Annotated in this window: 52 protein-coding genes (1 of these 52 cut by a window edge); 22 read left to right on the top strand and 30 right to left on the bottom strand. The window is 73.9% G+C overall.

The genetic code is table 11. The features are described 5' to 3' along the window. The first annotated feature begins 123 nt into the window (after window positions 1-123). A complete protein-coding gene (locus OG689_RS33920) occupies window positions 124-588 on the top strand; it encodes a hypothetical protein (protein WP_266324726.1) in 465 nt (154 codons plus the stop codon). A gap of 140 nt (window positions 589-728) precedes the next feature. Next, window positions 729-1,421: an ester cyclase gene (locus OG689_RS33915; RefSeq protein ID WP_266324724.1), complete on the top strand. Its 693-nt coding sequence runs from the start codon at window positions 729-731 to the stop codon at window positions 1,419-1,421. Between the two features lie 176 nt (window positions 1,422-1,597). Here OG689_RS33915 and OG689_RS33910 read toward each other — a convergent pair whose 3' ends face one another. Further along, window positions 1,598-2,110, bottom strand: coding sequence for a GNAT family N-acetyltransferase (locus OG689_RS33910; protein WP_266324722.1), 513 nt, complete (start codon window positions 2,108-2,110; stop codon window positions 1,598-1,600). A 188-nt stretch (window positions 2,111-2,298) separates the two neighbouring features. Here OG689_RS33910 and OG689_RS33905 point away from each other — a divergent pair, with 188 nt between their 5' ends. Then, window positions 2,299-2,928, top strand: a complete 630-nt coding sequence (locus OG689_RS33905) for an alpha-ketoglutarate-dependent dioxygenase AlkB (protein ID WP_266324720.1) — start codon at window positions 2,299-2,301, stop codon at window positions 2,926-2,928. A gap of 326 nt (window positions 2,929-3,254) precedes the next feature. Here OG689_RS33905 and OG689_RS33900 read toward each other — a convergent pair whose 3' ends face one another. The 3 genes from OG689_RS33900 to OG689_RS33890 form a co-directional block, all read right to left on the bottom strand. Beyond that, window positions 3,255-4,901, bottom strand: coding sequence for an amidohydrolase (locus OG689_RS33900; RefSeq protein WP_266324718.1), 1,647 nt, complete (start codon window positions 4,899-4,901; stop codon window positions 3,255-3,257). After that, window positions 4,898-6,322, bottom strand: a complete 1,425-nt coding sequence (locus OG689_RS33895; protein WP_266324716.1) for an APC family permease — start codon at window positions 6,320-6,322, stop codon at window positions 4,898-4,900. The genes OG689_RS33900 and OG689_RS33895 overlap by 4 nt, the downstream gene beginning before the upstream one ends. Window positions 6,323-6,479: 157 nt before the next feature. After that, window positions 6,480-7,484, bottom strand: coding sequence for an Lrp/AsnC family transcriptional regulator (locus tag OG689_RS33890; RefSeq protein ID WP_266324714.1), 1,005 nt, complete (start codon window positions 7,482-7,484; stop codon window positions 6,480-6,482). A 122-nt stretch (window positions 7,485-7,606) separates the two neighbouring features. Here OG689_RS33890 and OG689_RS33885 point away from each other — a divergent pair, with 122 nt between their 5' ends. The 3 genes from OG689_RS33885 (at window position 7,607) to OG689_RS33875 (ending at window position 10,591) form a co-directional block, all read left to right on the top strand. Further along, a complete protein-coding gene (locus OG689_RS33885) occupies window positions 7,607-8,188 on the top strand; it encodes a TetR/AcrR family transcriptional regulator (RefSeq protein ID WP_266324712.1) in 582 nt (193 codons plus the stop codon). A 151-nt stretch (window positions 8,189-8,339) separates the two neighbouring features. Beyond that, on the top strand, window positions 8,340-9,764 hold the full coding sequence (locus OG689_RS33880) for an MFS transporter (RefSeq protein WP_266324710.1): 1,425 nt from the start codon (window positions 8,340-8,342) through the stop codon (window positions 9,762-9,764). Between the two features lie 65 nt (window positions 9,765-9,829). Continuing rightward, the gene (locus OG689_RS33875) at window positions 9,830-10,591 is read left to right on the top strand and encodes a glucose 1-dehydrogenase (RefSeq protein ID WP_266324708.1); all 762 of its coding nucleotides are present in this window, start codon (window positions 9,830-9,832) and stop codon (window positions 10,589-10,591) included. 69 nt (window positions 10,592-10,660) lie between these two features. Here OG689_RS33875 and OG689_RS33870 read toward each other — a convergent pair whose 3' ends face one another. The 5 genes from OG689_RS33870 to OG689_RS33850 are packed head-to-tail and all read right to left on the bottom strand — an operon-like array spanning window position 10,661 to window position 16,439. After that, the gene (locus OG689_RS33870; RefSeq protein WP_073927078.1) at window positions 10,661-11,428 is read right to left on the bottom strand and encodes a 3-oxoacyl-ACP reductase; all 768 of its coding nucleotides are present in this window, start codon (window positions 11,426-11,428) and stop codon (window positions 10,661-10,663) included. Window positions 11,429-11,432: 4 nt separating this feature from the next. Next, a complete protein-coding gene (locus tag OG689_RS33865; RefSeq protein WP_266324704.1) occupies window positions 11,433-12,809 on the bottom strand; it encodes an aldehyde dehydrogenase family protein in 1,377 nt (458 codons plus the stop codon). An 11-nt stretch (window positions 12,810-12,820) separates the two neighbouring features. Continuing rightward, window positions 12,821-13,531, bottom strand: coding sequence for a gamma-glutamyl-gamma-aminobutyrate hydrolase family protein (locus OG689_RS33860; RefSeq protein ID WP_266324702.1), 711 nt, complete (start codon window positions 13,529-13,531; stop codon window positions 12,821-12,823). Then, entirely contained in the window at window positions 13,528-14,883 is a 1,356-nt protein-coding gene (locus tag OG689_RS33855; protein ID WP_266324700.1) for a glutamine synthetase family protein, read from the bottom strand. Before OG689_RS33855 ends, OG689_RS33860 begins: the two co-directional genes overlap by 4 nt. After that, window positions 14,880-16,439, bottom strand: coding sequence for an amino acid permease (locus tag OG689_RS33850; RefSeq protein WP_266324698.1), 1,560 nt, complete (start codon window positions 16,437-16,439; stop codon window positions 14,880-14,882). Before OG689_RS33850 ends, OG689_RS33855 begins: the two co-directional genes overlap by 4 nt. 212 nt (window positions 16,440-16,651) lie before the next feature. Between OG689_RS33850 and OG689_RS33845 the strand changes: the two genes are divergently transcribed. Continuing rightward, a complete protein-coding gene (locus tag OG689_RS33845) occupies window positions 16,652-17,398 on the top strand; it encodes an FCD domain-containing protein (protein WP_266324696.1) in 747 nt (248 codons plus the stop codon). Window positions 17,399-17,626: 228 nt separating this feature from the next. After that, window positions 17,627-19,192, top strand: a complete 1,566-nt coding sequence (locus OG689_RS33840; protein WP_266324694.1) for an RNA polymerase sigma factor — start codon at window positions 17,627-17,629, stop codon at window positions 19,190-19,192. A 446-nt stretch (window positions 19,193-19,638) separates the two neighbouring features. Here the strand turns inward: OG689_RS33840 and OG689_RS33835 are convergent, their stop codons facing one another. Next, window positions 19,639-20,220 (bottom strand): TerD family protein, encoded by a 582-nt coding sequence (locus OG689_RS33835; protein ID WP_266324692.1) that lies wholly within the window; start codon window positions 20,218-20,220, stop codon window positions 19,639-19,641. Between the two features lie 115 nt (window positions 20,221-20,335). Then, the gene (locus tag OG689_RS33830; RefSeq protein WP_266324690.1) at window positions 20,336-20,911 is read right to left on the bottom strand and encodes a TerD family protein; all 576 of its coding nucleotides are present in this window, start codon (window positions 20,909-20,911) and stop codon (window positions 20,336-20,338) included. Between the two features lie 262 nt (window positions 20,912-21,173). Between OG689_RS33830 and OG689_RS33825 the strand changes: the two genes are divergently transcribed. Beyond that, window positions 21,174-21,578: a BlaI/MecI/CopY family transcriptional regulator gene (locus OG689_RS33825; RefSeq protein WP_266324688.1), complete on the top strand. Its 405-nt coding sequence runs from the start codon at window positions 21,174-21,176 to the stop codon at window positions 21,576-21,578. A gap of 5 nt (window positions 21,579-21,583) precedes the next feature. Then, window positions 21,584-22,528, top strand: coding sequence for a M56 family metallopeptidase (locus tag OG689_RS33820; RefSeq protein ID WP_266324686.1), 945 nt, complete (start codon window positions 21,584-21,586; stop codon window positions 22,526-22,528). Window positions 22,529-22,584: 56 nt separating this feature from the next. Here OG689_RS33820 and OG689_RS33815 read toward each other — a convergent pair whose 3' ends face one another. Together OG689_RS33815 and OG689_RS33810 are read right to left on the bottom strand one after the other, a co-directional pair. Continuing rightward, a complete protein-coding gene (locus tag OG689_RS33815) occupies window positions 22,585-23,151 on the bottom strand; it encodes a MepB family protein (protein ID WP_266324684.1) in 567 nt (188 codons plus the stop codon). Window positions 23,152-23,182: 31 nt separating this feature from the next. Continuing rightward, window positions 23,183-23,338: a hypothetical protein gene (locus OG689_RS33810; protein WP_266324682.1), complete on the bottom strand. Its 156-nt coding sequence runs from the start codon at window positions 23,336-23,338 to the stop codon at window positions 23,183-23,185. Window positions 23,339-23,441: 103 nt separating this feature from the next. Between OG689_RS33810 and OG689_RS33805 the strand changes: the two genes are divergently transcribed. From OG689_RS33805 to adhP, 3 genes are all read left to right on the top strand, one after another. After that, on the top strand, window positions 23,442-25,079 hold the full coding sequence (locus OG689_RS33805; RefSeq protein WP_266324680.1) for an amidohydrolase: 1,638 nt from the start codon (window positions 23,442-23,444) through the stop codon (window positions 25,077-25,079). Between the two features lie 113 nt (window positions 25,080-25,192). Then, window positions 25,193-25,624 (top strand): hypothetical protein, encoded by a 432-nt coding sequence (locus tag OG689_RS33800; protein WP_266324678.1) that lies wholly within the window; start codon window positions 25,193-25,195, stop codon window positions 25,622-25,624. Next, complete coding sequence (adhP, locus tag OG689_RS33795) at window positions 25,621-26,634, top strand: alcohol dehydrogenase AdhP (RefSeq protein WP_266324676.1); 1,014 nt, start codon at window positions 25,621-25,623, stop codon at window positions 26,632-26,634. The genes OG689_RS33800 and adhP overlap by 4 nt, the downstream gene beginning before the upstream one ends. Window positions 26,635-26,672: 38 nt before the next feature. Here the strand turns inward: adhP and OG689_RS33790 are convergent, their stop codons facing one another. After that, window positions 26,673-27,755 (bottom strand): glutamate--cysteine ligase, encoded by a 1,083-nt coding sequence (locus OG689_RS33790; protein WP_266324674.1) that lies wholly within the window; start codon window positions 27,753-27,755, stop codon window positions 26,673-26,675. Window positions 27,756-28,299: 544 nt separating this feature from the next. Then, window positions 28,300-29,883 (bottom strand): MFS transporter, encoded by a 1,584-nt coding sequence (locus OG689_RS33785; protein WP_266324672.1) that lies wholly within the window; start codon window positions 29,881-29,883, stop codon window positions 28,300-28,302. A 309-nt stretch (window positions 29,884-30,192) separates the two neighbouring features. Between OG689_RS33785 and OG689_RS33780 the strand changes: the two genes are divergently transcribed. From OG689_RS33780 to OG689_RS33770, 3 genes are all read left to right on the top strand, one after another. Next, complete coding sequence (locus tag OG689_RS33780) at window positions 30,193-30,453, top strand: GlsB/YeaQ/YmgE family stress response membrane protein (RefSeq protein WP_266324670.1); 261 nt, start codon at window positions 30,193-30,195, stop codon at window positions 30,451-30,453. A gap of 192 nt (window positions 30,454-30,645) precedes the next feature. After that, window positions 30,646-31,242 carry an SsgA family sporulation/cell division regulator gene (locus OG689_RS33775; protein WP_266324668.1) on the top strand — a complete coding sequence of 199 codons (597 nt, stop codon included), beginning with the start codon at window positions 30,646-30,648 and terminating at the stop codon, window positions 31,240-31,242. A gap of 106 nt (window positions 31,243-31,348) precedes the next feature. Continuing rightward, a complete protein-coding gene (locus tag OG689_RS33770; protein WP_266324666.1) occupies window positions 31,349-31,867 on the top strand; it encodes an SMI1/KNR4 family protein in 519 nt (172 codons plus the stop codon). Window positions 31,868-31,988: 121 nt separating this feature from the next. On the opposite strand, the gene OG689_RS33765 is transcribed toward OG689_RS33770, so the two are convergent. Continuing rightward, window positions 31,989-32,708, bottom strand: a complete 720-nt coding sequence (locus OG689_RS33765) for an HAD family hydrolase (RefSeq protein ID WP_266324664.1) — start codon at window positions 32,706-32,708, stop codon at window positions 31,989-31,991. A 496-nt stretch (window positions 32,709-33,204) separates the two neighbouring features. Here OG689_RS33765 and OG689_RS33760 point away from each other — a divergent pair, with 496 nt between their 5' ends. After that, entirely contained in the window at window positions 33,205-34,605 is a 1,401-nt protein-coding gene (locus OG689_RS33760; protein ID WP_266324662.1) for a sulfatase, read from the top strand. A gap of 136 nt (window positions 34,606-34,741) precedes the next feature. Next, complete coding sequence (locus OG689_RS33755) at window positions 34,742-35,740, top strand: formylglycine-generating enzyme family protein (protein ID WP_266324660.1); 999 nt, start codon at window positions 34,742-34,744, stop codon at window positions 35,738-35,740. Between the two features lie 64 nt (window positions 35,741-35,804). Here the strand turns inward: OG689_RS33755 and OG689_RS33750 are convergent, their stop codons facing one another. Further along, a complete protein-coding gene (locus OG689_RS33750) occupies window positions 35,805-37,328 on the bottom strand; it encodes a beta-1,3-glucanase family protein (protein ID WP_266324658.1) in 1,524 nt (507 codons plus the stop codon). Between the two features lie 311 nt (window positions 37,329-37,639). Between OG689_RS33750 and OG689_RS33745 the strand changes: the two genes are divergently transcribed. After that, window positions 37,640-39,112: a carbohydrate-binding protein gene (locus tag OG689_RS33745; protein WP_266324656.1), complete on the top strand. Its 1,473-nt coding sequence runs from the start codon at window positions 37,640-37,642 to the stop codon at window positions 39,110-39,112. 217 nt (window positions 39,113-39,329) lie between these two features. Here OG689_RS33745 and OG689_RS33740 read toward each other — a convergent pair whose 3' ends face one another. Genes OG689_RS33740 through OG689_RS33730 form a run of 3 tightly spaced genes read right to left on the bottom strand, consistent with a single transcriptional unit; the run spans window position 39,330 to window position 42,478 of the window. Further along, window positions 39,330-40,178, bottom strand: coding sequence for a carbohydrate ABC transporter permease (locus OG689_RS33740; protein WP_266324654.1), 849 nt, complete (start codon window positions 40,176-40,178; stop codon window positions 39,330-39,332). Continuing rightward, window positions 40,175-41,152 (bottom strand): carbohydrate ABC transporter permease, encoded by a 978-nt coding sequence (locus OG689_RS33735; RefSeq protein ID WP_266324652.1) that lies wholly within the window; start codon window positions 41,150-41,152, stop codon window positions 40,175-40,177. Before OG689_RS33735 ends, OG689_RS33740 begins: the two co-directional genes overlap by 4 nt. Before the next feature lie 15 nt (window positions 41,153-41,167). Continuing rightward, window positions 41,168-42,478, bottom strand: a complete 1,311-nt coding sequence (locus tag OG689_RS33730; RefSeq protein WP_266324650.1) for an extracellular solute-binding protein — start codon at window positions 42,476-42,478, stop codon at window positions 41,168-41,170. 474 nt (window positions 42,479-42,952) lie between these two features. On the opposite strand from OG689_RS33730, the gene OG689_RS33725 reads away from it, so the two are divergent. Then, a complete protein-coding gene (locus OG689_RS33725) occupies window positions 42,953-43,834 on the top strand; it encodes an IclR family transcriptional regulator (RefSeq protein ID WP_266324648.1) in 882 nt (293 codons plus the stop codon). Window positions 43,835-43,968: 134 nt separating this feature from the next. On the opposite strand, the gene OG689_RS33720 is transcribed toward OG689_RS33725, so the two are convergent. The 6 genes from OG689_RS33720 to OG689_RS33695 form a co-directional block, all read right to left on the bottom strand. Continuing rightward, window positions 43,969-45,207 carry a cytochrome P450 gene (locus tag OG689_RS33720; protein WP_266324646.1) on the bottom strand — a complete coding sequence of 413 codons (1,239 nt, stop codon included), beginning with the start codon at window positions 45,205-45,207 and terminating at the stop codon, window positions 43,969-43,971. Further along, entirely contained in the window at window positions 45,204-45,815 is a 612-nt protein-coding gene (locus tag OG689_RS33715) for an ATP/GTP-binding protein (protein ID WP_266324644.1), read from the bottom strand. The genes OG689_RS33720 and OG689_RS33715 overlap by 4 nt, the downstream gene beginning before the upstream one ends. Continuing rightward, window positions 45,793-46,149: a DUF742 domain-containing protein gene (locus tag OG689_RS33710; protein ID WP_266324642.1), complete on the bottom strand. Its 357-nt coding sequence runs from the start codon at window positions 46,147-46,149 to the stop codon at window positions 45,793-45,795. The genes OG689_RS33715 and OG689_RS33710 overlap by 23 nt, the downstream gene beginning before the upstream one ends. Further along, window positions 46,146-46,574, bottom strand: a complete 429-nt coding sequence (locus OG689_RS33705) for a roadblock/LC7 domain-containing protein (protein ID WP_073927235.1) — start codon at window positions 46,572-46,574, stop codon at window positions 46,146-46,148. Before OG689_RS33705 ends, OG689_RS33710 begins: the two co-directional genes overlap by 4 nt. After that, entirely contained in the window at window positions 46,571-48,196 is a 1,626-nt protein-coding gene (locus tag OG689_RS33700; RefSeq protein WP_266324639.1) for an ATP-binding protein, read from the bottom strand. Before OG689_RS33700 ends, OG689_RS33705 begins: the two co-directional genes overlap by 4 nt. Window positions 48,197-48,355: 159 nt before the next feature. Then, window positions 48,356-49,378: an MBL fold metallo-hydrolase gene (locus OG689_RS33695; RefSeq protein ID WP_266324637.1), complete on the bottom strand. Its 1,023-nt coding sequence runs from the start codon at window positions 49,376-49,378 to the stop codon at window positions 48,356-48,358. 315 nt (window positions 49,379-49,693) lie between these two features. Here OG689_RS33695 and OG689_RS33690 point away from each other — a divergent pair, with 315 nt between their 5' ends. Continuing rightward, window positions 49,694-49,942, top strand: coding sequence for a hypothetical protein (locus OG689_RS33690; protein ID WP_266324635.1), 249 nt, complete (start codon window positions 49,694-49,696; stop codon window positions 49,940-49,942). A gap of 393 nt (window positions 49,943-50,335) precedes the next feature. Here OG689_RS33690 and OG689_RS33685 read toward each other — a convergent pair whose 3' ends face one another. From OG689_RS33685 to OG689_RS33675, 3 genes are all read right to left on the bottom strand, one after another. Next, complete coding sequence (locus OG689_RS33685) at window positions 50,336-51,208, bottom strand: class I SAM-dependent methyltransferase (RefSeq protein ID WP_266324633.1); 873 nt, start codon at window positions 51,206-51,208, stop codon at window positions 50,336-50,338. A gap of 180 nt (window positions 51,209-51,388) precedes the next feature. Further along, window positions 51,389-52,303: an SDR family oxidoreductase gene (locus OG689_RS33680; RefSeq protein WP_266324631.1), complete on the bottom strand. Its 915-nt coding sequence runs from the start codon at window positions 52,301-52,303 to the stop codon at window positions 51,389-51,391. A gap of 204 nt (window positions 52,304-52,507) precedes the next feature. Next, a complete protein-coding gene (locus OG689_RS33675) occupies window positions 52,508-53,974 on the bottom strand; it encodes an FAD-dependent oxidoreductase (protein WP_266324629.1) in 1,467 nt (488 codons plus the stop codon). 413 nt (window positions 53,975-54,387) lie between these two features. Between OG689_RS33675 and OG689_RS33670 the strand changes: the two genes are divergently transcribed. After that, complete coding sequence (locus OG689_RS33670) at window positions 54,388-55,926, top strand: carboxyl transferase domain-containing protein (protein WP_266324627.1); 1,539 nt, start codon at window positions 54,388-54,390, stop codon at window positions 55,924-55,926. Between the two features lie 63 nt (window positions 55,927-55,989). Here the strand turns inward: OG689_RS33670 and OG689_RS33665 are convergent, their stop codons facing one another. Further along, on the bottom strand, window positions 55,990-56,230 hold the 3' end of the coding sequence (locus tag OG689_RS33665) for a putative PEP-binding protein (protein ID WP_266324625.1). Its footprint extends 983 nt past the window's final position; 241 of the gene's 1,224 nt are visible here — the last part of the coding sequence; its start codon lies beyond the right edge, outside the window; it ends in the stop codon at window positions 55,990-55,992.

Raw genomic sequence — 56,230 nt, 5'->3', positions numbered from 1 at the left:
GACGGATGGACGCGTGGACGGGTGGACGCGCGGACCGACGGGCGGACGGCCGCGGACGGGGCAAGCGGGTGAACCTCGGGTCGGGGGCGTAGCCACACCCCGGGGTGTCGCGTTGAGGCGGGCGTGAGCAGCAGCCCCGGAGAGCAGCAGGTCCAGGCCGGACGACGCCAGGCCTGGTCGCCCATGCTGCCCCTCGACGCCCGTCCCCCGGCCCGGCCATCGGCAGGAGCCGCCGACGGCCCGGCCGTCTTCGGCCGGCCCGGCGGCCCCCTCGCTCCGGTCGCTCCCCCGCGAGCGGGTTTCGGCCCCGCGCCGGGCCGAAACCCGCTCGCGGGGGCCGACGACACCGTCCACCTCAGCAGTGCCCAGGACACCCTGCAGGTCATCGCCAACGCCGACCGCTGGGCGCAGCTCACCAACGCCCTGGACGAGGCGCTCGTCCCGCTCGCGGTCGGCGACGTCGACGCGCTGCGCCACCTGGCCAAACTGGAGCAGCCCGTGCTCGACGCCCTGACCCGCTGGATCGGCGCCGCGAACCGGGGCCACGGCGGGTGGCCGGCCCGGCCCGCCGGCAGCCTCCCGGCCTGACCGACCACGGTGCCCGTCCCCCGCCGGATCCCTGGCCCGGCCGCGGCGCCGTGTGGTGCCGGGCGGGCCGGAGGAGGACAGTGGAAGACAGCGCGGTCGGCGGACGAAGGCAGCCAGGGGGTGAGATCGGGAGGCCCACGATGACCTTTGTACAGATCGTCGAGTGTCGTACGGAGCAGCCGGACGAACTGAACCGGCTGATGGACACCTGGATCGAGCAGACCCAGGGCAGGCGCACCGCCACCCACAGCATGGTGGGGACGGACCGGGACGACGCGCAACACGTCGTGGAGATCATCGAATTCCCCTCGTACGAGGCGGCGATGCGCAACTCCGGTCTGCCGGAGACGGACCGGATCTTCCGCGAGATGGTGGCGCTCTGCCAGGAGCCGCCCACCTTCACCAACCTCGACCTGGTCCGCGACGATCAGTTCCACAAGGAGGCGGCCCGCCGCCTCCTGATGGACCCGCCGACGGGTGACATGACCGTCCTCGACGAACTCCTCGCACCGGACTACTGCGACCACGACCCGACGATGGACGGCGAGACGGTCGGCCCCGCCGCCGTCAAGCGGATGATCGAGGGCTACCGCACGGCCTTCGACTTCACCTTCGACATCCAGAGCCAGATCGCCGACCGCGACCAGGTGGCCAGCCGTTGGATGTGGCGTGGCACGCACATCGGCGAGTACATGGGCATGGCGCCCACCAACAAGACCATCGAGTGCGCGGGGATGACGATCTTCCGGTTCGAGGACGGCATGGTGAAGGAAGGCTGGTGGAGCTGGGACGCCGTGGCGATGATGCGGCAGATGGGCATGATGCCCTCCTGAGACGCACCGACGAGCGGCGCTCTCCCGGGTACGACGGGTACCAGGGGCCGGTGCCCGGGCGTGGGCACAGCGGCCTCCGCCCGGGCATCACCGCGTTGCGGCCGGCCGGGAGCCGGCACCCTGCGACTGCGGCCCGGGGGCTGCCGACCCGAACTCGACCGGCCCGGCGGTACCGCTCACGCCCCGGTGTCGATCCTCAGCTGGAGAGCGGGGAAGCGCGGGGCCACGAAACCCAGCGACCGGTACAGCCCGGCGCCGTCGGCGGTGGCGTTGAGATTGACCACCCGCGCCCCCGTGTCCTCGGCGAACCAGGTCAGCAGGGCGTCCAGGCAGGCCCGCGCGTGGCCGCGCCCCCGTCGGCGCGGGTCGGTGCTGACGTTGAAGACGTGCCCGTGCAGGCCGCTGCGATTGGTGGGCCCGGGGGCGTGCCGGTCGCAGATGCCCACCGCGCAGCTGACCACGCCGAGTTCGAAGTCCTCCACCAGGAAGGCCGCGAACTCCTCGGGCCGGCCGAGGCGTTCGAGGAACCAGGTGTGGGCGTCCGCCCGCCACGGCGCCTGTTCGGGACCGGTGGGGATGTCCATGGCCGCCAGCATCAGCCCGCGCAGGCGGACCAGCGCGGGGGCGTCCTCGGCGGTGGCACGGCGGACGCGGCCTGCCTCGGCGGCGGGCGAATCGATCTCCCTCATGCGACGCCATTGTGCTCCACCGCCCAGGCCCGGGTCGGCGGCGGGGGCCCGCCGCCCGGCCGTCCGGACAGCCCGGCGGGGCGTCAGTGCCCGGCGGCCGGCGCCAACGCGCGCAGGGTGGTCGTCATGTTCCGCAGCACACGATTCCTTTTCGTGCACATGTTCGATTCTGGGCGTAGGGTGGAGCCATGACCATCCAGCTGCAGGGCAGCCTCCTCGACGGGACGGACGAGATCGCCCTCCGCCCGCTCGCGGCCGTCCGCCGCACCGAACTCGGCGCCGGGGCCTGGGTCGACGTGCTGCCGGGCTGGCTGACCGGCGCCGACGGGCTGTTCGAACAGCTGGTCGCGGACGTGCCCTGGCAGGCCGAGCAGCGGCAGATGTACGAGCGGGTGGTCTCGGTGCCGCGCCTGCTGGCGTACTACCGGGAGGGGCGCGAGCTGCCGCACCCGGTGCTGAGCCAGGCCCGGTCGGCCCTGAGCGCGTACTACGCCGACGAACTCGGGGAGCCGTTCGTCAGCGCCGGGCTCTGTTACTACCGGGACGGCCGGGACAGTGTCGCCTGGCACGGGGACCGGATCGGACGCGGCGACCGGGAGGACACCATGGTCGCGATCCTGTCGGTCGGCGAGCCGCGCGCGCTGCTGCTGCGGCCGCGGTTCGGCGGGGGCGCGAGCGTGCGGCATTTGCTGGGGCACGGTGACCTGCTGGTGATGGGCGGATCCTGCCAGCGCACCTGGGAGCACGCCGTCCCGAAGACGGTCCGGCCGGTGGGGCCGCGGATCAGCGTCCAGTTCCGCCCCGGCGGGGTGGGCTGACGGTCTGCCGGCGCAGCGGGACGGACCACCGCTCACGCCCGTCGCCCGGGCGGGGTGACTCCCGGCCGGGGCCGGAAAAGATTGGAGCGCCGGGCCCGATTCGAACGGACTCTTCCTACTGAAAGTAGGACGTGCTCCACCAGCACCACCGACGCGTGGCCGAAGATCAATCTCTCGGCGACACGAATAGTAGCAGCTCATCCGGGTGATCCGATCATCGCGCCGGGCCTGCCGGCCGACGATCCGAAGCACCGGGGAACGGCCCGCGCCCGCGCCCGCCCCCGCCGCCCGACGGCGGGCAGGGGGCGGGCGCGGGCCGCCGGACTTCAGCCCGCCCGGTGCACGACCTCCCCGCCCACCACCGAAAGCTCCACCCGGGCGTCCAGGATGGCCTTCGGCTCCAGCGCGAACAGGTCGTCGGAGAGCAGCATCAGGTCGGCCAGCTTGCCGGGGGCGAGCGAACCGAGCTCGGTGTCCAGGAAGTTGGCGTACGCGCTGCCCATCGTGTAGCCGCGGACGGCGGTGGCGAGGTCCAGCGTCTCCTGCGGCATCCAGGCGTCGCCGCCGGCCAGGCCGCGCCGGGTGACAGCGGTGTACAGGCCGATCAGCGGGTCCATCTCGGCCACGTTCCAGTCACTGGAGAGGGCCAGGGTGGCGCCCGCCCGCTGCAGGCTGCGCATCGGCCAGGCCTTGGTCCAGCGCCGCTCGCCGACGGCCTCCGCCCAGTCCCGGCCCGGGCCGGCGATGTCGGGCGAGCAGTGCCGGGGCTGCATGCAGGCCACCACGCCGAGTTCGGCGAAGCGCGGGACGTCCGCCGGGTCCAGGCACTCCACGTGCACCACCTGGTGCCGGGCGTCGCGCGGGCCGTTGACCCGGCGGGCGTGCTCGACGGCGTCCAGCACGGTACGGATGCCGCGGTCCCCCGTGGCGTGCACGAAGGTCTGGAAGCCGGCCGCGTCCAGGCCGGCCAGCACCTCGGCGAACTCCTCCGGCGGGTAGAAGGTCTCGCCGCGGTGGCTGTGGTGCCCGGCGTAGGGCTCCAGCAGGGCGGCGGTGTGCGGCTCCACCACGTCGTCGATGTAGAGCTTCAGCGGGCCGACCCGCAGCCGGTCGGAGGTGTACCGGCGGCCCACCTCGGCGAACTCGGCGAGTTCCGCGGCGGTGGTGCCCCGCGGGTGGAACAGGGCGGCGACCAGGCGCGAGCGGAGCCGGCCCTCGGCCATGGCGCGTTCGAACAGGGCGAGGTCGTCCAGCGAGTTCTGCGGCTCGACGACGGTGGTGATGCCGTACCGGGCGGCCATGTCCAGGCTGCTGAGCAGCCGCCCGTACTGGCGGTCCGGGGCGGCCCAGGGCACCCCGGCGGCGCGCAGTGCCCGGTGGCCCGCACGGGAGAGGCCCTTCACCGCGAAGTCGGTGAGGAAGCCGGTGGGCTCGCCGGTGACCGGGTCCTTGCGGACGGTGCCGTACGGCAGTTCGTCGGTGTCCCGGGTGATGCCGAGGCGCCGCAGGGCGGCGGTGTTCAGCCAGGCGGTGTGCACGTCGTAGCTGAGCACGAAGGCGGGGCGGCCGCCGGTGTACGGGTCGAGGTCGGCGGCGGTCGGCATCCGGCCGCCGGGGATCGCGGAGTAGTCGAAGGCCTCGCCCTCGATCCACTCGGCGTCGGGGTGGCTGCGCAGCCGCTCGGCGATCCGGGCGCCGATCTCGGCGAGGCTCGCGGCGCCGGCCAGCTGGACGCAGTCGGCGTCGGAGCCGAGGCGGACGTGGTTGTGGCTGTCCACGAAACCGGGCAGCACCAGCCGGCCGCGGGCGTCCAGCACCTCGGTGCCGGGGCCGGCCAGCTCGCGCCAGCCGTCGCCGTCGCCCACCCAGGCGATCCGGCCGTCCCGGACGGCGATCGCCTCGGCGCGCGGCCGGGCGTCGTCCACGGTGTGGACGTGGGCGTTGTGCAGGACGAGGTCGGCGGGGCGGTTCACACGTTCTCCGGAAGCGTTGCGGGGGCGGCGGCGACGGGCGCGGCGGGGCGGTCGGCCAGGTCGGCGGGCAGGGTCAGCACCCAGTGGGTGGCGCTGCGGGGGCGCAGGTAGCCGAACCAGTAGGCGATGCCGACCAGCAGCACCGCGCCGGTGATCAGCAGGTCACGGGTGCTCTGCTGGGTGAGCGAGTACGCCAGGACGCCGATGGTGACCAGCGGGACGATCGGCCAGAGCGGCATCCGCCAGGCCGGGGTGGCGCGGTGGCGGGCCCGCCGGGCGCTGAGCGCCGCGCAGCCGAGCAGCAGGTAGATCACCGCGACGACGACGCCGGTGAAGCCGAGCAGGGCGTCGATCGGGACGGCGAGCGCGAGCACGATGCCGGGCACCCCGATGGCCAGGGTGGCGGCCCACGGCGAGCCCCAGCGCGGGTGCAGGCTGCCGAGCACCCGGTTGACCGGGTCGGGCCAGGTGCGGTCGCGGGCGGAGGCGTAGAGCACCCGGCCGTTCTGCAGCACCATCACGATGACGGCGTTGAGGATGGCCGCGGCGATGCAGAGGGAGACGAAGGTGCCGACGGTGCTGCCGGCCCAGGAGTCCACCACGGCGACCAGGTCGCCGGTGGCGAGCTGGTCGGCCGAGTCGACGCCCAGGCAGACCGCCGCGACCGGGACGGTGATCAGCACCACGCCGGCCAGCAGGGACCACAGGACGGTACGGGCGACGGTGCGGCGCGGGTCGCGGAGGTCCTCGGAGAGGTACACGGCGGTGCCGAACCCGTTGTAGGTGAACAGGGCGACGGCGAGACCGGAGATCAGCAGTCCGGTGGTGAACGGGCTGGTGCCGCCCTGGCCGTCGGGCACCACGGCGTGCAGCAGGGTGGAGACCGGCTGGCGGACGTGCAGGAAGCCGAGCACGCTGACCAGCGCCGCGGCGAGCACCTCGATCCCGAGGAAGATACCGGTGATCAGGGCGTTGGATTTGATGTCGAGCACGCCGACGGCGACGGCCAGGGCCATCACCAGGGCGCCGGCCACGGCGGGGTCGAGCGAGACGACGGAGGAGAGGTAGCCGGCGGCGCCGAGGGCGATGATCGGCGGGATCACCAGTAGTGACACCACCGAGATCACGAAGACCAGCCAGCCCGCGAGCCGTCCGAGCAGCTGCCCGACGATCGAGTACTCACCGCCGGCGCTGGGGACGAGCGTACCCAGCTCGGCGTAGCAGAAGCCGACGCCGAGCGAGAGCGCCGCGGCGATCAGCAGGGTGAGCACGGCGCCGCTGCCCTGGCTCTGCAGCAGCGGCGGCACCACGATGAACAGCGAGGAGGCGGGTGTCACGCAGGAGAGGGTCAGCAGGACGCCGCCGAAGACGCCCAGGGAGCGCGGCAGCGCGGTGAGATCCGGCTTGGGGGATTCGTTCATCAGGCACCCGGACTCGGTAGAAGACGGTGGGGGTGCCCGTCATTCAACGCGTGGCAAAAAGATCGCGTCAAGGCTTCCTGGTTAACATTTCGCCCTTCAAGGGGATCAATTTCTTTATTTCATAGGCTGAAGTGCCTTGATACGAATGAATTACCGCTCACACCGGCAGATCGTAGGTGTAGGACTCCTTGACGATCTCCAGGTGGTACCAGGACTCCAGCCGGACCACGCCCGGCGCGGCGCGCAGCCCGTCCAGCGTGGCGAGCAGCGCCGGGCGGTCGCCGGCGTCCACGCCGCACACCACGTCGAAGCGCCCGTAACCCGCCGCCACGTAGTTCACCCCGGGCAGGCGGGCGACCGCGACGGCGGCAGCCGCGGCGGCGCCCCGCACGGTCAGGCCCACCCCGACCGCCTCCCGGACGCCGACGGCCCGGGAGTCGACCAGCCCGGTCACATGGACGGCCCCGGACTGCAGCAGCCGCAGCACCCTCGCCCGGGTGGCGGGCTGGGAGAGTCCGACCCGCTCCGCGAGCGCCGCGAACGAGGCCCGGCCGTCGGCCTGCAGCAGGCCGAGCAGCGTACGGTCCACCTCGTCCACGGCCGGCGGGCGCTCGGCGGCCGCGGGGGCGGGCTCGGGAGCGAGGCCTGCCGCGGGCCGGGGATCGACCTCGGGGCCGACGCCCGGGTCGGTCGCGGGGGCGACCACGGGGCCGCCGGCCGGATCGGTCGCGGGCGAGTAGGCGTCCCGGATCAGGCGGGTGCAGCGGAAGACCTCGATCCCCCGCACCCCGGGCGCCGACCGCAGCACGGCGAACTCCCGCTCCAGCGCGGCCTCGTCGGCCACCCGCAGTTCGGCCACCACGGCCCGCGCACCGGCCGTGCAGGACACGAAGCTGCTGGCCGGCCTGGCCGCGGCCACCTCGGCGGCCGGGCGGCCGGGGCCCTCGACGTCCAGCGAGACGTGGGCGACGGCGCCGATGCCGACCACCCAGGGGCGGACGATCCCGACCACCCGCACGGTGCCGGACTCCAGCAGTCGGTGCACCCGGGCCCGGGCCGCCTCCCGGGAGACGCCCAGCGACTCGGCCAGGCGCTGGTAGCTGACCCGGCCGTCCTGCTGCAGTTCACGGACGAGCGCGGCGTCGAACGCGTCCAGCTTCATCGGCACTCCCCTGACCCGGCCCGCCCGGTCGTGCGGGAACAGGGCGATCGTACCGAGCCCCGGCTCACGACCCCTCAGATCTTTCTTGACCGTACGTTCCAGACAGGGCTAGGGTCCTCCCTGTGGCCAGAACCAAGGAATTCGACCCGGACGCGGCACTGCAGGCAGCCCTGGAGCTGTTCTGGCGGCGCGGCTACGAGGCGACCTCGATGAGCGACCTGGTGGAGCACCTCGGGATCGGCCGTGCCAGCCTCTACGCCACCTTCGGCAGCAAGCACGAGCTGTACCTCCGGGCCCTCGACCGGTACGCGGAGCTGACCGACCCCAAGCTGCTCGACGAGCTGTCCCAGCCCGGCCCGGTCCTGCCCGCCGTCCGGGCGCTGGTCCGCCGGTTCGCCGCCGAGGCCGGCTCGGAGCAGCGGGCGGCCGGCTGCTTCGTCACCAACACCGCGGCCGAGCTGGCCCCGCACGACCGTGCCGCGGCCCGCCGGGTCGAGGCCAGCTGGGACCACCTGGAGACCCTGCTGCACTCGGCGCTGGTCCGGGCGGCGGCCGGCGGGGAGCTGCCGCCGGGGCGCGAGCCCCGCGCGCTGGCCCGGATGCTGGTCGTCCTGCTGCAGGGGATCCGGGTGGTCGGCAAGGCCGCCTCGGACCCGCTCCGGGTGCACGACGCGGCCGAGCAGGCGCTCACCCTGCTCGACTGAGCGCCGCCGGCCGCCCCGCACACTCCCGACTCCACCCGCGCCCACGCACCCTCCCCGCCGACCCGCCCGCCTCGCACCCCGGCCGGCGGTGCGCGACGCCTTGCCTCTGCATGCTCATATATTGGACCGTTCGATCCACTATTGAGGGCCCATGAATCCCACCGCGCGCCGCGGAGCCCAAGGCTTCGCCCTGCTCGGCGCCGTCCAGACCAGCCTGATCTTCACCCTCACGGCCATCGCCGTACCGCTGCCGCAGATCGGCCGCGAATTCGGACTCGGGCGTGCCGACCTCGTCCTGCTCAACGCCGCGTACGGACTCTCCTTCGCCGGCCTTCTGCTGTTCGGCGGGCGGCTGGCGGACCGCTCGGGCGGCCGGCGCGTGCTCAGCACCGGACTGCTGCTGTTCGGCGCCGCCTCGCTGGCCTCGGCGCTCGCCCCCGACCACCCGGCGCTGCTCGCCGCGCGCTTCGCGCAGGGCGCCGGCGCGGCCCTGCTCGCCCCCGCCGCGATGGCCGTGCTGCGGACGCTCTTCGCCGAACCCGCCGCCCACGCGAGGGCGCTGGCCACCTGGAGCGGGCTCTCCGTGCTGGGGGCCACGGCAGGCAACCTGCTGTCCGGGGTGATCTCGGCGGCGGCCTCCTGGCGCTGGACCTTCGCCGTGCCGCTCGCCGTCACCGCCGCCGCCCTCACCCTCGGGCCCCGGCTGCTGCCGGCCGACCCGGCCCGGGACGACCGACGGCACGGACCGCGCGCAGTCGACCGCCCCGCGCTCGACCTGCCCGGAGCCGTCCTCGCCACGGCCGGCATCACGCTGGCCGGCTACGGCCTCGTCCTCACCGAGGACCGCCCCTGGTCCTCCCCCGCCGTCGTCGGCGCCCTGGTCGGCGCCGCCACCCTGCTCGGCGCCTTCCTCCTGGTGGAACTACGCGTCCGCGACCCGCTGCTGCCGCCGGGCTTCCTGCTCCACCGGCGCCGTGCTCCGGCACTGACCGCGATCGGGCTCACCGCGGCCGGCACCTCGACGACCTTCGTCCTCCTCTCGCTCCACCTCCAGCAGCAGCGAGGCTGGTCACCGCTCGCGACCTCCGGCGCCTTCCTGCCCTTCGCCGTCGCCCTGCTCGGTTCGGGCCGCGCGACCGGGCCGCTGATCGGGCGGTTCGGGCCGCGGCGGGTCACCGTCGTCGGCCTCGCCGTCGCGGCGACCGGCCTGTTGCTGCTCGCCGCCACCGGCTTCGACCCCGGGCTCCCCTACCCGGTGGCGCTGCTGCCCGGACTGGTCCTCCTGCCGGCCGGCGCCGCCGGCTCCTTCGCCGGGGCCGTCGTGCTCGCCGCCCAAGGCGTGCCGCGCGACCGGAGCGGCCTGGCCGGCGGAGTGCTCAACACCGCGATGGAGCTGGGACCGACGCTCGTCCTGGCCGTCCTGCTCACCACCGGCAGCGACAGCGCCTCACTCGCCCTGGCCGCGGCGGCGCTGGCCGCCACCGCGCTGACCGCCGCGGCCATGACCCGCCCGGGGCCCCGAGCGGGCACCGGCCACCGCACACCCGCCCGGCCTCGGGCGCCCGCCGGGCCCTGACCGCCCGCCGCGGGCCGCCCGCCGCCGATTCGCCAACAGCACATCAACCAGAAGGAGTTACTGCCATGAGCAACCGATTCGCCGACCGCACCGTCCTGGTCACCGGCGCCGGTTCCGGGCTCGGCCGCGCCATCGCCCTCGCCTTCGCCGCCGAGGGCGCCCGGGTGGCGGTCGCCGGCCGGAGCGCCGATCCACTGGCCGAGACCGTCGCCCTGATCGAGAAGGAGGGCGGCACGGCGGCGGGCTTCACCGCCGACGTCAGCCGCTCGGCCGAGGTCCGCGCCCTGGTCCGGCAGACCGTCGAACTGTTCGGCGGCCTCGACACGGCCGTGAACAACGCCGGGGTCTTCCGCGGCGGGCAGCCGATCGCCGACCTGCCCGAGGCTGACTGGCGGACGCTGCTCGACATCAACGTGACCGGCGTGCTGCTGTCGATGCAGGCCGAGATCGCCCACATGCGCGCCAACGGCGGCGGGACGATCGTCAACATCTCGTCCAACCTCGGTGCGCACCAGCGGCGTCCGGGCCTGGGCGGGTACATCGCCTCCAAGGCGGCCGTCACCGCCCTCACCCGCGGCGCGGCCCTCGACCACGTCCGGGACGGCATCCGGATCAACGCGGTCAGCCCCGGCGCCTCGGACACCACGATGTCGCTGCTTCCCGGTGAGGGTCCCGCCGAGCGGGCGGTGCGGATGCGGCGCGACTCGCCGCTCGGCCGGGTCGCCGCCACCGGTGAGGTAGCCGCCGCCGTGCTGTACCTGGCCTCGCCGGACGCCGCCTCCGTGGTCGGCGCCGATCTGGTGATCGACGGCGGCGCCTCGGCCTGACCTGCACAGGAGCACGCCGGCCGGGCCCCACGAGGATCACCCGCGGGGCCCGGCGCCGAGGCGCGGCGGCTACTGCGGGGTCACGTACGCCCCGGAGATGCCGCCGTCCACCAGGAAGGTGTTGGCGGTCATGAAGGAGGAGTCGTCGCTGGCCAGGAAGGCCACCGCGGCGGCGATCTCGTCGGGCTCGGCGAACCGGCCGAGCGGGATGTGGACGAGCCGGCGGGCGGCCCGCTCCGGGTCCTTGGCGAACAGCTCCTGCAGCAGCGGGGTGTTGACCGGGCCGGGGCAGAGCGCGTTGACCCGGATCCCCTCCCGGGCGAACTGCACCCCCAGCTCGCGGGACATCGCCAGCACCCCGCCCTTGGAGGCGCTGTAGGAGATCTGCGAGGTGGCCGCGCCCATCACCGCGACGAAGGAGGCGGTGTTGATGATCGAGCCCTTGCCCTGCCGCTGCATGTGCGGGATCGCGTACTTGCAGCAGAGGTAGACGCTGGTCAGGTTGACGTCCTGGACCCGCTTCCAGGCCTCCAGGCCGGTGGTGAGGATGGAGTCGTCGTCGGGCGGCGAGATGCCGGCGTTGTTGAAGGCGATGTCCAGCCGGCCGTACTCGGCGACGGCCCGCTCGTACATCTCGCGCACCGCGTCCTCGTCGGTCACGTCGGCCTGCACGAACAGGCCGCCGACCTCCTCGGCGGCGGCCTTGCCGGCCGCCGCGTCGATGTCCACGCAGACCACCTTGGCCCCTTCGGCGGCGAAGCGCCGGGCGGTCGCGAGGCCGATTCCGCTGCCCGCGCCGGTGATGACGGCCACCCGGCCGTCGAGTCGCTCGGTCATGGCGTTATTCCTCCGTGGAGATGAAGACGTTCTTGGTTTCGGTGAAGGCGTGGAGGGCGTCGGGGCCCAGCTCCCGGCCGAGGCCGGACTGCTTGAACCCGCCGAAGGGGGTCGAGTACCGCACCGAGGAGTGCGAGTTGACGGACAGGTTGCCCGCCTCCACCCCGCGGGCCACCCGCAGCGCCCGGCCCACGTCCCGGGTCCAGATCGAGCCGGACAGACCGTAGTCGGTGCTGTTGGCGATCCGTACGGCGTCCGCCTCGTCGCGGAACGGGACGACGGCGACCACCGGGCCGAAGATCTCCTCGGTGAAGGCCGGGGAGTCCCGCCGGACCGGCGAGAGCACGGTGGGCGGGAACCAGAAGCCGGGCCCGTCCGGGGCGCTGCCGGTGAAGGCGACCGGGGTGTCCGCGGTGACGTAGGAAGCCACCCGGGCCCGGTGGGCGGCCGAGATCAGCGGCCCCATCTCGGTCTTCTCGTCGCTCGGGTCGCCCACCCGCACGCCCCGGACGGCCGGCTCCAGCAGGGCCATGAACTCCTCGAACACCCCCGCCTCCACCAGGATCCGGGAGCGCGCGCAGCAGTCCTGGCCGGCGTTGTCGAAGACGGCGTACGGCGCGGTGGCGGCGGCCCTGGCGAGGTCGGCGTCGGCGAAGACGATGTTGGCGCTCTTGCCGCCGAGTTCGAGGGTGACCGGCTTGACCTGCTCCGCGCAGCCGGCCGCGATCGCCTTGCCGACCCGGGTGGAGCCGGTGAAGACCACCTTGGCGACGTCCGGGTGGGTGACGAAGCGGTGGCCGACCACCGGGCCGCGGCCCGGCAGCACCTGCAGGACCCCCTCGGGAATGCCTGCCCGCAGGGCCAGTTCGGCCAGCCGCAGGGCGGTCAGCGGGGTGAGTTCGGCGGGCTTGAGGACCACCGTGTTGCCGGCCGCGAGGGCCGGCGCCAGGCCCCAGGCGGCGATCGGCATCGGGAAGTTCCAGGGCACGATGATGCCGACCACACCGAGCGGTTCCTGGAAGGTGACGTCCAGGCCGCCGGCCACCGGGATCTGGCGCCCGAACAGGCGCTCCGGCGCGGCGGCGTAGTACTCGATGACGTCGCGGGCGTTGCCGGCCTCCCAGCGGGCGTTGCCGATCGTGTGGCCGGCGCCGGCGACCTCCAGCGCGGCGAGGTGCTCGCGGTCGGCGTCGACGGCGGCGGCGAAGGCCCGCAGCAGCCGGGCGCGGTCGGCCGGCGCGACCTTGCGCCAGCTCGCGAAGGCGGCCTTCGCCCGGGCGACGGCGGCGTCGGTCTCGGCGAGGCCCGCCATGGCCACCGTCTGGATCACCTCCTCGGTGGCGGGGTTGACCACCTCGAAGAGGTCCTGGTCCGAACTCACGGTGCTGTCTCCTAGGGGGTGGTGGCCGTGGCAGCGGTGACGAACGCCTCGAAGAGGCGCGGGTCGGAGGGGTCGGTCTCGGGGTGCCACTGGACGCCGAGGGCGAAGCGGTGGTCGGGCAGTTCGACGGCCTCGACGGTCTCGTCGGCGCTCCAGGCCGAGGGCAGCAGTCCCTTGCCCAGGCCGTCGACGGCCTGGTGGTGGTAGCAGGCCACCTTGGCGGTGCGGCCGAGGATGCCGGCGAGCCGGGTGGCGGGGCGGATCATCACCGCCTGGCTGCTGAAGGTGGCGGGGGCGAGCTGGTGGTCCTGGTCCCCGACCCGGTCGGGCAGGTGCTGGACCAGGCTGCCGCCGAGGGCGACGTTCAGCAGTTGCATGCCCCGGCAGATGCCGAGCACCGGGAGGTCCCGCTCCAGGGCGCCCGCCAGCAGGTCGAACTCCCAGCTGTCGCGCAGCGGGTGGGGATCGCCCGTGCGGGCGTGCGGCGCCTGGCCGTAGCGGGCGGGGTCGATGTCCGGCCCCCCGGAGAGCAGCAGAGCGTCCAGCCGGTCCAGCAGCCGGCCGGTGGCGCCGCTCTGCGGCGGCAGCAGGACGGGCGTGGCGCCGGCCCGGGCGACGGCCTCGACGTAGCTCTGCGGCAGCAGGGCCGCGCTCTGCTCCCAGACGCCCCAGGCCGCCCGGTCGAGGTAGCTGGTGATCCCCACCAGCGGCCCGCCCGTCACAGTCGCTCGAATCCGCGCCGGCGCTCCCAGTCGGTCACCGCCGCGTCGTAGGCGGCGAGTTCGACCCGGCCGGCGTGGCTGTAGTGCCGTACCACGTCCTTGCCGAAGGCCAGCGCGGCCGCCTCGCTGTGCTCGAAGGCCTCGACGGCGTCGCGCAGGGTGGCGGGCACCCTGGGCGCGTCGGAGCTGTACGCGTTGCCGCTGAACTCGGGCTCCAGCGGCAGCTGCTGCTCGATCCCGTGCAGTCCGGCGGCGATCAGCGCGGCCACCGCGAGGTACGGGTTGACGTCCCCGCCGGGCACCCGGTTCTCGAAGCGCAGCGAGGCGCCGTGGCCGACCACCCGCAGCGCGCAGGTGCGGTTGTCGCGCCCCCAGGCGATCGCGGTCGGCGCGAAACTGCCCGGCACGTACCGCTTGTAGGAGTTGACGGTGGGGGCGAGCAGCAGGGCGAAGTCCGCCAGACAGGCGAGCTGCCCGGCCAGGAAGTGCTCCATCACCGGGGAGAAGCCGTTCGCCCCCTCGCCGGGCATCACGGGCCGGCCCTGGTCGTCCCGCAGGCTGAGGTGGATGTGGCAGGAGTTGCCTTCGCGCTGGTCGTACTTGGCCATGAAGGTGAGGCTGACGCCCTCCTGGGCGGCGATCTCCTTGGCGCCGGTCTTGTAGACCGCGTGGTCGTCGCAGGTGCGCAGCGCCTCGCCGTACTTGAAGGCGATCTCGTGCTGGCCGAGGTTGCACTCGCCCTTGGCCGACTCGACGGTGAGCCCGGCGCCGGCCATCTCGTTGCGCAGCCGGCGCAGCAGCGGTTCCACCCGGGAGGTGCCGAGGATGGAGTAGTCGACGTTGTACTGGTTGACCGGGGTGAGCCGGTGGTAGTCCTTCTCCCAGGCCTGCTCGTAGGTGTCCTTGAAGACGATGAACTCCAGCTCGGTGCCGACGTACGCGTGCCAGCCGTACCCGGCGAGGCGCTCCAGCTGCCGGCGCAGGATCTGCCGGGGCGAGACGGTGACCGGCCGCCCGTCGTGGTGGGTGACGTCGCACTGGACCATCACGGTGGCGGGGTGCCAGGGGACGGTGCGCAGGGTGGCGAGGTCGGGGGTGAGGACGAGGTCGCCGTAGCCGCTCTCCCAGGAGGAGATCTCGTAGCCGTCCACGGTGTTCATGTCGATGTCGACGGCGAGCAGGTAGCCGCAGCCCTCGGCGGAGTCGGTGACGACGTCGGAGAGGAAGAACTCGGCGGCGATCCGTTTTCCCTGCAGACGGCCCTGCATGTCGGTCATGGCGAGGACGACGGTGTCGATCGCCCCCCGGGCGACGCCGGCGCGCAGCTGCTCCAGGGTCAGGCGGGGACTCATCGGATCTCCAGTTCGGCTTCGGCGGCGGCGAGTTCCTCGGGTGTGCCGTGCACCTTCGGGCCGGTGAACCAGTGCCGGGCCGAGGCCAGCCACCAGATGCCGGCGAAGCCGAGGACGACCGCCACCGCGACGGGCGTGTAGTTGAAACGGACCGCGGTGACCGGGCTGAGGGTGGGCAGCATGAACAGCACGGCGATCACCGCCGTCCAGCCGACGGCGACCAGGCCGATCGGCCGGGACCACCGGCCGAGGTGCCAGGGGCCGCGGGCGAACGCGTCGCCCTGCCGCAGCCGCAGGAACACCGGGATGACGTAGGCGATGTAGAGGCCGATCACCGAGACGGAGGTGACGGCCGCGTAGGCGGTGCTGTTCCACAGGGCCGGCAGGCCGAGCAGGAAGGCTCCGCCGGCGGCGAGCCAGACCGCGCTGGTGGGGGTCTGGGTGCGGGGGTTGATCCGGTGCCAGAGCCGGGATCCGGGTAGTGCGCCGTCCCGCGAGAAGGCGTAGATCATACGGGAGTTGGCGGTGACGGAGGCCATCCCGCAGAAGAACTGGGCGCCGATCACGATGAGCAGCAGCAGTTTGGCGCCGGTGTCGCCGATCGCGTCGATGAAGATCTGGGCGGGCGGCACGCCGGTGGAGCTGGTGAGCGCGCCGTCGTAGTCCTGGATGGCGAAGGTGAGGCCGAGCAGCAGGATCCAGCCGGCGACCAGCGAGACGAGGACGGAGTTGACGATGCCGCGCGGGCCGGAGCGGGCGGCGTCCTGGGTCTCCTCGGTCATGTGGGCGGAGGCGTCGTAGCCGGTGAGGGTGTACTGGGCGAGCAGCAAGCCGAGCATCGCGACGTAGAAGGAGCTGTGGAAGCCGGTGTTGTTGACGAACTTGGTGAGGACGAAGGACGCGGAGGCGTGGTGGGAGGGCACCAGGAGGAGGGCGCCGACGATGATCGTGACGCCGGCCAGGTGCCACCAGACGCTGACGTTGTTGAACAGCGCGACCAGCCGGACGCCGCGGGTGTTGAGCAGGCCGTGGACGAGCAGGATCACCGCGAAGATCGCGACGGTGTGCTCCGGGGTGGCCGCGAAGCCGAACTGCATCTCCAGCAGGGCGTTGGCGAAGGTGGCCGCGCCGTAGTCGACGCCGGCGGTCACCGCGACCTGGCCGAGGAAGTTGAACCAGCCGGTGAACCAGGCCCAGGCCGGTCCGCGCGAGGGGGCGAGTTTGGCCGCCCAGTAGTAGAGGCCCCCGGCGGTGGGGTACGAGGAGCAGATCTCGGCCATCGCGAGGGCGACGCAGAGGGTCATCAGGCCGACCACCGGCCAACCCCAGGTGATCATCGCGGGGCCGCCGGTGTTCAGGCCGAAACCGTAGAGGGTGAGGCAGCCGGAGAGGATCGAGACGATCGAGAAGGAGACCGCGAAGTTGGAGAAGCCCGACATGGAGCGGGCCAGCTCCTGGGTGTAGCCCAGTTCGCGCAGTCGCTGCTCGTCCGGGGAGAGCACGGCGGCCGGGGAGGCGGCGGTGATCTCCGGAGCGTCCGCCGGAAACACCGGCATGCCAGGGTGGTCGAGGGGGGAGGGTTCGGGAGACATGCGCACCCCTTCTTGGGGGTTCGGTGGGGGATCCGAAACGTGCGCCACAGCACTGTGGTGGCCAATGGACCGAAACCGGACCATTGGCGTAGTGCGCATGCTTCACCCTGTGGCTCCACCCCGTCAAGGGGACCTGCCGACCGTGTTCGCCGTCCCTCCCTCGGTAGGATTCCGGAGTGGACCTGGCGGGCGCGCGCGACGCGCGGATGGACTGGCGGGGCGGCGCGATCTTCCGCCCCGTCCGGACCGGCAACACCTTCGAGGAGACGGTCGAGCGGCTCCTGGAGGCGATCAAGCTGGGCGTCCTCGCGTACGGTGACCGACTGCCGCCGGAGCGTGAACTCGCCGCCCGGCTGAACGTCAGCCGGGAGACCCTGCGCGAGGCGATCCGCTCCCTGCAGTTGGCCGGCTGCGTCGAGTCACGGCGCGGCCGCTACGGCGGCACCTTCGTCACCTACCGGCTGCCGCCGCCCGACCTCGGCGACCTGCGCCGGGCCGTCCAGGACATGGGCGCCGAGCTGGAGGACGCGCTCACCTACCGGATGGTGCTGGAAACCGGCGCCGCCGAGCAGGCCGCGAGACGGCCGCTCACCGAGGAACAACGCGCCTACCTGCAAGAACGCCTCGGCGACCTGGAGAACGCCGCACCCGAGGAGTACCGCCAACTGGACTCCCGCTTCCACCTCGCGATCGCCGAGCTGACCGGCTCGCACTCACTGGCGGCCGGCATCGCCGAGAGCCGGATGCGCCTGAACGACCTGCTCAACGCCATACCGATGCTGGAGCGCAACATCGACCACGCCTCCGAGCAGCACCGCACGATGGTCGACACCATCCTGGCCGGGGACGCCGAGGGCGCCCGGCGCTCCACCGAGGAGCACCTGGAGGCCACCGCGGCCCTGCTGCGCGGGTTCCTGGGCTGACCGGGTGGGCCGGATCCGCCCCGGGCCGGGCCCCTGAGCGGCGCCGCCGGGCGGGCCGCCGCGGCCACTACGGCAGCGGAGTGACCCGAGTCACTCCATCGATGCGTAACGCCTCGCGCTCCGGGAACGATTAGTCGAACGGTGCTTGCCGCGTGGAGGATCCCTGATCCGTCACACACTCCGTGCGCGGCGGAGCCGTTTCATGCCCACTGCACCGAGAGGCCACTCGTGTCGCCCAGCCCGTCCCGCACGCTTCCGCATCGGATCGCTGAATCCGCGTCCTTGATGGCACTCATCGAGCGCGGCAGGACCACAGGACACATCACCGGCGATGAGGTGCGCCAGGCTTTCGAGGCCGACAACATTCCGACCACCCAGTGGAAGGTCGTCCTCCGGAGCCTGAACCAGGTGCTCGACGAGGACGGGGTAGTCCTGGCGGTCCGACCTGCACAGGAGCCCAAACCAGCTGCTGGAGACCCGAACCGGCGCTCTGTCAAGAAAACCGTAGCCACGCGCGCTACCCCTGTCAAGAAGATCACAGCGGCCCCCGTGGAGGCCTCCGAGGAGGCATCCGGGGCGCCCGCCGAGGCCGCCGCACCGGTGAAAAAGGCCGCCGCGGCCAAGAAGGCGGCACCCGCGAAGAAGGCCGCCGCGGTGAAGAAGACGGCCGCGAAGAAGACCACCACAGCCGCCGCCAAGAAGACCGCGGCGAAGGCCGGCGCGGAGGACACCTCCGCCGCCGAGCCCGCCGCCGAGGACGATCTCTTCGACGAGGCCACGGCCGGCGACACCGGCCGGGAGGCGGAGACGCCCGGCATCGGCAGCTTCGTCCTCTCGGACGACGACGAGGACGACGCCCCCAAGGTGCAGGTCACCACGCCCGGCGCCAGCGCCGACGCGGTGAAGGACTACCTGAAGCAGATCGGCAAGGTCTCGCTGCTCAACGCCGAGCAGGAGGTGTCGCTGGCCAAGCGCATCGAGGCCGGCCTGTTCGCGATGGAGAAGCTCGCCTCCGGCGAGGACCTCACCCCGGTGTTCCGGCGCGAGCTGGAGTTGATCGCCGAGGACGGCCGCCGCGCCAAGGACCACCTGCTGGAGGCCAACCTCCGCCTGGTGGTCTCGGTGGCCAAGCGCTACACCGGCCGCGGCATGCTGTTCCTGGACCTGATCCAGGAGGGCAACCTCGGTCTGGTCCGCGCGGTCGAGAAGTTCGACTACACCAAGGGCTTCAAGTTCTCCACCTACGCGACGTGGTGGATCCGCCAGGCGATCACCCGCGCGATGGCCGACCAGTCCCGCACCATCCGGATCCCGGTGCACATGGTCGAGGTCATCAACAAGCTGGCCCGTCTGCAGCGCCAGATGCTCCAGTCGCTCGGCCGCGAACCCACCCCGGAGGAGCTGGGCAAGGAGCTCGACCTCACCCCGGAGCGGGTGATCGAGGTGCAGCGGTACGGGCGCGAGCCGATCTCGCTGCACACCCCGCTCGGCGACGAGGGCGACAGCGAGTTCGGTGACCTGATCGAGGACACCGAGGCCGTCAAGCCCGCCGACGCGGTCAGCTTCACCCTGCTGCAGGAGCAGCTCCGGGCGGTGCTGGAGACGCTGGCCGAGCGCGAGGCCGGCGTGGTCTCGATGCGCTTCGGCCTCACCGACGGCCAGCCGAAGACGCTGGACGAGATCGGCAAGGTCTACGGGGTCACCCGCGAGCGGATCCGCCAGATCGAGTCCAAGACGATGTCCAAGCTGCGCCACCCGTCGCGCTCCCAGGTGCTGCGCGACTACCTGGACTGACCGGACCTCCCGGACGTACGGGCCCCGGCCGGATCTCCCGGCCGGGGCCCGTCCGCGTGCGGCCCGTCCGCGTGCGGTCCGGACGCGTGGAGCCGGGGACGGGGACCTGGGACGGGGGCCGTACGGAAGGGCCACGCCCGGCCGTGGGGGACATGCGACGGGCCCGGTCCGGACCACCCTGGGGCGGTCCGGACCGGGCCCGGAAAAGATTGGAGCGCCGGGCCCGATTTGAACGGACTCTCCCTACTGAAAGTAGGGCGTGCTCCACCAGCACCTCCGACGCCTGCCAGGAAGATCTCTCTTCCGACAGCGAGAACATTACCAGGTCGCGGAGGTGCTCCGGCACCGGTGGGCGGCGGGCCCACCCCCGGCCGGCCGGGGGTCAGCCGCCCGGCGGCCGTGCGGAGTTCATCCGTCCGCCGCCCGGCCTGGCCGGCCGACCGCGGTCAGAGGTGCTTGGCGATCTCGGGCAGCAGTTCCTTGAAGGTGCGGCCGGCGGCCGGCTCGCCGATCGCGGTCAGCTGCCAGCCGGTGCCGGCCCGGTGCACCTTGGCCATGATCTGGGCGGTGTACGGTCCGCCGCCGGTCAGGGTGTAGCGGGCCAGCTCCGTGCCGTTGGTCTCGTCCACGAGGCGGCAGAAGGCGTTCTGCACCTCCTGGAAGGTCTGCCCGGTGAACGAGTTGACGGTGAAGACGATCTGCTCGACCTGCGCGGGCACCTTCTGCAGGTCCACCACGATGGACTCGTCGTCGGCACCCTGGCCCGCGCCGCCGGTCAGGTTGTCGCCGCTGTGCCGCACCGAACCGTCCGAGCTGGTCAGCTTCTGGAAGTAGACCACCTCGACCGGCTTGCTGCCCGCGAACAGCACGGCCGAGGCGTCCAGGTCGATCTCCCTCGGGAGCAGCTTGGCCAGGAACCCCTTGCGCGGCGCGGCCTTCCAGCCGAGGCCCATCCGCACCACGCCGAGCGCCCCTCCCCCGGCCTTCTCCAGGCTGATCCGCTGTCCCTTGCCGAGGTTGACGCTCATGAGTCCTGCTCTCCTTGTGTCGGCCGACGGTCGGACGATGCGCTTGTGCACCGGCTCGGGCCACCGGTGCGCCGGGCGGCCGGCGGCGGGCCCGTTCCCGGGCCCGCCGTACCGGTCAGACGTTGACCCCGTAGTCGGAGGCGATGCCCCGCAGACCGGAGGCGTAACCCTGGCCGATCGCCCGGAACTTCCACTCGGCGCCGTAGCGGTACAGCTCGCCGAAGACCATCGCCGTCTCGGAGGACGCGTCCTCGCTCAGGTCGTAGCGGGCCACCTCGCTGCCGTTGGCCTGGTTGACGATCCGGATGAAGGCGTTGCGGACCTGGCCGAAGTTCTGCAGCCGGGCGTCGGCGTCGTAGATCGACACCGGGAACACCACCTTGGTGACGTTGGCCGGCACGCTCACCAGGTCGACCTTGATCTGCTCGTCGTCGCCGTCCCCGCCACCGGTGAGGTTGTCACCGCTGTGCTCGACCGAACCCTCGGGGCTGCGCAGGTTGTTGAAGAAGACGAAGTGCTGGTCGGAGACGACCCGGCCGGCGTCGTTGCACAGCAGGGCGCTGGCGTCGAGGTCGAAGTCGGCCCCGGTGGTGGAGCGGACGTCCCAGCCGAGGCCCACGATGACCGCGGTCAGCCCCGGGGCCTCCTTGGTCAGCGAGACGTTGCCACCCTTGGCCAGCGAGACTCCCATGATGCCCTCCTGGGGATTCCCCGTGCCGGGCCCGGAACGCCCGGCTCTCTGTGGTGCGGGGATCATAAATCTACAACACTGTAGAGAACAGGAGAATCTGTCCGGCCGTCATGGGACCGAACCGGTACAGACGGTGGCGGCGCCGCTCGCGACACCGGCAAAAGCCGGGCAAAGGCCCGGCAAAGACCCCGGCCGGACCGCTCAGTAGGATGGACAGCGCGCCCGAGCAGGACCGGGCGGCGAGACCGGAGGGAGGCCCGGCATGGGCACCGAACAGCAAGCGCCGGCCGAGCACCCGCGGGTACGCAGGCGCGGGCAGGGCCAACTGGAGGCGCAGGTCCTGGCCGCGCTCCAGGCGGCGCCCGCCCCGGCGACCGCGGTCTGGGTGCAGCAGCACCTGGGCGACGGGCTGGCCTACACCACGGTGATGACCATCCTGTCCCGGCTGCACGCCAAGAAGGCCGTCTCCCGCAGCCGTTCGGGCCGCTCGTACGTCTGGCGGGCCGCCTCCGACACCGCCGGGCTGGCTGCCTTGCGGATGCGCCGGGTGCTCGACAACGAGGCCGACCGGGACGCCGTGCTGGCCAGCTTCGTGAGCACCCTGCTCCCCGACGACGAGAACCTGCTGCGGGCCCTGCTGGACAGTGCCGTCGACGACGGAAGCTGACACCCGTGGGCGTCTTCGTCTTCCTCCCGCTCGTGCTGCCGCTGACCGCCCTGCCGATCGCCAGGCTGGCCGAACTGCACCTGCACCCCCGGACGGCCGCGCGGCTGCTGACTGCGGTCAGCGTGGTGATGGGCGTGTGCAGCACGCTCTGCCTGGGCCTGCTCGGCGTGATCGGCACCGCCCAGATCCCCGGCAACCCGCTGCCGGACAGCTGGTCGGCCCCGCAGGTCCGGGACGTGGTGCCGTTCCACGAGGCGGTCGGGTTCGGCAGCATCGCGCTGCTCTGCGCCGTCGCGGTGGCCTGCGGCGCCACCCTCGGACGCCACCTGCGGGTCCGCCGTCGGCTGCGGCACGCGCTGGCCGCCGTCCCGCACGAGCGGGACGTCGCCGTCCTGCCGGACCGCACGCCGTACGCCTACGCGCTGCCCGGCCGGCCGGGGCGGGTGGTGGCCTCCAGCGCGATGGCCGCCGGACTGGCGCCGGACGAGTACCGGGCGCTGCTGGCGCACGAGCGGGCCCATCTGACCCACCGCCACCACCGGATCCTGCTGGCCACCCGGCTCGCCAGCCGGGTCAACCCGTTCCTGCGCCCGCTGCAGGCCGCCGTCGCGTTCGGCGCCGAGCGCTGGGCCGACGAGGAGGCCGCCGAGGCGGTCGGCGACCGGCGGCTGACCGCGCGCGCGGTGGCCAACGCCGCCCTGCTGTCGCACCGGGCGGGTGGCCTGCACACCCCGCCGGGCCTGGCCGCCTTCGCCGCGCCCGGCCCCGTCCCGCGCCGGGTCGCCGCCCTGCTCGGGCCCGTCCCGGCGGCCGGCGGCTGGCCGCCCGCGCACAGCCGGGCCGGTCTGGCGGCGATGGTCGCGGCGGCGGGCACGGCGGCCTCGGCGCTGTCCGCGGTGAACGCGGCGGTGGCCCTGCTCCTGGTGCTGAAGGCCGCGACGCCGCTGTAGGGCCGCGCCCGGCAGGCGACGGCGCCCGGCCGGGCGGTTCGGGCCGGGCGGCCCGTTCAAGGGCGGTGCAGCTCCCGTGCCCGCCCGGTGTCGACCGCCGCGGGGCCCACCGGCAGGAAGTACTCGGCCTGCCAGGCCTGGGTGGCGACGGCCTGACGGCTCGTCGTGACCGCCCAGGGCGGGTAGACCCGGAACGCCCGCTTGCCGCCGGAGCCGCCGGCCGAGACGATCCCCCGGCGCCGGAGCACCTCCTTGGGCAGCACGAACTGGCCGAAACGGTCGCCCTCCCGGCTGCTGACGACGAAGAGGTCGACCGGATCGGCGAGGTCGAAGGGGCGGATCGGGCCGGCCGCGGAGCGCTGCCACAGGGTGACGAACTGCCCCGCCTTGGTCGGCGTGGTCCGCGCCACCCGGAACCGGACGGCGTACCCGTCCAGCGTGAACGCGTGGGCGCCGTAGTCGGCGCTCTCCGGCTCGGCCTCCGGCCGGCCGCAGACGAAGCCGGCCGGGTCGTACACCAGGGCCTTGGCCGCGAGCAGGTCGGCGGGGAGCGGGCCGCCGGCGGGCCAGGCCCCAGCGGCCGCGGGTCGGGGGCCGGCGGGGTCCGCGTGCTTCGTCCTCATGCCTCCGATCCTGCCAGCACCGGGGCCTGGCTCAGACCGCGGCGCCCGGCGCCGCCGGGGGGAGCATCACCCGGTAGCCGGCGAGCATCGCCCGCAGGCCGGTCCCGAAGGCCTGGTCGGCGCGCTGCCGGCCGGCCGGGACGGCGTCCAGGGCGGCGGCCAGCCGGGGGGCCGCGTCACGGGCCACCGCGTCGACCATGACCGGCGGGGCGACCAGGTCGAGGGCCGAGCCGAGGACGAAGCATTCTTAACCGAACCTCATGCAGTTCCACAGGGAGGACGCAGCGCGCATGCGTGCAGACACGCTCTTCACCGGCGGCCGGATCCACACCGGAGACCCCCGCGACCCCCTCACCCACGCCCTGGCCGTCGGCTCCGGCCGGATCAGCGCCCTCGGTGACGCGGCCCTCGCCCTGCGCGGCCCCGCCACCGAGGTCGTCGCCCTGGCCGGCGGGTCGCTGCTGCCCTCCTGGGGCGACGGGCACGTGCACCCGCTGCTCGGCGGCATCGGACGGCTCGGCGTCCCCGTCCGCGACTGCGCCAGCCTCGCGGAGGTGGTCGAGGCCGTCCGCCGCTGGGCCGCCGAGAACCCCGCCGCCGAATGGATCCGCGGCGACGCCTTCGACCCCTGGCTCGCCGAGGGCGGCCTCTTCGACGCCCGCCTGCTGGACGCCGTCGTCCCCGACCGGCCCGTCCTGCTGCGCACCATGGACCACCACACCGGCTGGGCCAACACCGAGGCGCTGCGCCGGGCCGGCTTCACCGCCGACTCCCCGCAGCCCGCGAACGGCGAGGTGGTCCGCCGCCCGGACGGCGAGCCGCTCGGCACCCTGCGCGAGTTCGGCGCCCTCGACCCGCTGCTGCGACTCGTCCCCCCGCCGGGCCCCGAGGAGCAGCTCGCCGCCCTGCGGGACACCACCGCCGCGCTGGCCGCCGCCGGGATCACCTGGGTCCAGGACGCCTGGGTCGAGCCCGCCCAGGTCGACGTCTGGATCGCCGCCGCCCGGGCCGGCGCCCTGTCCGTCCGCGCCGGCCTCGGCCTGCTGCTGCCGCCCGACGGCTGGCGCGAGCGGCTGCCCGTCCTGGCCGCCGACCGGGCCCGGGTGGCCGCCGAGGGGGCCGGGCAGCTGACCGCGCACAGCGTGAAGTTCTTCGCCGACGGCGTGGTGGAATCCGGTACGGCCGCCCTGCTGGAGCCCTACACCGACTGCCCGCACTCGCACGGCAGCGCCAACTGGCAGCCCGCCGAGCTGGCCGACGCGGTCACCGCCGTGGACGCGCTCGGCTTCCAGCCGCACATCCACGCCATCGGGGACCGCGGCGTCCGGCTCGCCCTGGACGCGATCGAGGCAGCCACCCGCCGCAACGGCCCGCGCGACCGCCGCCCGGTGATCGCGCACGTCCAGCTGGTCGACCCGGCCGACCTGCCGCGGTTCGCCGAACTCGGGGTGATCGCCAACTTCGAGCCGCTCTGGGCGCAGACCGACCCGCTGATGACCGAGCTGACCCTCCCCCGGCTCGGCCCCGTGCGCGGCGCCCGGCAGTACCGGATCGCCGCGCTGCTCGGCAGCGGCGCCCGGGTCTCCTTCGGCAGCGACTGGCCGGTCACCCGGTACGAGCCGCTGGCCGGCATCGCCACCGCCGTCACCCGGCAGACCCCGCAGGGCCTCCCCGCGGGCGGCTGGCTGCCCGAGGAGCGGATCCCGCTGCGGGAGGCGCTGACCGCGTACTCGGCCGGCGTCGCCCACCAGGCCTTCGAGGACGGGCTCTGGGGCGTCCTGCGCCCGGGCCTGCGGGCCGACCTGGTGCAGCTCGCGGCCGACCCCTACGACGTCCCGCCCGGCGAGCTGGCCGGCGTACCGGTGCTCGGCACCTGGCTCGGCGGACGCCCCACCCACCGGGTGGTGCCGGCGCCGGCCATCGGCTGACGGCCGCCCCGGCCCCGGACCTACCTGCCGCCCCGCGTTCCCCGACCGGACCTCCCCCGCGGCCGGCCAGCGGCTCACCTAGCCTTCGTTCGTACGACAAGGAGAGCTCCCCCATGCATCTGCCCTCCGACGCCGCGGCCACCGCCGCCCCGACCGCAATCCCCGGCGGCCCCACCGTCCCCGACCGCCCGCACAGCTCCGACGCCCCCGGCGGACGGAAGCTGGACGGCGGCATCCTCGGCCTGGGCGACATCGTCTTCTGCGTCGTGGCCGCCGCCGCACCGCTGACCGTGATGGCCGGCGTCGCGCCGTTCGCCATCGCCTTCGGCGGCATCGTCGCCTCACCCGTTCGGCCCGCCCGCCCTGCGCCGTTACGCCGCCCGGGTGAGGCTGCAGGGGAGCCGCGCCCGGACGGCGCCCAGGCTCGGACGTCCCCGCGCGAACGTCCAGGTCCGAACATCCACGGTCGAAGGTCCACGCGCGACCGTCCAGGCCCGAAGCTCCACGCCCGCACGTCCAGCCGCCGAACGGAGTCGCATTCATGAAGGCCGCCGTCGTCAAGGACTTCACCGCCCCGCTGGACATCGAGAACCGTCCGGTGCCGGAGCCCGCCCCGCACCAGGTCCTGGTACGGATCGAGGCCTCCGGGCTGTGCCACACCGACATCCACGCCGCGCACGGCGACTGGCCGGTGAAGCCCGCACCGCCCTTCGTGCCGGGCCACGAGGGGGTAGGCATCGTCGAGGCGGCCGGAGAGCTGGTCCGGCACGTGGCGATCGGCGAGCGGGTCGCGATCGCCTGGCTCGCGGACGCCTGCGGCCGCTGCGACCAGTGCGTCTCCGGCTGGGAGACGCTCTGCCTCCAGCAGCACAACAGCGGTTACTCGGTGGACGGCGCCTACGCCGAGTACGCGCTGGCGCACGGCGACTACGTCGTCCCGGTGCCCGAGGGGCTGGACCCCTTGGACGCCGCACCGCTGTCCTGCGCCGGCGTCACCACCTACAAGGCGGTCAAGCTCTCGGGCGCCCGCCCCGGCACCCGGGTGCTGGTCTCGGGCATCGGCGGTCTCGGCCACCTGGCACTGCAGTACGCCCGGATCAGCGGCGCCGAGACCGTCGCGGTGGACATCACCGACGACAAGCTGCAGCTGGCCCGCGACCTCGGCGCCGACCATGTGATCGACGCCCGGACGGCGGACGTCGCCGCCGAGGTCCAGAAGCTCGGCGGCGCGCACGCGGCGATCGCCCTGGCCGTCGACAACGCCTCCTTCCGGGCCGCGTACGGCGCGCTCCGGCGGGGCGGCACGCTGGTGCTGGTCGCCCTGCCCGCGGAGGGCAGGCTGGAACTGCCGGTCTTCGACACGGTGCTCAACGGCACCAGCGTGATCGGTTCCATCGTCGGCACCCGCGAGGACCTGGCGGAGGTCTTCCGACTGCACGCGCTGGGCCGGACCAGGGTGATCCGCGAGTCGCGCCGCCTCGACGAGGTCAACACCTGCTTCGCGGACATCCTCTCCGGCCGGGTGACCGCCCGCCTGGTCTTCGACCTGCGCTGACGCGGGCAGCGGGCAGCGGGCAGCGGGCAGCGGGCGGGCTACCGGACGATGAGGTCCAGCAGCCCGGCGCGGCCGCCCTCGCGCCAGGCCCGCCGCTGGCGCTGCGCGCCCGTACCCGCCGCCAGGAAGTCGCCGAGCAGCGCCTCGACCCGTTCGGTGTCCCCCGTCTCGGCGAGCCCGGGCGCCGCGTACTCCATCAGCTCCTCGACGACGGCGGCCGCCGGGCGGGCGAACGGGAGGCAGGGCGAGGTCAGCCGGCTGTCGAGCCCGTTGTGGGCGGCCTGCCAGGTGGCGGCCCGCAGCATCTCCTCCTCCGGCCGCAGCGGCGGTACACCGGCGCGCTCCTCCGCCAGGGCCGACGCCACCAGGGCCCGGACCAGGGCGGCGAACAGTGCGGCGTCCTGCGGCAGCAGTTGGACGTCGGCGGCGCGGACCTCGATGGTGGGGTACCGCTCGGACAGCCGCGCGTGCCAGTAGAGCGCGCCGCGGTCCCGGATCAGTCCGGTGTCCTGCAGGGCCTGCACCCGCCGTTCGTAGTCCGCCGCGTCGCGGAACGCCGGGGGCTGGCCGCTGGCCGGCCAGCGGTCGAAGTGGATCGTCCGCCAGCTGGCGAAGCCGGTCTCCTTGCCCTGCCAGAAGGGGGAGTTCGCCGCCATCGCGACCAGCACGGGCAGCCAGGGCCGGATCCGGTTGAGGACGGCGACCCCGCTCTCCCGCCCCGGGACCCCGACGTGCACGTGCATACCGTTCAGCATGAGGTCGTCCACCAGCTGCGGGGCGTCGGCCCGCGCGGACAGGTAGCGGGCACGGTCGGTGACCGGTACGGGGGTGAGCCCCTGGAAGGGCGCCGCGCCGACCGGGCCGATCCGGCAGCCCGCCTTCTGCGCCGCCGTGCCGACCGCGTCGCGCAGGCGCACCAGGTGCTCGGCCGCCTCCGCGAGGTCCTCGCAGACGGGCGTGGCCACCTCGACCTGCACCTGGAGCAGCTCGTGCTGGGCCTCCTCCGGCCGAAGGGCCGGCAGCAGGTCCGCGGCGGCCAGCACCTCGGCCGCCCGGGGCACCGGCACCCCGCTCACCTCGTCGATGAGCAGGTACTCTTCCTCGATCCCGAAGGTCAGCATGGCGCGCGGCTACCCCGCCGGGCCCAGGTCAATCCGGTCCGCCCGCCGTCATGTCACGGGCTCCGGCGCGGGGCCCGGGCCGGGCGCCGGGAAGGGACCGGGGCCGGGCTCCGGACCAGGTCCGTCCGGCCACGGGTCCGGGCCCGGTGCGGGCGGCGCGGGGGGCACCGGGTCGGGCCCGCCGGGGCCCGGAAGCGGGCCGGGTAGCGGCCCGGGGCCCGGACCGCCGGGGCCGGGGGCGGGCGTCGGATTCGGGGGCACGGGATCGGGCGGGCGGGTCATCAGCGGCTCCTCCGCAGGTCGGTCGGTTCGGTGATCGTGCGCGTCAGGCGGTGCTCCGGGGGCCGTCGACGTCCCGGCCAGGGTTCCTCCCGCAGCAGCGGGTGTCCGGCCGCGCCGGCGTCCCGGCCGGACACCCGCCGAAGCCGCGCCTACCCGGATACCTCGAAGACATGACCGCCCGGGCGGGCCGCTCGGGCAGCGCCGCCGTGTCGGCCGCGTCCCTCCGGCGCACGGCCCGGCCGTCACGGCTTCCGGCCGGCCTTCACGGCTTCCGGGCGGGCGCCGACGGGCCGGGCGGCCCGGGCCGGGGCGTCTGCGGTCCGGGCAGTCGTGGCCCCGGACCGGGCGGGCGGGCCGCGGCGGGCCAGCCCGTGCCGCCCGCCAGGACGTCCGCGAGCGCGGTGGCCAGGGCCAGCAGGACGAAGCCGATGGCGACGACCAGCCCCAGCTGGAAGGCGCCGGCCCAGTCCTGGGGGTGGCCGCCCAGCCTGGTGAAGAAGACCGCGCCGACGGCGGCGATGCCCGCCGCGGACCCGATCCGCTGGGCGGTCTGCAGGACGCCGCCCGCACTGCCCGCCCGGGCCACCGGCACCTCGGCGAGGGTGAGCACCTGGTTGGGCGAGATCACCAGCCCGCTGCCGACCCCGGCCAGCAGCAGCGGCGCCGCGGTCAGCCAGCCGACGTGCGGGCCGGACCACAGGTGCACCACCCCGCCGGACACCGCCAGCCCGACCGCCACCAGGAGCAGGCCGAAGGTCACCAGCGGCCGGCCGAAGCGGTGCACCACCCGGCCGCCGACGGCGGCCCCGGCACCGGAGCCCAGGGCGAACGGGGTGATCGACAGCCCCGCCGCCAGCGCGCTGTAGCCCAGACCGTTCTGCAGGTACAGCGTGAAGATGAAGAAGATCGCCGTGAACCCGGCGAAGTACACCAGCGAGAGCAGCGTGCCCAGCGCGTACGACCGCGCCCGGAAGAGGTTCATGCTGACCAGCGGCTCGTGCCGGCGCCCGTACCGGCGCTCCCAGCCGGCGAACGCGGCCAGCAGCACCACCGCCACCGGCGTGAGCAGCCATTTGGCCGGGCCGGGCCACTGCTGCTGCTCGACCAGCGGCAGCAGCAGCAGGACCGTCCCCGCCCCCAGCAGCAGGACGCCCACCGGGTCGAAATCGCGGCCCGCCGGCTTCCCGGCCCGGGCCGGACGGGCCGAGGGCGGCGGGAGCAGCCGGTAGGCCAGCGGAAGTGCCACCAGCCCGATCGGCAGGTTGACGTAGAACACCCAGCGCCAGCCGTCCGCCGTGCCGAAGATCTCGATCAGCAGCCCGCCCAGCAGCGGGCCGACGGCGGTGGAGACGCCGATGGTGGCGCCGAGCAGGCCGAAGGCCCGGCCCCGCTCGGCGCCCTGGAAGAGCTCCTGGATGAAGCCGGAGACCTGGGGGACGAGGATGCCGCCGGCGACGCCCTGGGCGAGCCGGGCCGCGATCAGCCAGCCTTCGGTCTGGGCGGCGCCGGCCAGCGCGCTGGTGAGGGTGAAGAGCGCCAGCCCGCTGATGAAGACGGCCCGCCGGCTGCGTGCGTCGCCGAGCCGGCCGGCCGGGACGAGGGCGAGACCGAAGGTCAGCGCATAGCCCGAGAGGACCCACTGCAGGCCGCTCTCCGACAGGCCCAGCCCGGCGCGGACGGACGGTAGCGCGACGTTGACGATGCTGACGTCGAGCAGCGTCATGAATCCCGCGACCAGGCACACCGCCAGCGCCTGCCAGCGGTGGTCCCGCCCGCCGGCCGGCTCGGGGACACCGTCGCTCGTACCGGCCGGCCCGCCGTCGGTCCCGGCCGGCCCGGAGCTCATGTCGGCCGTCCCGCGCCCGGCGGGCGCTCATGGTGGGTGGGCCCCGGCGCTCGGCCGTCCCGGTTCGCCATCGTTCCTCCGTCCGGCGCAGGAGGCGGCGCAGCCCGAACGCGCGTGCGCCGCCCGTCCAGTGTCGGCCGAACGGCCGAACCCGGCTCGTCCAACCGGGTGCACGGCCCGGGAGCGGCCGCCGGCGGGCCGTGCACCCGGAGCCGGCGGCGGACCGGGGTCACATGAGGCGGCCGGGCCGGGGCAGACGGGTGCCGTGGCCCTGGACGCTCCGGGGAGCACCGAGACGAGGGAGACCTCATGTCATTTCTGTGGGCGATCGTCGCCGGTCTGATCATCGGCCTGCTCGCGAGGCTGCTGCTGCCGGGCCGGCAACCGATTCCGATCTGGCTGACGATCCTGCTCGGGGTCGTCGGCGCCGTGGCCGGGAACGCCCTCGCCAGTGGGCTCGGGGTCCGCGACACCGGCGGGATCGACTGGATCCGACACCTGCTCCAGATCGGCGTGGCCGCCGCGCTGATCACCGTCATCAGCCCGGCCTGGGGCCGTCGCCGAAGCTGACCGGACGCACCGCACCGGCCCCGCCGCCCCGCACGGGCGACGGGGCCGGCGGCCGTCCCGGGAGGACACCCCGCCGGCCTCACCACGGCGATTTCTGACCTACCGGCAGTTTCTCCGTCGGCGAAGGAGTGGCGGGCGCTAAGAGGGGCAGGCGATGGACACCTGACGACTCCGCCGGAGGCTGCCGCGCATATGAACCCCCACACGAACCCGCCCGCCGAACCGCCCACCGACCCGGCCGGCACCCCGTTCACCGACCCGGGCCCCACCCCGGCGACAACTCCCGCCCCCGCTCCCACCGGTGGCTTCACCGACGCCCCCGCCATCGAGCACCCCCGGCGGGGCGCCCGGGTCGAACGCTCGCTCCCGGCGCACCTGGCCGGCCCTGTCCCCCGGACCCTGCGGATGGTCCTCCGGTACGACCCCCGGGCGCCCTACGAGGTCTCCCTGAGCTTTCCGGCTCCCGCCGTGCTGGCGGAAGGACTGGTCGTCGAGGACGGCGGCCGCGCCGAGGACGGCATCGTCTGGACCGTCGCCCGGGAGCTGCTGGCCGAGGGCCTGTACAAGCCCGCCGGCCTCGGCGACCTGCGGCTGCGACCGGTCGGCGCGGGCCTGACCCGGCTGGAGTTCTACGGGGACGACGGCGTCGCCCTCGTCCACACCGACACCGCCGGGCTGGCCACCTTCCTCGACGAGGCCGAGGAGTCGCTGCCGGCCGGCCAGGAGCACCACCGGATCGACTGGCCCGAGACCGTCGAGGCGCTGCTGCGGTACGCGAACCGTTCCTAGTCGCGGCAGGCAACGTACGCCCGTTCTTGCTGGTGAAGTAAGCATTCTGTTCGACCGCTCAGGATCCGACGGTGGATTGTCGGGCACGGCTTCCACGATGCCGGTCATGGCACGCTTCGAGGATCTTCAGCACGTCTTCCGGAACACCGACAGTGGCGTCGGAGTGCAGCCGGCCCTGAGCGACCAGGCGGTTCTGGAAGCCGAGGGCTTGTTGAACGTCACGCTCCCCGCTTCCCTGCTCGACCTCCTGCGCCAGCAGAACGGAGGCCTGGTCGTCTCGGGTCGCGATGCCTTCCCCACAAGTCGGCCGACGTCGTGGGCTTCTGACCATGCCCCCTTCGACATCGTGATGGGCATCGGCCGGCGTGAGCAGACGCTGTCCTTGCTCGACAACCCCTACCTGGTCGACGAATGGGGTCTGCCTACGGAGGTGGTGCTTCTCTCCGGCGATGGTCACTACTGGATCGGGCTGGATTACCGCACCTGCGGTCCCCGGGGGGAGCCGTCCGTGGTCTGGTTCGACACGGACGCCGACTCGGAACTGCCCCTCGCGCCGGACTTCCGCTCCTTCGTCGCGGGCCTCACCTCAGTTCCCGGGTCCGACAAGGAGCGGAGCGAGGCTTGACCCGGGTCAACCCATCTGCAGAGGCACGCTGCGGGGACCAAGCCCTGCAGGAGCGCTCACCCGGGGCAAAAGTCGCCTGACGCGGCACGGGTGACCTGAGCCGGACAGCCGTGCGGCGGGGCTACCCCGCCGCCAGGTCGGCCGGGCTCACCGGAGATGCCGATCCGGCCGGAAGCTCCCGGCCGAGGTCGGCGAGCAGGGCGGGCAGCTCGTCCAGGGAGCGGAGCGCGCCGGGGGTGCGGCCGGTCCGGTCCAGCAGCACGGCCGCCATGCCGGCTTCCCGGGCGGCTGCCACGTCCTCCAGCGGGTGGTCGCCGATGTGCAGGACCTGGGCGGGCGGGACGCCCAGCCGCTCGGCGGTGATCCGGTAGATACCGGGATCGGGTTTGTGGACGCCGCACTCGGCGGCCCTGACGACCACGGCGAAGACGGTGTCCAGGCCGAGCGGTCCGAGGTCGGTGTTGCCGTTGGTGGTGAGCGCGAGCGGCAGCGAGGCGGCCAGCCGGCTCAGCACCTCCCCGGTCTCGGGGTGGAGCAGGGTGTGCTCGGCCCGGACGTCGACGAAGGCCCGGTACACCTCCTCGGCGAGACCGGGGCGCTCGCAGCCGAGGCGCCGGGCGGACTCCGCGAGAGCGGCCCGGCGGATCTCGGCGAAGTCGGCCCCGGGCATCCGCCGCGCCATCTCCTCGCGGACCTCCTGCAGTTGCTCGACGGTGACGATGCGGCCGCCGGCCTCGGTCAGCCGGCGGGCGGCGTGCGCGATCGCCGGGACGAAGCCGGACCCGAAGTCCCACAGGGTGTCGTCCCCGTCGAAGGAGAGCGCCGCGACGGGCAGGGGCATGGCAGGGCTCCGTCCAGGTCCGTCCCGCGCACCGCCCCCGCTGGCGGACGCCGGACGCCCCGACCCTATCCGGCCGGTGGCGGCCGGGCGCCGGTCGCGACCGGGCCTCTTCGACCGACCCGGCGGAGTCCGGGCCGGCGTCGGCGGCCCCGCCGGGATGTCCCGGCGGGCGGAGTGCCACGTCCGCTGACGGTACGTCGGCGGCCGTGACGTGACGCCACGCAACAGCTGTGTGAAATGGACATGTTGAAGTCTCCGGCCGCATTGCGGGCGGCTTCCGGCGGACCCTACGGTCGCTCCGAGGTCGCCGGAGATCGCTCCCCCCGGCCACCGCGCCGGCCGGGCAGCACCCGGTCACCCGTACCCGCCCACCGGCGGCCGCACCGTCACGCACCGGCACGACCGACCGGCCCCGGGCACCCAGCCACCGGGCGGGCCGGGCCGTGCCCGTACGGGAACGCGGAGCCGCCCACCCGTCCACGAAAGGGACAGCCTGATGAGCCGGAACGACCGGAACCTCGTCGGACGGCGGGGATTCCTCGCCGGAGCAGCCGCCGTCGCCGCCGCACCCTCCCTGGGCGCCCTGGCCGCGGCCACCCCGGCGGCGGCCGCCCCCGCCGCGTCCGCCGCGCGCCCCAACATCCTGGTCATCCTCACCGACGACCAGCCCAAGCAGACCGAGTGGGCCACCCCGAAAACCGTCGCCTGGCTCGCCGACCAGGGTGTACGGTTCACCGCCGGCCACGTCGCGACCCCGCTCTGCGCGCCGTCCCGCTCGTCGATCTTCTCCGGCCGCCAGGCCCACAACCACGGCGTGCTCGACAACTCCTCGCCGTACAACCTCGACCAGCACACCACCGTGCAGCGCTACCTCAAGCAGGCCGGTTACCGCACCGGCCTGTTCGGCAAGTACCTGAACGCGTGGCACGCCGCCGACAACCCGCCGCACTTCGAGGAGTGGCTGCTGGAGAGCCCGGTGGTCTACAACGACGGCACCTGGAACGACAACGGCACGCTGCGCACCATCCCCGGCTACAGCACCACGGTCATCAAGAACCGCACCCTGGCCTTCCTGGACAAGGCCGCCACCGACCAGCGCCCGTGGTTCGCGTTCGTCGCGCCCAAGGCCTCGCACGAGCCGAACACGCCCGAGGCGAAGTACGCCGACACTCCCGTCCCCGCCTGGAACGGCCGCCCGGGCGTCACCGAGCCCGACCGCAGCGACAAGCCGGACTTCATCCAGGACGCCACCGGCACCCTGGCCGACGGGCAGGCGCTGCGCCGCCGCCAGCTCCGCACCCTGCTCTCGGTCGACGACGCGGTGCAGGCCTTCCACGACAAGCTGGCCGCGCTCGGCCAGTTGGAGAACACCCTGGTCTTCTACCTCGGCGACAACGGGTACACCTGGGCCGACCACGGGTGGCTGAAGAAGTCGGTGCCCTACCGGCCCTCGATCGAGGTGCCGTTCTACGTCTCCTGGCCCGCCGGCGGCCTCGGCTCCGGCACCGTCGACAACCGGATCGTGGCCAACATCGACATCGCCCCGACCATCCTGGACGCGGCCGGCATCACGCCCGACACCCCGCAGGACGGTCACTCGCTGCTGACCGGGTACAGCCGCGACCACCTGCTCGTCGAGTGGTGGAAGCACGGCACGGCGGCCGGCGGCCCGCACACCTGGTCCTCGTACGTCAGCGACACCGAGCAGTACACCGAGTACTACCAGATCCACACCGACGCGGCCGGCAAGCCCGCCGGCACCGGATCGGTGCTGTTCCGCGAGTACTACGATCTCGTCGACGACCCGCACCAGCTGACCAACAAGCTCTACCAGGCCACCCCGCAGCAGGAGCAGCAGCTCGGCATCCCGGCGCTGGCCGCCGACCGCTCGGCCTGACCCGCTCGGCCTGACCCGCCGGATCCGGTGCCGCCGGGTCAGTCCCCCACCAGGCCCCGGGCGGGCGGGCCGGAGCACCGCGCTCCGGCCCGCCCGCCGGCCGTCCCCGCCACCCCGACGACCCCTGGACGTACCGATGCTCGCCTGCTGCGCCCCGCAGAACCCCTCGTCCGGCCAGCACGCCTCCTGCGGCCGGCAATCGGCCGGCCCGGCGCTGCTCACCCTGGCGCTCCCGGCTGCCCGGCCGCCGGCCCCGCCCGCGGCGCCGTCCCCCGCCGCGCTGCGGGCCGCCCGCGGCCTGCTCGACCTGCCCGGCGGGCGGTTCCTGATGGGCACCGACGACCCCGCGGGCTTCCCCGCCGACGGCGAGGGGCCGGTCCGCGAGGTGGGGGTCGGCGCGTTCCGGATCGCCCCGACGACCGTCACCAACGCCGAGTTCGCCTCCTTCGTCAAGGAGACCGGCCACACCACCGACGCCGAACGCTTCGGCTTCTCCTTCGTCTTCGGCGGCTTCCTGTCCGAGGAGCTGCGGGCCGCCTCCCGCACGGTCGCCGGCACGCCCTGGTGGCACGCGGTGGAGGGCGCGGACTGGCGCCGCCCCGAAGGTCCCGGGTCCGGCTTCGCCGCCCGGCAGAACCACCCGGTGGTGCACGTCTCCTGGAACGACGCCCAGGCGTACTGCGCGTGGTCCGGCACCCGGCTGCCCACCGAGGCCGAATGGGAGTACGCCGCGCGCGGCGGCCTGGCGCAGCGCCGCTACCCGTGGGGTGACGAACTGGCCCCGGGCGGGCGGGAGATGCTCAACATCTGGCAGGGCGCCTTCCCGACCTCGAACACCGGCCGGCACCGCGGCACCGCCCCCGTCCGCTCCTACCGCCCGAACGGCTTCGGCCTCTTCAACACGGTCGGGAACGTCTGGGAGTGGTGCGCCGACCGCTTCAGCGCGGACTTCCACCGCACGGGGCCGCGGACCGACCCGGCGGGCCCGCCGAGCGGCGGCGCACGGGTGATGCGCGGCGGCTCGCACATGTGCCACGACTCCTACTGCAACCGCTACCGGGTGGCCGCCCGCAGCTCCAACACGCCCGACAGCTCCACCGGGAACATCGGCTTCCGGGTGGCGGCGGGCCACTGAACCCGGAGCGGCGTCGCGGGGGCGGCAGGTACGGTGCCGCCCCCGCGACGCCCGGCGGGCCCGGCTACCCGCCGATCCCGATGGTGAGCCGGCTCGGCGGGTCGGCGTTGGGCAGGATCCGCACCGAGCTCTGGTCGTTGATGTCGTCGTAGGCGAATCCGTAGGCCCGGTGGCCGAGGCCGACGGTGTGGAAGAACCCGGCGTAGTCGTTCTTCGCGGTGGCGGCCGGGTAGTACGCGCCCGGGGCGTACCACTTGGCGGTGTCGATCGCGACGCCGCGGTTGAAGGCGGCGCAGAACTCGGCGCCGAGTTCCAGCTCGGTGGTGTTCATCCCGGCCGACGCGAGGGCTCCGGCGCAGGCCGTCACGTCCGCGGTGGTGGGCTTGCTCAGGAAGTACGGCCCGGCGCCGTCCTTGGTGAACTGCAGGCGCCCGTTGACGACCCGGCCGGTGAAGGTCTGGTTGAGCCGGGTCAGGGTGAACTGGTTCGCGGTGTAGTACGACCAGGCCTGGTCGATCGCCGGCTGCAGGTACCCGGCCTGGGCGCCACCGGGGCGGAAGGACGCGGCACTGCGCGGTGCGGTGATCCGGTAGGACGTGGCGAGCGGACGGAAGGCCGGGCCCACCGCGGTGGCGTACTGCGCGCGGACCTGGTCACGGGTCAGCGTGATGCCGACGGTCTGGTCGTAGCCGGTGGCCGACTGCTCCAGCCGGGCGGTGACCGGGAACCCGAACATGTCGACCTGGGTGGTGTTGCCGCCGAACGGGATCACGCCGTACCGGTAGGTGAACTCGTACCAGTCGAAGTACACGTCGGCGTTGGGGTCGGCGGGGTTCAGCAGGTCGGGGCCGCCCCAGCCGGCGTCGTCCGGCGAGATCGGGATGTACATCGGCGAGCCGACCGAGAGGTACATCCGGGCGCCCTCCAGCCCGCTCGGGACGGTGACGGTGGCGGCCCGGGCGAGGGAGAAGGACATCGCGGCGTAGTTGCGGCCGTTCTTGGTGAGGTGACCCGGGGCGCTCTCCTCCAGATGGCTGATGTGCGCCAGGGTGCCGTCAGGCCGCAGGTAGGACCACTGACCCGGGGTGGCCATCCCGAGGACGAGCACGTAGACCTGACTGTCCGGCCAGATGCCGCGGGTGTTGTTCTGGAACACCACGGGGAAGGTGCCGGTACCGCCGGGCGGGAGCGTGCCGCCTCCGCCGCTGGGGGGCGGTGTGCTGCCGCCGGTGCCGACCGTCCAGGCGAAGTGCGGGGTGTCGAAGAGCGGTCCGCCCTTCTCGTAGGTGAACCAGTAGTCGACCGCGGCACCGGCCGGCAGTCCCGTGGCGGTCCTGGTCCAGGTGCCGGTGGCGTTGTCCATCCGGAAGTTCTGCTGGCCCGAGCCGTTGACCAGGTAGTGGACGTCGACCAGGGCGGCGGGGGCGGTGGGCTTGAACCAGAACTGGGCCTGGCCGGTGCCGGCCGCGGTGACGCCCTGGGTGTAGTCGGCGGCGGCACTGGCGGGCGCGGCTCCCGCGAACGCCGCGCAGAGCAGCAGCAGCGCGGCCAGGAGCAGGCCCGGGGTGGAACGACGGGACAGGGTCATGGCTTCCCTCGTGGGGTGGGGACTACGGGGATGTGGGAGTCGGAGTTCGGGACCGCTGGGAGGTGGAACCCCTGCGGTGGGAAGCTCCGCGATATGAGAGCGCTCTCAGCAGGAGGGTGGCCAGAAGCTCATTGACTGTCAAGAGTTCCGACGGAAGCTCAGTCGGAAATCAGGGCAAACCCCTCACTGGTCTTCAATTCTTCAATAAACAACGGGCCTTTTCCGCTCGATGCATTGACACTCCGTCGCCACCTCGATACCAACAACCCCGAGAGCGCTCTCATCGACAGTCCCCCACCCGAGAGGCAGTCATGACCGCACCAACCCGCACACGGCTCCGGCCGCGCCGCGTCAGAGCCCTGCTCGCGACCCTCTCCACGGCCGCGCTGCTGGCCGTCGGACTGGCCGGCGCGATGAACGACGCCAACGCGGTCGTCCCGGCCCCGGCCGGCTGGACCCAGGTCTTCGCCGACGACTTCAACGGCCCGGCCGGTACCGGCGTCAACACCGCCAACTGGCGCTACACCACCGGGACCGGCTACCCGGGCGGCCCCGGCGGCTTCGGCACCGGCGAGGTCGAGACGATGACCTCCAGCACCGGCAACGTGTCACTCGACGGCGGCGGGAACCTCCGGATCACCCCGGTCCGCGACGGCGCCGGGAACTGGACCTCCGGCCGGATCGAGACCAACCGCGAGGACTTCCAGCCGCCGGCCGGCGGCAAGCTCCGGGTCGAGGCCCGGATGCAGCTCCCCAACGTCACCGGCGCCGCGGCCAAGGGCTACTGGCCCGCGTTCTGGATGCTCGGCACGCCCTACCGGGGCAACTGGTGGAACTGGCCGGGCGTCGGCGAGATCGACATCATGGAGAACGTCCAGGGCATCAACAACGAGTGGGCCACGATGCACTGCGGCACCAGCCCCGGTGGCCCCTGCAACGAGAAGAGCGGCATCGGCGGCCAGAAGGTGTGCAGCCCGGGCACCTGCCAGAGCGGCTTCCACACCTACGGCATGGAGTGGGACCGCAGCACCAGCCCCGAGCAGGTGCGGTTCTACCTCGACGGGGTGCAGTTCCACTCGGTGAGCGCCAACCAGATGGACGCCGGGACGTGGGCGGCCGCGACCAACCACGGCTACTTCCTGATCCTCAACGTGGCCATGGGGGGCGAGTTCCCGGCGGCCTTCGGCGGCGGCCCGGACGCCGGCACCGCCTCGGGAGTGCCGCTGACCGTCGACTACGTCGGTGTCTGGCAGGCAGGCCCCGGCGGTGGTACCCCGACGCCGACCCCGACCCCGACCGCCACGCCCACCGCCACCCCGACGGGCACCCCCACCGCCACGCCCACCGCCACGCCCACCGCCACCCCGGTGCCCGGCAACCGGGACGCCTACGCCACGATCCAGGCCGAGTCCTACGACGGGCAGGCCGGCACCGTCCTGGAGGCCTGCAGCGAGGGCGGCCAGGATCTGGGCACGCTCGCCAACGGCGACTGGGCGCTCTACAAGGGCGTCAACTTCGGCAGCAGCGCGGCACACCAGTTCAACGCCCGGGTGGCGAGCGGCGCCGCCGGCGGTGTCAGCGGACTCGTCGAGGTCCGCCTCGACAGCCGTACCAGCGCGCCGATCGGCTCCTTCGCCGTCGCCAACACCGGTGGCGCGCAGAGCTGGCGGTCCGTGCCCGCCAACATCGCCGCCGTCACCGGCACCCACGACGTCTACCTGACGTTCACCAGCGGCCAGCCGGCCGACTTCGTCAACCTCAACTGGTTCACCTTCGGCCACTGATCACCCGGTCCCTGAACGCGGGGAGCGGGAGCCGGTCGACCGCCGACTCCCGCTCCCCGTCCCGACACCGGCCGCGTGCACATGCCGACGGCGGGTGGCCCGGCCGCCCCACAGCGTCCCGGCCACCCGCCGTCGCTCCCGACCGGCCCACACCGGTCGGTCCTCGACCGCACGCCCTCGTCGGCGGTCAGTCCTTGGACGGTCGGTCTTCGGGCGGTCAGTCCTTGACCGCGCCCGCCAGCCCGGAGACCAGCTTGCGCTGGACGGCCACGAAGAAGACCAGCACCGGCAGCGTCATCAGGGTGGACGCCGCCATGATCCCGCCCCAGTCGTTCTCGTCCGGCTTGAAGAAGACCAGCAGGGCGGAGGGGAGGGTCTGGTTCTGGGTGGCGCTGATGATGAAGGTCTTCGCGAAGACGAAGTCGTTCCAGGCCGCGATGAACGAGAACACGCTGGTCGCGGCCAGGCCCGGTGCCACCAGCGGCAGCAGGATCCGCCACAGGATGCGGGTGCGGCTCGCGCCGTCGATCTGGGCGGCCTCCTCGATGGAGACCGGCACGGCCGCGACGAAGCCCCGCATCATCCAGATCCCGAACGGCAGCGAGAAGGCCAGCTGCACCAGGATCAGCGAGGCCAGCGTGTTCAGGCCGATGCCGGGGGCGAACCTGCCCGCGTCGCGGAACATGAAGAACAGCGGGATGGTCAGCGCCTCGACCGGGATCATCTGGGCGATCAGGAACATCACCATGACGGTGGTCCGGAACCGGAACCTGAACCGGGTCACCGCCACCGCGGCCAGGAAGACCACCACGCCGGAGAGCACCACCACCGCCAGCGCGATCACCACGCTGTTCAGGAAGTACCGGCCGAAGCCGTCCACGCCCAGGACCTGCCGGAAGCTCTCCAAGGTGGGGTGCGTCGTCCAGGGCTTCGGGTGCAGCGACTGCACCTCACCCTTGGGCTTGAACGCGGACAGCACCATCCAGAAGATCGGGAAGGCGGCGACCACGGCCACCAGGTAGGCGGTGGTGTCGGCGGCGAGGCGCCAGCGGCTGCGGGTGTTCACAGTTCGTTCCCCGTACGTCGCAGGGTGCGGATGTAGAGGGCGGTCGGGATGACCAGGATCAGCAGCATGATCACGCCGATGGCGGCGCCGAGCCCGTACTGCGAGGAGGCGAAGGCCTTCTGGTACGCGTACACGTTGAGCACCAGGTTCTGCCCGGCGATGCCGCCGCCCGTGGTCATCACGTAGATCTGGGTGAAGACCTTGAAGTCCCAGATCACCGACTGGATCACCACGATGGTGAGGATCGGCCGCAGCATCGGTGCGGTGACCCGGCGGAACGTCGTCCAGGTGCTGGCGCCGTCCAGCGACGCCGCCTCCAGGATCTCGGTCGGGATCGCGTTGATGCCCGCGTACAGCGTCACCATCACGAACGGGTAGGAGTGCCAGACCACCACCGCGCCGACGATCAGGAACGCCGTCCACCTGTCGTAGAACCAGTTGTACTCGTGGAAGCCCGACAGGCCCAGCTTCACCAGGACGTCGTTGACCAGGCCCAGGTTGGTGTCGAACAGGAAGCTCCACACCGTCGAGCCGGTCGTCGCCGGCGCCGCCCAGGCGGCCATCGAGGCGGTGGTCAGCACCAGCCGGGCGGTCCGGCCGATCCTGGTCAGCAGGACGGCGAGGGCCGCGCCCACCACCAGCGTCGCGACCACGCAGAAGGCCGCGAAGCCGACGGTCTGGGCCAGCACCGTCCAGAACTGCTGGTCCGTCAGGATGCCGCGGTAGTTGTCGAGGCCGACGAAGCGGGTGGGCACGCCGCCCGACGCCTGCGCCTGGCCGAAGTCGAGCACCGACAGCAGGCCGAGCTGGTAGATCGGGTACGCGACCAGCGGGATCAGGATGACGGCGGCCGGCAGGAGCAGCAGCAGCGGGGTGCGGCGCCGGCCGCGCGGGGGCGCGGCCGGGCCGGCGCCCCGGCGGCGCCCCGCGGGGGGAGCGGACGCCGCCGGGGCGGTCGTGGTGGGTGCGGACACGGGCGGGACCTGCTCTCAGTGCGCCGTGAAGGCGGTGTTGATCTGCTGCGCCGCGTCGCCGGACGCCTTGGCCACGTCGGCCTTGCCGGTGACGACCTGCTGGAGCAGGGTCGGGACGACCGCCTGCGCGTCGATCTGCGCCCAGCCCTGGTCCATCGGGACGAACCGGGTGCCGGCCGCGATGGTGTCGGTGAACGGCTTGAGGAACGCGTCCTTGGCGGCGACCGCGGTGTTGACCGACTTGAGGGTCGGCAGGTTGCCCATCGCGTCGTACATGGCCTGCTGGTTCGCGGGGCCGGCGAGCAGTTCGGCGAACTCGACGGCCAGGGTGCGGTGCTTGGCCGCCTTCATCACGCCGAGGTTGTTGCCGCCGGCGAAGGCCGGGGCGATCGAGCCGGCCTTGCTGCCGGGCAGCGGGACGACCGCGTACTTGCCCTTGGCCGGGCCGGCGTCGACCTTGCTGCGGCTGGAGTTGGGCAGGATCGCCATCGCCGCCTTGCCGGCGGCGAACAGGTCGACGGTCTTGCCGCCGGTGAGGTCCGCGCACTGCTGGGCCGGGCAGCCGTCGGCGCCGAACAGGTCGGTGTACCGCTTGACGCCGGCCTGCGAGGCGGCCGAGTCGATGGCGGCGCTGTACGTGTCGCCGGCCTTGGTGGCGATGTCGCCGCCCGCGTCCCAGACGAACGGCAGCGCGCCGAAGGTGTACTTGCCGCCGACGGCGATGCCGAAGGTGTCCGGGTGCTGGGCGTGCACCGCCTTGGTCGCGGCGACCAGTTCGTCGTACGAGGTGGGGGCGGCGAGCCCGGCCTCGGTGAACAGGTCCGTGCGGTAGTACAGCGCCCGCACGCCGACCCACCAGGGCAGGCCGTAGGTCTTGCCGTCCAGCACGGCGGTCCTGGCGATGGCCGGGTCGAGGTCGCCCTTGGCGGACCAGCCGTCCAGCTCGGCACCGATCTCGGCGAGGCCGCCGGCTGCCACGTAACCGGGGAGGTCGGTGTTGCCGAACTCCACCAGGTCGGGGGCGCTGGACGGGTCGTTGAAGGCACCCTTCATCTTCGCCGCGCGGGCCGCCGCGTCGGTGTCGATGTAACTCACGTCGACGGTGACACCCTGGTGGGCCGCCTGGAACTCGGTGACCGCCTTGGCGACCACCGCCTCCTTGGGCGCGTTGCCGGCCTCGTTGTAGAGCCAGACCTGCAGGGTGCCGGTCCGGTCGTCGGCGGCCTTGCCCTCGGCGGGCAGGGCGGTGCCGGGCGAACAGGCCGACAGCGCGAGGCAGCCCACGGTCAGCGCGGCGGCCGTGGCGGTCCATCTGATGAGTCGCATGGGTGGAGACCTCCCGCCCGACAGCGGCTGCGGCGACGCGGGTCCGTGGGGGCGGACGCGCCGGAGCAGGCCCTGACCGGGGCCGATGGTGAAGAGAAGCGGGGGTGGGGGCGGAGCCGCCCGGCATACCGTGCCGGGGTTCCACTCGATGCCGTGACGTTAGGCGGGGGCTCGCGCGGCCAACAAGAGACCCTTGCTGAAGTTTTGCATTGCACAACTCCATGCCGAAGAATCGGCAACGACGGCCCGGGACGGTACCGTCTGAACCGGACGCGGGCGGGTCCCCGGCACGCCCGGACGACCCGGACGACCCGGACGACCCGGCGCAGGACGGCACCCGGCCACCCCACCCCGACTCCCGCTCCACGGGCCACCGCCTACCCGCCACACCCCAGGCACCATCCGGCGGACGGCCCGCCCGCCGGCAACCGACGCGGCCCGCGCCCGTGGCGCGCACGAGAGAGGAACCCAGCGATGACCGAGAAAGCCACCGACGACGGGCCGGCCCCGGCGGCACCGGCCGGGCGCAGGACCGCGCCGGCGGCGCCGGGCGACCGGAACCAGTCCTCCTCGCTGCGCCGCGCGCTCGCCGTCCTCGGCCACGTCCGGGACCACGCCAACGGCGGACGCGGGGTGCCGCTCGGCCAGCTCGCGGAGGAGCTCGGCCTCAACAAGAGCACCGTGCTGCGGCTCACCGGCCCGCTGCTCGACGAGCACCTGCTCGACCGCGACCGGGAGACCGGCTGGTTCCGCCTCGGCCACGGCGCGCTGCGGCTCGGCCAGGCCTACCTGTCCACCCTCGACCTGCGCAGTGTCGCCGCCGAACACCTGCGCCGGCTGCAGCGCGAGGCCGGCGAGACCGTCCACCTGACGGTCTGGGAGAGCCCCGGCATCGTGTACGTCGACAAGGTCGAGGACGAGACCAACGTCCGGATGGCCTCCCGGGTCGGCAGCCGCGCCCCCGCCTACTGCACGGCCACCGGCAAGGCGATCCTGGCCTGGTTGCCCGACACCGAGGTCGAGGCGGTGGTCGACGCCGGACTGCGGCCGGTCACCACGTGGACGATCTCCGACGCCGACCGGCTGCGCGCCGACCTCACCAGGATCCGCACCCGCGGCTACTCGATAGACGACCGGGAGAACGAGCCCGAGGTCCGCTGTGTGGCGGCGCCCATCTTCGACCACACCGGCGAGGTCACGGCGGCCCTCTCGGTGTCCGGCCTGATCTCCCGGATGACCGCCGCCCGGGTGCGTAACCTGGGCCCGGTGGTCGCCCAGGTCGGCCTGCGCATCTCCCGCGAACTCGGCTCGGACCGGCAGCCCACGGAGAGCACCGGACGGGCGCCCAAGGCCTGAACGGACGCGGCGCCGCCCGCCCCCGCTCCGTCACCGGGCGCCCCGCCACCCGGGAACCGGCGCCCGGCACCCGGCACCCGGGTACGCGAAGGCGCCCCGGCGCGGGGCGCCGGGGAGGCCTGCGGGCACGGCGGTCAGTGGTGCGCCGCCGCCTGCCGACCGGACCGGCCCGCCGCCTCGCCCGCGACCGGCGTGAAGCGGACCGGGAGGTGCACCAGAGCACGGTGGAACGGGCCGGGCCGCCACAGCAGTTCGGGCTGCGGGACGGACAGCTCCAAGTCCCCCAGCCGGCTGGTGAGCTGCTCGATCGCGGTGATCGCGATCAGCAGCGCCGGCTCGCGGGCCGGGCAGGAGTGCGGGCCGGCCGCCCAGGCCAGGTGCGCGCTCTCGCCGCTGCGGACGTGCATGCTCTCCGAGGTCGGCGCCGCCTGGGAGTTGGCCGCCGCGTAGGAGACCAGCAGCAGCTGCCCGGCGGTGATCCGGCGGCCGTGGAAGGTCAGGTCGTACCGCGGGTAGTGCGCCGACAGGTTGGCCAACGGCGGCTCGTGCCACAGCACTTCGTCGATCGCCTGGTGGGCGGTCATCGCGCCGCCGAACAGTGAGCCCGCGTAGCGGTCGTCGGTCAGGATCCGCAGCAGCGAGTTGCCGATGAGGTTGGTGGTGGGCTCGTGCCCGGCGCTCATGGTCAGGGTGATCTGCCGTACCACCTCGTCGTTCTCCAGCCCCGCCGGGTGGTTCAGGAACCAGGAGGTCAGGTCCTGCCGGCCGCGGACCCGCCGGTCGGCGACCATCCCGGCGACCACCTCGACGAAGTCGGCGTAGGCCGCGGCCGCCTTCTCGGTGGACTCCATCATCCCGGACATGCCGGCCACCAGCCGGTTGCTGTGCTCCTCGGGCACGCCGAACCAGGTGTTGAAGACGAACAGCGGCAGCTGGCGGGCGTACTGGGCGATCAGGTCGGCCGTACCGGAGCCGTCGAACCCCCGGATGAGCTCCTGCGCGACCTGGGCCACCCGCGCCTGCAGCACGTGCGGCTCGATCAGGGCCAGGCCGTCGGTGATCACCTGGCGGTAGCGCGCGTGCACCTCCCCGTCGCTGAACAGCGCGGTCGGCCGCCAGCCCAGCACCGGCAGGACCGGCGACGTCGGGGGCTGCTCGCGCTGCCAGGCACGCGGGTCCTTGGAGAAGGTGTCGCTGTCGCGCAGCACGTCCAGCGCGGCCTGGTAATCGGTGACCAGCAGCGCCTCCACGCCGGGCGCGATCTCGACCGGTGCGGAGGCGCCGTGGCCGCGCAGCCGGTCGTAGTGGCCGTGCGGGTCCGCGGCGAAGGCCGGGCCGTAGAGGGCGGTGGGTCGGGGGCCGGGCTGGGTCACCGCTGCTCCTGGGGCAGGCTGGGCAGGCTGTGCAGGACGTGTTCGGCCAAGGCGATCAGCGCCTCGACGCTGGTGGCGCGGTCACGGGCGTCGCACAGCACCAACGGGGTGTCGGGGTGCAGGTCGAGGTGCCCGCGCAGCACCTCGGCGGAGTGCGCGGGCGCGTCCGGGAAGCAGTTGACCGCGACCGCGTACGGCAGGCCCTGCTCCTCCACCATGTCCATGATCTCGAAGGACTCGGCCAGCCGGCGGGTGTCGGCCAGCACGAGCGCGCCGAGGGCGCCGCGCGCGATGTCCTGCCAGAGCGGGAAGAACCGGCGCTGGCCGGGGGTGCCGAAGAGGTAGAGCACCACCTCGCCGGGCAGGGTGAGGCGGCCGAAGTCGACCGCGACGGTGGTGGTGGTCTTGTCGGGCAGGCCGGCGACGTCGTCCACCGGGGCGGCGGTCTCGGTCATCACCTCCTCGGTGTGCAGGGTGGGGATCTCGGACAAGGTCCGGATGAGGGTGGTCTTGCCGACCCCGAACGGGCCGGCGACCAGCATCTTCATCAGGATCTGGTCCCGGTCGGGCAGGTAGCCGATCCGGCTACCGGAGGCTGCGGAGTCCATCGAGGAGCCTCTCGACGAGGGTGCGGTCGATCTGCTGGGCGCGCGGGATCGGACTGCGGGCCTGCAGGCCGCCCGCGTCGACCAGATCGGCCGCGAGGAAGTTGGTGGCGCTGACCGGCAGGCGCAGGTGCGCCGCCGCCTCCACCAGGGTCAGCGCGCCGGGGCGCAACAGCTCCCACAGGCGCCGGTGTTCGGCCTCCAGGCCCTGCGGCGGGTCCGGACTGGCGGAGTGCAGGAGGGTCAGCCGGTCGAAGGCGGCACGGCTGGGCCGGCTGCGGCCTCCGGTGGCCAGGTAGGCGGGCACCAGGCGGCGGCGCGGGGGGACGGCGGTCATGTTCGGGCGACGGCGTCCTGTTGCCGGGCCGGGCTGGCCATCGCCCGGGAGAGGGCCGCGACCTGGACCTGCATCTGGTAGGCGACGTTGCCGAGTTGGGCGTCCGGCGCGGCGAAGACGGCCAGCGAGGTGTTCTGCCCCGCCGGAACGACCACGGCGAACCCGAGGTCGGACTCCACCACGGTCTGGGCCAGCTTCGGCTGCTCCACGTCGGTGAACGCGGTGGTGAACGCGCGGGCGGCGGCGTGCACGGTGGCCGTCATCGCGGCGACCCGCTCGGCGGAGGCCCGGCTGAGGTCCTTCGAGGCACCCTCGACGAGGCCGTCTCCGGTGGCGATGACGGCGTGCAGCACCCCGGGCAGCTCCAGCAGCGGGGTCAGCACCCAGGAGATCTCGTCGGTGACGGGAGGTCGGGACGTGCTCACTGGTGGGCTCCTCGGGTGGTCTCGGACGTGGGGCTGGGTTCGGACGAGGGGCTGGGTTCGGACGAGGCGACGGCGGCCCGCCCGGAGCCGGTGCCGTCCTGCAGGGCCTGCCAGCGCGCGGCGGCCTGCTCGGGGGTTCGCTCCGGGGCGACCCGGGCCTCGGGCCGGTCCACGGCGGCGGTCGGCTGCTGCGGCAGCGGCGCCCGCCGGCGACGGCTGGGCAGCTCGCTGCCGTCGCCGACCGGTACGGGCGACAGGGCGCCGGGCCCGGTGGGGGCTGGTCCGGCGGGGGTGACAGCCTGTTCGGCAGGAGTCGCGGCCGGCGCGGGGTCGGGGTCGTTGCCGGCAGCCGTGGCCGCCTCGGGCTCGCGAGCCGGCGCCGCAGCCGGACCGGCCAGCGGTGGCCGGCTCGCAGCCGGCAGCGGTGCGGCCACCGGCAGCGGCGTCAGCACGGAGAGCGGCTGCTCGGCATCCACCACGGTCAGCAGCGCACCGGGAATCCGCACGATGGTCCGCATCCCGCCGTACGGGGACGGCTCGATGTGGCAGGTGAAGCCGTACTGGCGGGCGAGCTTGCCGACGACCGCGAAGCCGGCCTTCGGCGGGTTGCCGAGCTCGGTGAGAAGCACCTCGGACGGGCCGGAGAGCAGCCGCTTGGCCCGACCCAACTGGTCGTCCTCCATGCCGATCCCGCTGTCGTCGATGACCACCAGCGCCCCGCGCCCGCCCTGCTGGACGGTCACCGGGACCTCGGTCTCCGGGTGGGAGTAGGCGGTGGCGTTGGCGAGCAGCTCGGCGATCGCGACGGCGAGCGGTTCGGCGGCGCGGGCGACCACGGCCAGCCGCTCCTCCCGCAGGTGGTTGGCGACCTTGATCCGGGCGTAGCCGGGCACCCGGGACAGCGCGCCCAGCACCACCTCGGCCAGCGGGGAGTCCGTCCGGGCCAGCCCGGGCCAGGCCTCGCAGAGGACGGCCACGGTCTGGATGCGGCGCAGCGCGACCTCGTTGCGGAAGTCCACCTCGAGCAGTCGGGGGTCGTCGTTGTCGTGCTGCAACTGCTGGACCAGGCTCTGGATCTGGTACAGCAGGGTCTGGATCTTGGAGGCCGCTCCGCGCATGGTGGCCCGGGCCGCGCCGTCCACCCGGTCGCGCTCGCCGGTGACGGCGGCGACGCAGGCGTCCAGGACGGCCTGCAGCGCCCGTTCGGCGTGCTCCCCGGTGCGGCCGGGGGCCTTCGGTCCGGGGACGGGCGCGATGGGGTGGGCCAGCGCGAGCGCGGTGGCCGGCAGCCGCTCGTCGGCCAGGTGGCCGATCTCGGCGAGCAGCGCGCGGGTGCCGTCCTCGGCGGCCCGCAGCCGCTCCTCGCTCCTGGCCAGCCGGTCCTCGGCGGTCCGGCCCCGCTCCTCGCTCCGGGCGAGCCCGGCCTCGGCGGTCCGGCCGTGTTCCTCGCTGCGGGCGAGCCTGGCCTCGGCCTCCCGGGCGCGCTCCTCGGTGCGGGTCAGCCGCTCCTCGGCGGCCCGGGCCCGGGCCGTGACGCGCCGGCGGGCGCGGGCCAGCACGCCGGTTGCCACCAGGGCGGCGGCACTGAGGGCCGCCAGGGCGAGCAGCGCGATCTGCGTCATCGAAGTCCTCGGTCGAATGGGGGGATCCGGCGGGATCCGGCCGGACCACCACGGGTGGGGACGCGGTGGGGCGGCCGGTGCGGCAGGTGCTGCCGGCGCGGTCGCCACCGGTGCCGGCGCCGTGGCGGCACAGCCCCGGGTGGCGGTCCGGGCCGGGGATCAGCCCGGCAGCACCGGCCGGCCGTCGGCGGTCCGCCGGCCGGGGATCCTGGCCGGCTCCAGCTCCCGCGCCACGGTGGCGACCTGGCTCATCACGTCGAGGACGGCCGGCTGCTCGGAGCCGTCCAGGTGCCGGTACTCGGAGCCGATGGTGACCACCAGGCGTTCGGGCAGCCCGAGTTCGGGGTGACGTCCCTCGGCGATCACCCGCCGGGCGGCGTCCAGCGCGGGGATCCCGGCCGCGTGCAGGGCGTGCGCCCGCTCCTGGACGTGCGCGAGGTGGGCGATGTGCCGCTGGACCCCGGCCCGGTCGAGCACCGGACCGTGGCCGGGTATGACGATCTCGGCCCCGGTGTCCAGCACCCGCCCGCAGGCGTCGATCACGTTCTGCAGCGGTCCGGCCCAGTGCACCGGGTGGTCGCCGGGGAACTCCTCGGTGGAGGCGAAGATGATGTCGCCGGAGAAGACCGCCTTCTGCCGGGGCAGGTGCACGATGAGGTCTCCCTCGGTGTGCGCCGGCGGCAGGCCGATCACATGCACGGGGTGGTCCCCGACCCGCAGTTCGAGTTCGCCCTGGAACATCAGGGTCGGGTGCACCGGCTCGGTGCTCGACCAGTCGAACTGCCCGAAGTGCTCGGCGAGGTACCAGCCGAGCGACGAGGCCGGGTCGGCGCCCTTGACCAGCGCGTGCTGCTGCTGCGGGGTGGGCTCGTAGTGGATGTGCTCCAGGGCTTCCTTGGTGGCGATCACCTCGGCGTCCGGCAGCACGCCCGCGCCCCAGAGGTGGTCCCCGTTCGCGTGGGTGACGATCACGCGGTCGACCGTCACCCCGGCGGCCAGCCGCTTGCGGCTCTCGGCCAGGAACTCCCCCGCCAGCGTGGGGTCGTAGGGGGTGTCGATCCAGGCCGCGGTGCGCGGCGAGGTCAACAGGCCGCAGTTGGCCAGGCCCCAGCCCCGCTTCGGCGGAAGCCATACGTACAGGTCTTCAGCAATCGTGCTCATGTTCGCACGCGCGATCGTCATGGCCGCGATTATGCCGATGTTGGGTCAAGTGCGCCCCCGAACCCACACGATCACCACAGTCCCACGGCCGCAAAAGGGTGGAAACCGTCCGAAGCCCGGACCGCCCGCCCGCCGACCTGTCCACCGACCGGACACCGCCCCGCCGTGCCTCCGGCCACCCGGCCGTTCCCGCCCGGCGCCGTCTGCCCGCCCGGCCGTCTGCCGGCCCGGCCCGCGCCGGCGGCGTGGCGTCCGGGGTGGCGGCGCATCCCGGACGGCCGGACGGGGACCGCCGGCCGGGCCGCGTTGTCAGAGGTCACCGCCATGATGGGAGGCATGACCTCCACCGCCCCCATCGCCGTGCTCGCCGACTCCGACGCCTACACCCGCGCCGTCGGGACGGCCGCGGCCGCCAGGGCGGCCCACCGCGCCGGCGGGGCGTACGCCTTGGACGACGCCACCTACGACGCGCTGCTCCGCGGCATCGAGCGGTACGAGGCGGGCCACCCGGGCGAGGTCCTGCCGAACAGCCCCACCCGCAGGCCGGCCGGTCAGGTCCACCGTCGGGAGCAGCCCCGCTCCTGACCCGCCGGCAGGACGCGTACCCGGACGGGACTGCCGCCGAGCCGCTCCGGGGGCAGGGGCGAGGTCGCGTCGCCCGTCCGGGTACGCCGTGGGCTCGCGCATCCGGTGAGGGAAGGCGGCAGCCGGCACATCGCCGGGGCGGGGAGGATGTCGATGCCCGCCGGGCTCGCAGGCCCGGGAGAGGCCGGGAAGGCCGCCGGGGAGGACAGGCGGAAGGCCGCCGGAAAAGAATGGAGCGCCGGGCCCGATTCGAACGGACTCTTCCTACTGAAAGTAGGACGTGCTCCACCAGCACCACCGACGCCTGACCAGAGATCACTCTCTCGACAGGAAGAACAGTACCAGGTCAGCAGGGGTGCCCGAGCCGGACCGGGGGCGCCGGCGGCGGGCCGCTCAGCGTGCGGGGACGCTCGCGCGGGCCAGCACGGACAGTTCGAACGGCCGGAGCGAGTCCGACCGCTCCCACTCGGCGGCCGGCACGGTCTCCCGCTGCCCGACGCTCCCGATCGGCCGGAGCCCGAACTCGCCCAGGAGGTCGGCCATCTCCTCGACACCGAGGAAGGTCCGCCAGGGCTCGCCCTGCTCGGCCGCCGCGGCCATGACCACCTCCGCGTACGCCTGGCCCGCCTCGTCCCGCAGCTCGGCCGGGAGCAGATGCTCCACGACGAGCTCGGTGCCGGGCGCGAGACCGCCGACCGCCGCCAGGGTCTGCCCGATCGCCTCCCGGCTCAGGTACATGGTGACCCCCAGCCAGCTGACCAGCGCGGGCCGGCCCGGATCGAACCCCGCCCGCACCAGCTCGTCCACCAGGGTCCGGGCGGACGCCTGCTCGAAGTCCACCGCCACGAAGGCGGCGGACGGCGGCACCACCACTCCCGCCCGGACCAGCACGGCCTGCTTCCAGTGCTGCGTCGCCGGCCGGTCGACCTCGAACACCCGGACCCGCCCGGTCGGTTCCGACCGGTAGGCGAAGGAGTCCAGCCCCGCCCCGAGAATCACGTACTGGTCGACGCCCTGGGCGGCCAGTACGGCCAGCCGGTCCTCGGTGTAGCGGCTGCGGGTGGCGGCCGCCGTCCGCGCTCCGGACAGGACGGGGTGATCGCCGTAGGCCAGGTGATAGCCGAGGAGTTCGTCCGCCTGCTCGCCCAGAAGCCGCCGTGCCAGCGGGTCGGCGAAGATCGGCGGGGCACTGTCGACGAGGAGATGGGCCGCACGCGCCGCGGCCGACATGAGAGCCGTCCGGCTCGGCTGTTCGTTGTTCACCATGGCGCGAGACACTACTCGCAAAATCTGACATAATACCACAGAAATGAATTTTTCGGAAGACCCGTCAGATTGCGGTCGGGTCAAGGCCGCCAAGGCCGCCAGGGCCGACCCGGCGTCCCGAAGTTGCGGCCGAGGTCGCTCCGGTGCGCCGGCCGACGGCGGCCGCGTCGGCGCCGGGGGTCAGCGGTAGCCGGTGGCGTCGGCCGGCAGGTCCGGGTCCTGGACCTCCACCAGGTAGCGCCAGGCGTCCGGCCGGCTGCCGTCCAGGTCGGTGAAGCCGTACTCGCGGGCGAGCTGCGCGCTGGAGAGCGACTCGCCGTTCCAGCGGGCGCGCTCCGGGTCGGTGGCCAGGGCGACCACGGCCCGGCCGACGTACGCGGGAGTCTCGGAGATGCAGAAGTGCGGGACCTGCTCCAGCGCGTCGCGCCAGTTCTCCTCGGTGACACCGAAGTTGTCGAGCATCATCTCCGAGCGCAGCCAGCCGGGGGTGAGCGCGACGGCGGTGGCGCCGCGCGGGCCGAGTTCATGGCCGAGCGCGAAGGCCATCCGCAGCACCGAGGACTTGGCGATGTCGTAAAAAAAGGAGACCCGGTACCTGCTCCGGTTGTACTCGGCGGTGCCGTCGGTCATCTCGACCACCAGCCCGCCGGGGTTGCGCAGCAGCAGCGGCAGCGCGTAGTGACTGGTGACGGCGTGGGTCTCGACGGCGAGGCGCAGCAGCCGCAGTCCGTTGTCGAGGTCGTGCTCCCAGACGGTGCTGTCCCACTCGAAGAGCAGTTCGCCGCCCCAGATGTCGTTCACCAGGACGTCCAGCCGGCCCTGCTCCGCCTCGATCCGCCGGACCAGGGCCTCGACCTGCGCCGGCACCAGGTGGTCGGTGACCACCGCGACGCCGTGCCCGCCCGCGGCCGTGACCAGGGCGGCGGTCTCCTCCACGGTCTCCGGCCGGTTGTACTCCGAGGGCCGGCCCGCGGTGCTGCGGCCGGTGACGTAGACGGTGGCGCCGGCGGTGCCGAGCTGGACGGCGATCGCCCGCCCCGCTCCCCGGGTCGCCCCGGCCACCAGGGCGACCTTCCCGGCGAGTGCCTCTGCCATGCCTGATCCTTCGCTTCGGGGCGCCGGGGGCTTCCCTGGCCGTCCGGGAGCCGCCCGCACGCGGCGCAATCGGTGTCGCTCCCGATTCTCGCTCCCCGGGCCCGGTCCGGCCCGACGATCGGGGCGGCCGCCCCCGGCGGACCGGTCCAGGTGTCGCCCGTGGACCGGACGGCCCAGCACCCCGGGCGCCCTGGAGCCCGGCGGTCAGTGCCGCCCGGAGACCACGTCCGCGATCCGGGCGATCGGCGAGGTGCCGGCCCGGCCGCCGCTCTCCTGCCGGTCGGCGGCGTGGTAGGCGGCGTACATCCCGTGCACGCCGAGCCAGCGCAGCGGCTCGGGCTCCCAGCGGCGCACCGCGTGCCCGACCCAGGGCAGCGCGGTGAGGGCGGTGTCCGCCGCGGCGCCGGGGCCCGCGGACTCGCGCAGCACCAGGTCGCGCAAGGTCCGGGCGGCCAGGTTGGTGGTGGTGACGCCGCTGCCCACGTACCCGCCGGCCCAGCCCAGGCCGGAGGCCGGGTCGAGCTCCACCGTCGAGCACCAGTCGCGCGGCACGCCGAGCACGCCCGACCAGGCGTGCGCCACCCCGGCGCGGGGGCCGACGTACGCGCCGGCCGCGGGGAAGAAGCGCAGCAGGATGTCCCGAAGCTGCTCGACCGTCCGCTGCCGGGTGGCCCCGTCGTGGTCGACCCGCGAACCGAATCGGTAGGGCACCCCGCGCCCGCCGAGGGCGATCCGGTCGTCGGCGGTGCGCTGCGCGTACATGTAGGCGTGCGCCATGTCGCCGAGGGTCTCGCGGCCCTCCCAGCCCGCGCCGGCCCAGAACTCCGGCGGCAGCGGGTCGGTGACGATCATCGAGGAGTTCATCGGCAGCCAGGTCCGCCGCTCCCCGCGCAGCCCGGCCGTGAAGCCCTCGGTCGCCCGCAGCACGAAGCGGGCCGACACGGCGCCGTACGGGGTGAGCGCGCGGGCCGGGACCGTGCCGCTGCCCGGCCGGATCTCGGAGACCGGTGTGGCCTCGTGGACGGTCACCCCCAGCGCCTCGCAGACCCGGGCCAGGCCGCGCAGCAGCTTCACCGGCTGGATCCGCGCGCCGTGCGGCCCCCAGCTGCCGCCCAGGGCGCCCGCGACGCCGATCCTGGCCGCCGACTCCGCCGCCCCCAGCAGCACCTGGTCCTGCTGGCCGTAGGCATGCTCCTGGGCGACGAAGGCCTTGAGCCGCGCCAGCTGAGCGGGGTTGCGGGCCACCTCCAGCACGCCGCCCTTGACGATGTCGGCCTCGATGCCCTCGGTGGCCGCGACCCGGATCACCTCGTCGACCGCGTCGTTCATCGCCCGCTGCATGCCGATCGCCGCGTCCCGGCCGTACCGGCGGGCGAAGACACCGCGGCCGGCGAAGCCGCTGTACAGCCAGCCGCCGTTGCGCCCCGACGCGCCGTAGCCGCAGAACCGCCGCTCCAGCACGGTGACCCGCAGGGACGGGTCCGCCTTCTTCAGGTAGTAGGCGGTCCACAGGCCGGTGAACCCGCCGCCGACGATGCACACGTCGACCTCGGCCGGGCCGGCCAGCCGTGGCCGGGGTTCAGGCAATCCGGTCTCGGCGTACCAGAACGAGACCGCCCCGTTCGCGACGGCGGACTCGGCGGCGGTGGCGGGTGTGGCGGAGGTGCCCACAGGGAGCCTGCTTTCCGGACGGGCCGGCGGGGGGACGCCGGACATGCCAGGCACGCTAATCACGACCCTACGCCCGGGCAACCGTCAGGCTGCCAGCTGCGGGGCCGCCGGCACGACAGACCGTAGGGTGCCGCCCCGTCCCGCCCGTGACGAGGAGCGGGACCGGGCGGTGGGACTGCTCACAGTCCGCCCGACCCTCCCGTCCGTCCGAGGGCCGGTGCGTAGGGTGATCAGGTGGATTCCTGGGAGCTGGACCGACCGACCGGACGCGTGCCCGCACGCCTGACCGGACGCGCACCGCGGACCCCGGCGGTCGCACGTGCTGCCGTACGTGCTGCTGCACCGGCCGTACGTCCCACCGTGCGGAACGCCGGGCGCGGTACCGGGCACAGCGCCGTGCCGGGAGGGCTCCGATGACCGGCCGGCCCGGCCTCACAGCCCGCCAGTTCGTCGGCCTGCTCGCCGACCCGGGCAGTTTCGACTGCTGGGACGAACCGGTCGGCCACCCGGCGGCCGACCCCGCCTACCTGGCCTCGCTGGCCCGGGCGCGGGACCGGACCGGCCTGGACGAGGCCGTGACCACCGGGCGGGTCCTGCTGGCCGGGCGGCCGGTGGCCCTGGTGGCCTCCGAGTTCGGCTTCCTGGGCGGCTCGATCGGGGTGACCACGGCCGAACGGATCACCCGGGCCGTGGAGCGGGCCACCGCCGAGGGCCTGCCCCTGATCGCGCTGCCCGTCTCCGGCGGCACCCGGATGCAGGAGGGCTCGGCGGCGTTCCTCTGCATGCTCCGGGTCACCGCCGCCGTCCAGGCCCACCAGGCCGCCGGCCTGCCGTACCTCACCTACCTGCGCAACCCGACCATGGGCGGCGTCTTCGCCTCCTGGGGCACCCTGGGCCACCTGGTGCTGGCCGAGCCGGGCGCCCGGCTCGGGTTCCTCGGGCCGCGGGTGTACGAGGAACTGCGCGGCGTCCCGTTGCCGGACGGCGTTCAGTCGGCCGAGACCCTGGCCGGTCGCGGGCTGGTGGACGCCGTGGTCGCGCCGAGCGAGCTGCGGGACGTGTTGCGCCGGCTGCTGTCCCTGCTCTGCGACCGGCCCGCCGGCCCGCGCGCGGACGGCCCGCAGCCTGCCGGGACCCGGCCCGACCCCGGACCACAGGCTCCCGTGCCGGACGCCCCCGACGCCTGGGACTCCGTGCGGCGCAGTCGGGACCCGCACCGGCCGGGCGCCCGGGAGTTGCTGCAGCACGCGGCCACCAGGCCGGTCCTGCTGGAGTCCCCGGCCGGGCCGCACGGCCCGCAGCGGGCGCTGGTCCGCGCGCTCGCCGAGTTCGACGGGCGGCCGGCCCTGGTGGTCGGGCAGCAGCGCCGGACCGGCCCGCAGGAGCTGCCCTTCACCGCGGCCGATCTGCGCGCTGTCCGGCGGACCGCCCAGCAGGCGGAGCAACTCGGCCTGCCGCTGGTCACGGTGGTGGACACGGCCGGGGCGGAGCTCTCCGCGCAGGCCGAACTCGACGGTGTGGCGGTGGAGATCGCGCACTGTCTGACCACCCTGCTCGCGTTGCGCACCCCGGTGCTCGCCGTGCTGCTCGGCCAGGGCTCCGGCGGTGGGGCACTCGCCCTGCTCCCCGCCGACCGGGTGATCGCGGCCCGGCACGCCTGGCTGGCGCCGCTCCCGCCGGAGGGCGCCTCGGCGATCGTGCACCGGGACGGCGACCACGCCGCCGAGCTGGCCCGGGCCCAGGGCATCGGCGCGTACGACCTGGCGGCGGTCGGCCTGGTCGACCTGGTGATTCCCGAACTCCCGGACGCGGCCGAGGAGTCGGAGGCGTTCTGCGTGCGCGTCGGCCACGCCGTCGGGGCCGCGCTCACCGAGCTGGCCGCCGTCCCCCCGACGGACCGGGCGGCCGAACGCCGGCTGCGCCACCGGCGGCTCGGCGACACCGTCCGCTGAACCGGGTGGGCCGCACCGTCGACCGGCGCGGCCCGCCCGGCGGTCCCCCGCCGGTCGGATCGGTCAGAACTGCGGCTGCAGAAGCACCTGCCGGAGTTCCGCGGTGCACATCATGTAGCCGTTCGGGGTCGGCAGCCGTTCCAGGTAGTGGTCGAGGTCCGACCCCAGCGAGAACACCCGCACCGGGGTCCCCGACACCTGCGCGGACTCCACCACCCTGCGCAGCCCGTCCATCACGGCCGGGTGCCGGGTCTGGTAGGACTCGGCCACCAGGTGGTTGCTCCGGTCCGCGGCCAGGTAGAAC

The organism is Kitasatospora sp. NBC_00240 (assembly GCF_026342405.1).
Lineage (GTDB): Bacteria > Actinomycetota > Actinomycetes > Streptomycetales > Streptomycetaceae > Kitasatospora.
Note: the sequence above shows the minus strand (reverse complement) of the source record. Positions and strands in the feature narration are given on the sequence as shown.

Bases quoted from the DNA above. Each gene is read 5' to 3' on its own strand.
- OG689_RS33915 (WP_266324724.1), top strand. From the start codon at position 729: ATGACCTTTGTACAGATCGTCGAGTGTCGTACGGAGCAGCCGGACGAA.
- OG689_RS33910 (WP_266324722.1), bottom strand. From the start codon at position 2,110: ATGAGGGAGATCGATTCGCCCGCCGCCGAGGCAGGCCGCGTCCGCCGT.
- OG689_RS33905 (WP_266324720.1), top strand. From the start codon at position 2,299: ATGACCATCCAGCTGCAGGGCAGCCTCCTCGACGGGACGGACGAGATC.
- OG689_RS33895 (WP_266324716.1), bottom strand. From the start codon at position 6,322: ATGAACGAATCCCCCAAGCCGGATCTCACCGCGCTGCCGCGCTCCCTG.
- OG689_RS33890 (WP_266324714.1), bottom strand. From the start codon at position 7,484: ATGAAGCTGGACGCGTTCGACGCCGCGCTCGTCCGTGAACTGCAGCAG.
- OG689_RS33880 (WP_266324710.1), top strand. From the start codon at position 8,340: ATGAATCCCACCGCGCGCCGCGGAGCCCAAGGCTTCGCCCTGCTCGGC.
- OG689_RS33875 (WP_266324708.1), top strand. From the start codon at position 9,830: ATGAGCAACCGATTCGCCGACCGCACCGTCCTGGTCACCGGCGCCGGT.
- OG689_RS33870 (WP_073927078.1), bottom strand. From the start codon at position 11,428: ATGACCGAGCGACTCGACGGCCGGGTGGCCGTCATCACCGGCGCGGGC.
- OG689_RS33855 (WP_266324700.1), bottom strand. From the start codon at position 14,883: ATGAGTCCCCGCCTGACCCTGGAGCAGCTGCGCGCCGGCGTCGCCCGG.
- OG689_RS33850 (WP_266324698.1), bottom strand. From the start codon at position 16,439: ATGCCGGTGTTTCCGGCGGACGCTCCGGAGATCACCGCCGCCTCCCCG.
- OG689_RS33835 (WP_266324692.1), bottom strand. From the start codon at position 20,220: ATGAGCGTCAACCTCGGCAAGGGACAGCGGATCAGCCTGGAGAAGGCC.
- OG689_RS33830 (WP_266324690.1), bottom strand. From the start codon at position 20,911: ATGGGAGTCTCGCTGGCCAAGGGTGGCAACGTCTCGCTGACCAAGGAG.
- OG689_RS33825 (WP_266324688.1), top strand. From the start codon at position 21,174: ATGGGCACCGAACAGCAAGCGCCGGCCGAGCACCCGCGGGTACGCAGG.
- OG689_RS33815 (WP_266324684.1), bottom strand. From the start codon at position 23,151: ATGAGGACGAAGCACGCGGACCCCGCCGGCCCCCGACCCGCGGCCGCT.
- OG689_RS33805 (WP_266324680.1), top strand. From the start codon at position 23,442: ATGCGTGCAGACACGCTCTTCACCGGCGGCCGGATCCACACCGGAGAC.
- OG689_RS33800 (WP_266324678.1), top strand. From the start codon at position 25,193: ATGCATCTGCCCTCCGACGCCGCGGCCACCGCCGCCCCGACCGCAATC.
- adhP (WP_266324676.1), top strand. From the start codon at position 25,621: ATGAAGGCCGCCGTCGTCAAGGACTTCACCGCCCCGCTGGACATCGAG.
- OG689_RS33790 (WP_266324674.1), bottom strand. From the start codon at position 27,755: ATGCTGACCTTCGGGATCGAGGAAGAGTACCTGCTCATCGACGAGGTG.
- OG689_RS33785 (WP_266324672.1), bottom strand. From the start codon at position 29,883: ATGAGCTCCGGGCCGGCCGGGACCGACGGCGGGCCGGCCGGTACGAGC.
- OG689_RS33780 (WP_266324670.1), top strand. From the start codon at position 30,193: ATGTCATTTCTGTGGGCGATCGTCGCCGGTCTGATCATCGGCCTGCTC.
- OG689_RS33775 (WP_266324668.1), top strand. From the start codon at position 30,646: ATGAACCCCCACACGAACCCGCCCGCCGAACCGCCCACCGACCCGGCC.
- OG689_RS33770 (WP_266324666.1), top strand. From the start codon at position 31,349: ATGGCACGCTTCGAGGATCTTCAGCACGTCTTCCGGAACACCGACAGT.
- OG689_RS33765 (WP_266324664.1), bottom strand. From the start codon at position 32,708: ATGCCCCTGCCCGTCGCGGCGCTCTCCTTCGACGGGGACGACACCCTG.
- OG689_RS33760 (WP_266324662.1), top strand. From the start codon at position 33,205: ATGAGCCGGAACGACCGGAACCTCGTCGGACGGCGGGGATTCCTCGCC.
- OG689_RS33755 (WP_266324660.1), top strand. From the start codon at position 34,742: ATGCTCGCCTGCTGCGCCCCGCAGAACCCCTCGTCCGGCCAGCACGCC.
- OG689_RS33750 (WP_266324658.1), bottom strand. From the start codon at position 37,328: ATGACCCTGTCCCGTCGTTCCACCCCGGGCCTGCTCCTGGCCGCGCTG.
- OG689_RS33745 (WP_266324656.1), top strand. From the start codon at position 37,640: ATGACCGCACCAACCCGCACACGGCTCCGGCCGCGCCGCGTCAGAGCC.
- OG689_RS33730 (WP_266324650.1), bottom strand. From the start codon at position 42,478: ATGCGACTCATCAGATGGACCGCCACGGCCGCCGCGCTGACCGTGGGC.
- OG689_RS33725 (WP_266324648.1), top strand. From the start codon at position 42,953: ATGACCGAGAAAGCCACCGACGACGGGCCGGCCCCGGCGGCACCGGCC.
- OG689_RS33715 (WP_266324644.1), bottom strand. From the start codon at position 45,815: ATGGACTCCGCAGCCTCCGGTAGCCGGATCGGCTACCTGCCCGACCGG.
- OG689_RS33710 (WP_266324642.1), bottom strand. From the start codon at position 46,149: ATGACCGCCGTCCCCCCGCGCCGCCGCCTGGTGCCCGCCTACCTGGCC.
- OG689_RS33700 (WP_266324639.1), bottom strand. From the start codon at position 48,196: ATGACGCAGATCGCGCTGCTCGCCCTGGCGGCCCTCAGTGCCGCCGCC.
- OG689_RS33695 (WP_266324637.1), bottom strand. From the start codon at position 49,378: ATGACGATCGCGCGTGCGAACATGAGCACGATTGCTGAAGACCTGTAC.
- OG689_RS33690 (WP_266324635.1), top strand. From the start codon at position 49,694: ATGACCTCCACCGCCCCCATCGCCGTGCTCGCCGACTCCGACGCCTAC.
- OG689_RS33685 (WP_266324633.1), bottom strand. From the start codon at position 51,208: ATGGTGAACAACGAACAGCCGAGCCGGACGGCTCTCATGTCGGCCGCG.
- OG689_RS33680 (WP_266324631.1), bottom strand. From the start codon at position 52,303: ATGGCAGAGGCACTCGCCGGGAAGGTCGCCCTGGTGGCCGGGGCGACC.
- OG689_RS33670 (WP_266324627.1), top strand. From the start codon at position 54,388: ATGACCGGCCGGCCCGGCCTCACAGCCCGCCAGTTCGTCGGCCTGCTC.